The organism is Elusimicrobiota bacterium (genome assembly GCA_016180815.1).
In the GTDB taxonomy this organism is placed as follows: Bacteria; Elusimicrobiota; Elusimicrobia; order JACQPE01; family JACQPE01; genus JACPAN01.
This window is the reverse complement of the sequence record JACPAN010000023.1, coordinates 1-40,487: the sequence shown is the minus strand read 5'-3', so window position 1 is coordinate 40,487 and position 40,487 is coordinate 1. Positions and strand designations below refer to the sequence as shown.

Here is a 40,487-nt window from a genome sequence, read left to right as displayed (position 1 = left end):
GAGGCCGATCCCCAGAAATTGTTGGTGGCGTCCACGGTCACAGCCGGGTCTTCGTTCGTCACGCCGAAATTCTGATTGCCGGATATAATGGAATCGCGGCTTTGTGCCGTTGATCCCGATGCCAATCTCGCTATGGCTCATTCTAATATCCGATTTGCGAATGTTGGGCTTAACCTCAATGGGACCGGCGCAATCCTGGGACCGCTCTTGATCGAAGAAAGCAATACCGCGGCAATAGCCTTGAGCAACGGCGCCGACGTCTCTCTAAGCCGCGTTACCGTCAAAAATTCCAATCAAGCGGGAATCAGCGCACAGAATTCCACGTTCGCTCTAAACCTCGGGCAAATTGAAGGAAACGTCAGCGGCATTCTTTTGGACCGCGATTCCATTATATCCGGCAATCAGAATTTCGGCGTGACGAACGAAGACCCGGCTGTGACCGTGGACGCCACCAACAATTTCTGGGGATCGGCCTCGGGACCGGCCCATGCGTCCAATCCGGAGGGCACGGGGGACCGGGTGTCGGACAACGTCGAATTTATTCCGTTTTTAACCACTCCCCCTCCGGGATTGTCCATGGAGGGGCCGTAAGACAATGAATAGGGAAAAGGAGGTCAGCCGATAAGGATATCCGACACCATGAAGTAGCTTAAAAATAAAAAGGTTCGTGCCATGAGCAGGTTGAGGGTAGTTAGGGGATTATTGAGGGTCCTATTGTGGACCTTGGCGGCCATTAGTTTGGCTCAAGCCGATTTGTCCGCCGCCCCCGCGACAATCAGCGTCAATCCTCAAGATCAAACGCTCACCCCGAATGATATCAGCGTTTCCACTGTTACGCTGGACACCCAGAACGAGGCTTTGGGAGCCTTTGATTTTGAATTGTCCTTTGACACCAACGCAGCCACGCTTCAAAACGTCAAAGGGTTGGGCGAACTCTCCAGTCACTTCTTCTTTAACCCCGGCATTCTGGGCCAAGGCAAGGTGCGCATGGTCGCCTTCAACGCGCAAAGCCTGCAAACGCCCAAAGGGCTCGGTTCCGTTCTTGAATCAACATTTCTGGCCTCGGGTCCTCCGGCCTCTTCAAGCACGATAACCATCAATAATGCCTTTGCCGTCGATACCGATGTCTCGGCATTTGATCCTCTGAGCGCGCAGCCGGGGATTTTCAAAATACAGGCTGCCGGATTCAAAGATTTGTTGGCGCCCAGAACAACTTTGCTCATCGATCAGCCAAAATTCGGGCAGGAACCGGTGTTCATCAATCAAAGCAGCCGCTTGAACTTTAACGTGGAGGACGACGCCAATGAGATTGGCGATCAATCCGGGATCGGGGTATCGAGCCTGACGGTTTCTCTGAACTCTGTTTTTGAGCAGACGTTCGTTAATCCCAGGTCAACCGTGCCTTTCTTCGCCCAAAGCATGAATCTTTTGGGCGTTGCGGATGGAGCTTATGATCTTAAATTTTTCGCTTCAGACACTCAGGGCAACGTCGAAACGCTCAAGACGGTAAAAATCGCGATTGATAATACCCCGCCGACAACGGAGATCGTTATTCCTACGGGCACATTCCGGGAAAACGGAACCATTTATATCAACAGCCAAGTGACGCTTGATTTTGGGGCCCAGGATGCGGGCTCGGGAACCGGAGAAATTCTTTTTGCCGTTATGCCCGAAGGGCAGACGCAAAACCCTGCTCAACTGCCGCCAGGAGGGCCGGCCAATTATGAACCGGCCCGGCCGTTAAATTTCGCTGCGGAAGGCCGTTTTGATCTGACGTTTTTCTCAAGGGACAAATTGGGCAACACGGAGCAGGTCAAAACATTGAAAGTCATCGTTGACAACACGCCGCCCACGTTCACGGGAACCCAGCCCTTAAACATTCAAGCTGTCGACCCTCTCAACAGCTTCAACGGCGTTGTCATTGTCAACGGCGCGGTCAAGCTGGCTGATTCCGGAGCCACGCCGCCTCCTGCCGGGCAATGGACGGTGGAGTATAGCGCCTCATCGGGACTGCTTCCCTTCGAGCATGATCCGCCTTTTGACACGATTTTTTTGCACATAACAGATCAGAATTTATTGCCCACCGGTATGCTGCGTCTGACAAACCCGGGTTCTGATCCCGATGCCGCGGCCTATTACGTCCAACAAAACCACGAATTAAGCGCGCAAACAGGCCATGTCTCGGAAATGAGGGCGAGAGTCGGCAATGATAACACGGCCTTGAGCTTGGTTGCCATTGATGAAACCGCGGGCATCGAGCTTTTGATCAGGCCTGAGGGAGCGGCCGGCGGGCAAGCCGAGCTTCGCTATATTACCGATCTTTTTGGGGCGGGGGGCGCAGAGATCGCCGTGTTCCCGGTGGAGAATCCCTTCGAGTTCAAGACTTACCGCCTAGCCGTGGATATTGAAGGCGCAGACACGCAGGCCGCAAGAATCAAAATTTTTGTCGACGGACATTTAGTTTATGAGCTGCCGGCGACCGCGCCTCCTTTTTCCCCGGCCGGTATGCCTAAGGTGGCCTACGGGGCCAAGCCCATGGGACAAGCGCCTTTGGGGCTGGAAGCGGAATTTGAGTTTTTCCGCTATTACACAGGAGGCTCCGAGCCTCCCTCCGGGCAGCAGCCCCCGCCTGAGCCGCCTCCTCCCGGAAGCGCCCAGTGGACCGTGGAATACAACCCCATGCCCAATGCTCAACTGCCATCAGAATACAGCAATCCTTTCCAAACCATTGTCGCGGGAATGCCCAATCAGATGATCACGCCCAACGGCACGTTGCGGGTGGACGGCCTCGATCCCAACGTTGCCATTTTTTACACCCAGCAGCATCCCGCTCTAAGCGCCCATACCGGCTATGTCACGGAGATGAGGGCCTCGGCGATAAACGCCGAAACAACTTTAAGCATGGGAACTTTTAATGAATTCTTTGGGATCGAACTTTTGGTTTCTCCGGGCTTGGGGCATGCCCAGCTAAGATACATTGATCAGCAATTTCCGCATAACAATAATCAACACATCCGGCAGTTCCCTGCCGCCATGCTTCCCGGAGAAACAGCGACCTATCGAATATCCGTTAAGGTTAACGGCATCGCCTTGGTCAAAGTCTTTGAAAACGGCAACCTACGTTTTGAGGAGCAACTGCCCTTGTCATCTCCTTTTCCAACGGCAGCGACAGCGCCCATGGTTTTTTACGGCGCCAGGACGGCCGGGGGAGTCTTGGCAGGGCCCTTGGCTGCGGAATTTGAATTTTTCCGCTATTACACAGGAGGCGCTGATGCTCCCTCAGCGCAGGAGCCCCCGCCTGAGCCGCCTCCTCCCGCTCCTGGCGCGCTTGTGGATTATCAGGCCACGGTTTTGCCGGAGCAATACGGCACATTTGTTCAAAAACAAATTCATGCTCCGTTTATGACTGAGCCCGCGGAGGAGATCCATCCCGAGGGCCTAAGGATGAGCTCCGAGCAGGATGGGGCCATTGGGTATTTTTTCTCACAAAACCTAAATGCCCAACAGGGATACGACATTAATCTACGCGCTGCCTTGAAGACCCCGGATTCACGGCTTATCATCTCCGTGATGGATGGTCTCTTCGGCGGGCTTATTCAGGTTGATCCCGAAGAGAAAACGATCGATGTCTTAAGCCCGGACCGGCAGGCGACTTTGGCTTCGGCTTCCGTAGCGGCGTTAATCGAGCCTTTTGGATTTAATGAATATTCCATATCCGTTCTTGAAGGCACGGCCCATCTATCCATCAGCGGCATCAATGTCATCGACGTTGCGCTGTTTCCTTTTCCCGGTGCACCAGGCGCTGGTTTCGGCTTGGAGGCCCGGGCCGAGGAGCCCGTTCCCATCGAAATGGCGGTTCAACACTTTAAAATTATCGCAGGCCCTTCAGGCAACGGAGGAACAGGGCAGGGCGCTTTATCCGGCACGGTTGAGACACCCTTCATCAGCCTGCCGGAAATCACCAAGATCAACAATTTTCAGGCCGTGGAAGACCCCGGGCAAGGCAGCATTGCCCATGAATTCACCACGGACGGACAAAATTTCTTTCCGATCGATCAATTATCCCAGGCGGATTTGACTCAAAGGCGGATTAAATTCAAAAGCACGCTCTCGCGGGAAAATGAAACTCAGGCGAGCCCTGCTCTTGAGTCGTTCATACTCGATCTGATCCGCAGCATTGAGGTCAGGCCTGCGGCCGTGGGTGCGCCGTCAACGGCCACCATCCGTTTTATCGCGTCAGAACGTTTAAGGGGACAACCCAGCGTCCAGGCGGGAGAGTTGACGGCCACGGACAAAAACGAGCCCCCTTCCTTTTCCTGGAGCTTTACCGTTAAGACCTCAACCGATACCTTCGAGAGCCTAAAAACAATCGCAGTTTCCGGAACTGATCTTGCCGGCAATCAGGGTGAGGATGCCACGGGCGCCATTGTCGTTGATCGAACGGCTCCGGCAACCCAAATTCTGTCCCCCGCAGAAGGACAAACATTCACTCTCGTTTCGCTCAAGCTCCGAACCGATATCCTGCTTCAAGACAATTTCGATCCCCAACCTTCCCTGGCGGCCCAATTGCTTCAAGTGGAAAACCGGGGTGTTCTTTTTGAAGGAACGACGTCGATGGTCGTCGTCAACGATCAGGTTATCGAACCCCGCATTCTCGATGACGGACTTTGGGTCATGAATGTCAACGCCAAGGACTGGGCGGGTAATGCCTCGGACTTTGCCTCCGGCGTTTTTGAAATCATCCACAATGACGAGCAGCCGCCCAGAACAGCGCTGGAAATCGAAGGCCCCAGATTAGGCGAGAGTCCCGTGTTTGTGAATAGAAACAGTACTTTAAGATGCACCTCAACGGATGACGCCTTAGGTCCGGGCGACGGGTTTGGATTAGGCGTATCGAGCCTGAGCGTTTCCATCAATGGGGCATTTTCCGAAATTTTTACGAACCCTGATCCCATCGTTTCCCCGGTCCTGTCCCAAACCATCGGCTTGTTGGGCTTAGACGATGGCGAAACGAACGTAACGTTTGCCGCCGTGGATATCAGGGGGCATCAAGAAAACGCCCAGACCGCTAAAATTCATGTCGATAACACGCCGCCCGTCACGGAGATTGTCCTGCCTCCCGGGGTGTTCCGGGAAAACGGGACGATTTATGTAAACAGCGCGGACATCATTGATTTTAGGTCCACGGACGCAGGCTCAGGAGTCAGGGAAACCGTATTCAGGCTGGAGCGGTTAAATGGAAACGGCCAACAGCCATGTCCTGAGCCTGACCCGGTCACAGATGAATGCCCCCCTGATCAAGGCAACTCAGAGCCTGTTATGCTCCCCATGAATTTTCCCGAAGAGGGCCGTTTTGTCTTGACCGTTGACGCGACGGATAATCTGGGCAATCATTCCCCCGCCCAAAGCGTGGTGATCGTGGTGGACAATACGCCGCCCACGTTCTCGGGAACTGCCCCCTTGTTCATACAGGCCAATGATCCGGTCAATGTGTTCAACGGGGTGACGGCCTTCAACGGCGGGGTGAAATTAATCGACGGCGGGAGCCCGGGGCCGGGTCCTGATCCGGGAACCGGGCAGTGGACCGTGGAGTATCAAGCCGTGGGGGCTGCCGAGCTTCCCGCCGGCTTTGCTCCGCCTTTCCAATTCTTGGCCTCGATTCCTATTTTAAACGTATCCCAAGAATTGACGCCCTCGGGTTTAAGATTGACGAGCCACGGCTTCGCCCATGCCTTTTATACCCAGGAGAATTTTGAATTAAACATTGATCAAGGCTTTGTCTCTGAGATGCGGGGCCGGGCTATGAATGAACAGACGGCCTTGAGCATGACCGTTGTCAACGAGCAAGATACGGCTCTGGAGCTATTGATCGAGCCCGGCCAGGGCACGCTGCGCTTTACAAATGGCGATTTATTGTTTCCCGAGACGGCAACCATCGGCGAGTTTGCGACCGGCGCAGGCGCCGGAGAAACCCGAACTTATCACTTAAGCGTGGGTCCTGATATTCATCATCCGGCCGGCGCGCTTGTGGCGCGCGTTTTTGAAGACGGCGCGCTGCTTTTTGAAGCGACGTTGCCCCCGTCGCCCTTCGCATTCCTAGCCATGCCTCAAGCGGCTTACGGAGCGAGGACTTTGGTTCCCGGCGGAACCCTGGACGCGGAATTTGAGTTTTTTCGGTACTTCACCGGAGGCCCGGAGCTTCCTGCGGAAGGGCCTCCGGGCAATGGGGGCTCCCCGGGCGGGGTGCTGGTGGATTACCAAGCCTCGGTGCTGCCCGAGCATTTCTCGCTCACGGTTCAAAAAAGAATCAATCGTTTCTTTACCCAGCCTCCCAGAGAAGAAATCGTGACTGAAGGCGCGACCATGGAGTCGTTTTTAAGGCTTTCCTCGCCGGATGACGGGGATATCAACTATTTGTTTATGCAGGAATTGAGCGCCTCGCAGGAATACCGTTTGGAGCTGCGCGCCGCGCTTAAAACATCGGATTCCAGGCTGTTGATTTTTATGCAGGACGATCAATTCGGAGGCGTCTTGGAAATCGACACGGCCGCCGGTCTGGCGCGCTTACTCAACAATTCCAGGGAACAAGAATTAGCCAACGGAAATATCAGTCTGCCGCCGACGCAGACATTCGATTTCCTTGACTATCTAGTCACAGTTAACCAGGGAAATATTCGGTTGTCCGCCAACGGCAATGAAATTCTGCAAGGTCAACTTATGCCGGGCGATCCCGATCTTCGGGGCGCGGGATTCGGCTTGGAAGCCCGGACCTTTGAGCCGGTGCCCATCGGACTCGATGTCCAGAGCTTTAGAATCATCACCGCGTCGGGCAATGGAGGAGGCGGCGGACAAGGCACGCTCCTGGGCACGCTGGAAACGCCGTTTATCAGCTTGCCGGAGCTATCCAGAATCGACAATTTCCGGGCTGCGCAGAATCCGGCACAGGGCGCCATCCAACATGAGTTTACGACAGACGGCCAAATGTTTTTTCCCATCGAGCTTTTGTCTACGGCGGATATCGTTCAGCGCCAAATCAAGTTTAGGAGCACGCTCTCAAGAGCAACGACCGAACAGGCCAGCCCTGTTTTGGAGGCTTTGTCGATTGATTTGATCCGCATGGTGAATGTTTCCTCCCCGGCTGTTGCCGGCCCTTTGTCCACATCAACGATACGCTTTATCGCTTCAGAAAGGCTTTTAGGCGAGCCTGTTGTCAAAGCAGACGGCTCGCAGGCTTTTGACAGAAACGAGCCGCCGTCTTTTTCCTGGACGTTCAAGCTTTCCGCGGCCCAGGACGCGCTTGAAGGCGAACAAACCATTATTATTTCCGGCAAGGATTTATCCAGAAACCAAGGAGAAGATCGAACCGCCAAGATTTTGATCGACAGGACGCCCCCTGCTGTCAACATCCTTTCCCCGGCAGGGGGCGAACGCTTTATCGCTTCGCAAAACTCGATCACCATCGACGTTTCTTCGGTGACGGACAATTTCGACCCCGCGCCCGACATCCTACGCCTGGAATTAGTTGAGCGTCAAAATACCGGAACAATCAGAGGTCCGACCAGACTCATCGTCCATCAAGGGCAAATCATTGAGCCCCTTTCGATTGATGACGGTCTCTGGGTTTTGGAGGTTGAGGCCAAGGACTGGGTGAATAATTCCACAATCGCCGTCTCCGGCGTCTTTGAAGTCATCCACGATCTTCTGCCGCCAAGAACGAGCCTGGTCGCTGGAGAGCCAAAATTCGGGGAGAACCCGGTATTTATCACAAGCAATACATTCATCGGGTTTTCCGCTGTTGATGATTTAGTCGAGATGGGCGACGGCATCGGCTTGGGCGTGGCTAAAACCCAATTCAGCGTAGATCAATCGTCGTTTGCCGTATTTAGCGCCACATTCGCTATTTCTGCTGAAGGATTTCATGAAATGAGATTCTTTTCCGTGGATGTGGTGGGCAATCAAGAAACGCTCAAAACCGTTCAAATCGCGGTGGATAACACCCCACCCGTCACTCAATTGAGCTTGGAGGAAAGCGCTTTCAGCGCTTTTGGCCGGACCATGATCACGCCCAACACCCTCATTACCCTTTTGGCAATCGATCCTGAGGTCAACGGGACAAGCTCCGGCTGGGCGCAGACGGAGTTTGCCGTTGATAACGGCGCTTTTCAGGTTTATTCTGCCGCGTTTACCCTGCCTGCCCAGGGGGAGCATGCCGTCAAATACAGAAGCCGCGATAATCTTGGAAATTTTGAAACGGTCAAAACATTCGCTCTGTCCGTGACGCCTTTAAGGGAGACGGCCATGATCGCGGCAGGGACGGCGACCATCACAGCATCAGGAACAGCGGATATTACCGGAAAAATCGTCTCCAACGGCGCCTACAACGCCTCCGGTAATGTCCGCCTTACGGGAAGCGTGATCGCTCCGGCCATCGAGCTTAAAGGAAACAGCGTTATCATCGGCACGCAAACCATCGCTTCAGATTCCGTTCATGCCTCTCCCATTAATTTAGCTTCCATTAAGGCTGATCTGATTCAATCCAATGACAACGGCTTAATCCCAAGCCAATTCCTGAGTCCGGAGGGAGCCCTTGTTGTGAGCAAGGGCGCGACCTTGACGTTGGGCGCGGGCAGCTATCTTTTCTCCGGGATGACTATCGACTCTCAAGCGGCTTTAATTTCCAGCGGCCCGGTGCGCATTTTTCTGACAGGAGCGTTGGCCATCACCGGCGGGGGGTCGATGAACGCCTCGGGACGCTCGATCGATTGCGCCGTGTTCTCGGATTTTGAGCAAACTCATGAATTTGCCGGAGGATCGCGGGCCGCGGTTATTCTTTATGCGCCGAACTCCTCGGTGAAAGCCGCGGGCAACAGCTCGATTACCGGCAATCTTTTCGCTAAAGACATCACGATTCAAGGGGCTTCGCTCTTTGTCCAAGCCGACGGTTTATCCGGTCAAATCCCCGCTCAAATACAAGACGGCGAGAAACAAAAAGGCGGCGTCAAAACAGCGGCAGCCACAACCACGCCGCAAACCTTTGGGCCTGATCCAAAATTCCAATTAGGCGAAGTCTACGCTTATCCTAATCCCGCCGTAAGCGGGGCCAAGCCTGTCATCCACATAGAAGCTGGTCTAGCTGATTCCGCACGCATCCTGATTTATTCGATAGCCGGGGAGCTGATCAAAGAGGGAAGCTTAAGCGGATTGCCTCAAGTTATTGATGACGGCCAAGGCCCCCAATACGCCTATGAATGGGGCTGGGATGGGCATATTCCATCAGGGACTTATTTCTATCTGATTGAAGCCAAAAAAGGCTCGGAAATACTGAGAGCTAAAGGAAAATTCCATGTGGTCAGGTGAACGTTTTATAACCAAACATGTGTATCCGCCGGAGCAGCCGGCGCGAAAGAGCAAGGTTTGGCTGGTGGCTGCGCTGGTTGCTTTAGCCTGGATTTTGACCATGGCCTTGTCCCTTTTTGCCCAAACAACGCAGAAAACAGGGGCCGAGTTTTTGAATATTCCCGTGGGAGCCCGGCCCGTGGGCATGGGCGGGGCTTACACGGCCTTGGCCAATGACATTTCCTCTTTGCACTGGAACCCGGCAGGACTGGCTTTAATGAACCAGCCTGAGATCGGGGCCATGTATTCTCAATGGCTGTTGGACAGTCAATATAATTTCCTGGGATTTGGGTATCCGGCCAAAACAGGAACGTTTGCAGGTTCGATCAGCGTTTTATCCCAGGGAGAATCCGAAGCCAGGGGACAAAACAGGGAACGAACAGGCTCCATCAAAGCCCAGGATCAATCTTTAGCTTTAGGTTATGGCCGAAGGATCGGGTCAATACAAGCAGGATTAAATACCAAGCTGATTCAAAGCGAGATTGCGGGATATCGGGCTAATACTTTCGCCTTTGATTTGGGATTGATGGTTTTTGCACGTTCCCATTCTCCCATATCCCTGGGCTTAGCTCTGCAGAACGTGGGCCCAGGGATTCGATTTATCGAGCAGCGCGATCCATTGCCGTTAAGTCTTTCCGGAGGATTAAGCTACCGACTGCCGGTGGGCATTGCCTTGGCCTTGGACGTCAAACAACAACTCATCAGCCATAAAACCAATATCAATATCGGCACCGAGTACCAGGCCCTGCCGGTCCTGAGCCTGCGCGGCGGCTATATCGCGGCCCTCGGCCAACAAATTCCGCTGGCCGGCAACGGTGGATTAGATGGAATCTCCGGCGGCGTGGGATTCCGTTTGATGGGGGCTCAGATTGATTATGCTTTCAAGCCATTCGGGCTTTTAGGGGATACGCATAGGGTGAGCCTAGGAGCCCGTTTCTAATATGAACTTCGAAAAGTTAAAAAAATGTTTTGATCTAAAACTTACTGTCTTCGATGTGCTCGACAAAATTAAAAATTTAATCAGCCTGGCTTTCCAATGGATATTTTCTAAACGAAATTTAGATTCCTTTGATTTCTTTATAAAACTGACGGGTTTCGCCGTCGCCATAGTGACTCTTTTGCGATATTTTTACAACAAACCGGAAGTGCAGTTTCGTCTAGAAAAACCCGTTGTTGTAGATGATATGACTCATTTCTACCGAGAAATAAGTAATAAATCAAAAATGGACAAATGCCTACGAAAGCCATTTCCAAAAGATGCTGTATTCCCCGTGAAAAATCAAAGTAACAACATAGTTCGATGGATTCATTTTTTGAATAACCCGACCTTGGAACATAACAAAAGGGTTCCGGAACCCCCGACGTTATATTACATAGATGATCCTGAGCAAGAACAACAATATGAATATTTGGAAGCCAAATATAAGGCGGGTTATGGCCGAGAGCTTAAAAATTTGCTCTTAGAGGAAATTGAAAAAACAAAATTTACAGATGCGGCTTCTTTTGGTGCATGGTTGCAATACAATGGGGTCGACATACACTCAAACCCAGAGCTAGGTTATGCCTTTCCGGGAGATCCGATATATGATTGCATCGAACAACTGTCTGACCGTGAATCAAAAACCAATGCTTATTTGCTCTTGCAAAAAGTCCGGGTTTTCTGGAATCCAGTCACCTTGACCAATTCATCAAAACATGAAAACAAATCGTACTTTCTACAAGTTAAATCTCCTTGGGTTAAAGCGTTGCCAGAACCACTAATCGCAGCGATGGGGGGCAATATTTTGTCTAACACCAAATGGGATATTCGCATGAAATTTACAGAGATGGAAAAGAATTCAGAAAAAACAATCGTAATCCAGTCATGGTATCGACCGCTGATTAAAGAAAACGTAAAAATCGAAGAGACTTTGGGGTCAATTATTTCGTGGAGTCTGCTAAAAATCGTATTCACTTTAACTGTTGTGGTTTCTGTCTTGCATCGTATTTTTCATTCATAAGTGGTGTCCAAAAAGTGTCCACTCCCTAGTAAAAACTGCGGAAAACTGGGGCAATCGGGAGAACGCTCGGAGACGGTTTGTCGTCGGAGGGCGGGCTCAGGCGCACATGGGCAAAAATTTTTTAAAGCCTTCGGAGGGCAACACTCTATCCATTGAGCTATGGGGACAATCATCTGATTTTCAGGAATAAGTCTTCTCATTATAGCGATTGCCCATAACCCAAATGATTTGCGCATTAAAAAAATCCCCGATCGGAGCTGGGTTTGAACCAAGATGCAGGGGCAGTTTAACGTTTTATTCCCGATCGGGAAAAGTATTGAAAAATTTTCGTTTATCATCTAAAATATTACCGATCGGGAATAAAATTCCATATATTGATATTTTTTATTAAATACTCCCGATCGGGAAAAATGAAACAAAACACCAAGGCAATCATTAAAAATCCATCGGATATAGGCGCGCTGGTCCGTCAGGCTAGAGCAGCCGCTGGGCTCACTCAAATCCAAGCAGCCAGGGCATGCGGCGTTGGCATCCGGTTTCTTTCGGATTTGGAAAACGGAAAATCGTCTATCCACTTAGGAAAAACTATTCAGGTCTTAAATGGACTGGGCTTGCGTCTAGTAATGAAGAGAAAGGAAATTAGCGATGAGTGAAACTCTTTTGGTTTATTGGGCAAAAAGCCTGATAGGTTATTTGCGTTATGAAAATAACAAAAATTTTGTATTCCAGTATGCTCCAGAGTGGTTATCCAACCCGGAAGCCTTCCCTCTTTCAATCAGAATGGGTCTAAAGGCAGAACCTTATCCCGATCAGGTTTGCCGGCTATTTTTTGCCAATCTATTGCCCGAAGGCAGCGTGCGCACTTATGTGGCGCAAAAATTAGGCGTCTCCGAATCCAATGATTTCGCGCTGTTAAAAGAATTGGGTAGGGAATGCGCGGGCGCCGTGTCTTTATTTCCGGAGGATGAACCTCCGTCGGGAAACGGCGATTATGTTCCTCTGTCTACGCAAGAACTCAGCGGCATGATCCGAGACATGGAGAAAATCCCTCTTCTTTTTCCTCGACAGGAGATCAGACTGTCTTTGGCAGGCGCTCAGCAAAAACTACCCGTTTATATTGAGGATGAAAAAATTTATCTTCCTGTCAGCGGCGCTCCCAGCTCCCATATTCTCAAGCCCCAAATCGCCGACATTGAGGCAGCGGTAGAAAACGAGGCTTTCTGCATGGCATTAGCTGGAAATTGCGGCCTGCCTGTTCCGAAATCATTCATCTTTACCAAAATTGAGCACTCTGTTTATTTTATTGAACGTTACGATCGCAAAAAAAATGAACAGGGAAAACTGGTGCGGATCCATCAGGAGGACTTCTGCCAAGCGCTTGGTCTTGGCTATTCTCAAAAATATGAATTTGAGGGCGGTCCCAGCCTTGCGAAATGTTTTACCCTTCTATCAGAGAGTGGAACCCAACCCGCAATTGATAAAAATTACACCCTGCTATGGGTATTTTTTAATTATTTGATCGGAAATTGCGATGCTCACGCTAAAAATATTTCTCTGTTAATCACCAAAAAAGACTACCGATTGGCTCCCTTCTACGATCTGCTATCCACCCAAATTTATCCCCGTCTTTCTCGTAACTTAGCCATGAAAATTGGAGGTCAAAACGATCCTAATTATGTGACTAGGAAAAATTGGGAACGGCTGGCTACTGATGCCGGTATGAGTTTTATAGCTATCGCGGCTACAGGCAAAGAAATCGCCGGCAAGCTTCCCGATGTGGCGGCTACCTTAGCCAATGAATTTTACGCTCGCTATGGTAATCAAGAAACTGTCGATAAAATTAACAAAAATATCGCCCTTATGACAGGACGTCTGATTAGTTCTTTAAGTTAAAAGTTGGCGTCCGAAAAGTGTCTATTTTAGGACAAAATCGTGGGGTTACGCGGGCGCACGGGAGAATCGTCTAAGGTGATTTCTCCTTATAAAAAGTAGGGAGAAAGTTTTCCACTATCCATTGAGCTATGGGGACGATCATGCGGTTTTCCATAAAAAGCTCCATCATTATAGCGATTGCCCAATTTTGTGCTAAAGTCAATCGACGCTAAATACAGGGGGTGTTCTCGTGGAGAGAAAATCTTTCCGATTTTTGACGTTTTTGCTTTCCCTCAGCTTGATACCGCATTTTACCCATGGATTTCATGAGGCTGGACTGGGGATCGAAGCCTCTCATTTCACCAACCGGCTTTTGATGACCAACCCTCCGCTTCCCATGCTCTACTATAAAAAAGGGTCTTACCGCATTTCCGTTCAGCCCAATTTCATCACGGGAGATCTTGATGTTTCCGATTCTTTGGCGCAAGATACGGGAGACTTCGAAGGTTTCGGCGGAGCGGCGAGCCTCAGCTACGCTTTCGCAGACCGATGGGGATTGTTCCTTTGGGGACTAGGAAACGCTCTCTCGGGGAATTTCAAACACAATGTCCCTTCTTGCGGGGCCAGGGGAATTTGTACGGTCGACATGAAAAATACAGACGCCTCTCTCGTCGCAGTCAGCGGAGGTCTGGTTTACCAGCTTTTCGGCGGCACCGATTCAGGATTCAGCCTCCCGCTCTTTGCCGGACCGAGTTTTATGCAGGCCAAATTTTCTCAAAACATCCTCAATTCGGACACGACATCAGGGATCCGGGAAGATTTTGATATGGAAGCGTCTCCCACATTCTCCGGTTTCTTCGTCGGAGCCCAGGCAGGTATCGATATCGGGAAGAATTTAAAATTGAATCCTTTCTTCATCCTTGGAAAAACACTGGGGGATGAATGCCGGTCTTTCAACGTCACTACGATCAGGGTTGCAGGGCCGGGAACCAGCAGCGATTTGGACTTAGCCAATGAATCCACTCCCGAGTGCGGGGGGACCACTGGAACTCCTCCGCGTGCCAGAACACGCAGCCGCTTTATGGGATATGATCAATCTTTGAGCGGCGCAGGGCTCAATATCGTCTTTAAGCCCTGGGGGCTTTCAGCCAATATCACCGCTCCCATCCTTAAAAGCGGCCTCGCAAAGGAAAATAGGGATCCAGAGGTGACCACTTTTTCTATCTCCTGGAGTTTCGGCAATTACGTCAAATAGAACCGGGGGTCAAAAACACGGCCGGTAGTTAAAGCCAGAGGTCGGTCTATCGTCTTATTTTCTCGCTGCGGTATACTTCCCAAAATAAAATCGCGGCGGCCGACGCCAAATTCAAAGAATCAAGGCCTCCGGGCCGCTCCTGCGGGAACGTCAACAAGAAATCGCAGGTCTCCGCAACCAAACGCCTCAACCCTTTTTCTTCACTGCCTAAAACCAGGCATAATTTTTTCGGCCAGCCGCCCAAGGCCTCCGGGCCCTTGCCCCCTTGGGAGGCGGCGCCCACAATCCAAAAGCCGGCGTCCTTCAAGGATTGAAGCGCGCGGGATAAGTTGACCACGTTGCAAAATTCCAAATGTTCGGCCGCGCCTTGAGCCACACGCCATGTCGCGGGATGGATAAGAGGAGCAGCCCTGTCCTCGGGCGCAAGAATGGCGGCGACGCCGAAACAAGCCGCGGACCTCGCAATAGCGCCGATATTCTGATGATCCGTAACGCCGTCAAGCGCGACCAGGAAAGCCCTCTCTTGGCCGGAAATTTTCCCGATCAAATCATCGAGGCTTAAAGGCCGGGGCTCCTTGGCCAGAAGCAAAACCATCCCTTGATGGCTCGTCCAGCCGGGCGCCCAACGCGTTAACTCTTCTGCGGACGCGGTTTTGACGCCGACGCCGCGTTGTTTGGCCAAATGAAAGATTTCCTCGACGTCGCTGTCGCGGTTTTCGGTCTGCCGACCTTCAACCGTTTCCTCATCCGCCCGCCGAGCGGGCGCCCGGACTCGGTCGCGGCTTTCCGCGATGAGAAGATTTTTAAACGCATGAGCGCGTTTGGAGCGCAAAGCCTCGGCCACCGCGCGTTTACCGCAGATGGGAAACATTAATTTTTGTTCTTCAGCCGGGGCCCATAGGGCGTATCCTCGGCCAACAGCCCGAATTCCTCAAGAAGCCGCCGCCGGATGGCGTCCGCCTCTTGAAATTTTTTGCCGGTTCGATGACGCTCTCTCTCATGAAGAAGCGCCAGGGCTCCTTTAGGATGTTCCCGGGGAAGAGCGGGGAACTCGATGCCCAAAAGCGAACGGGCGCAGGCCGAGGCTTCGTGAAGCGACTGTTGCGCCGCTTCTGCCGACAGGGCTCTCTTTTTAAACGCGTCAAAAACCCGTCCAGCCCATTCCTGAAGAAGGGCCAAAGCCGAAGGGCTGTGAAAATCACGGGTTAGGCAAGCCAGCATTTTCTCCTTCAAAATCGATTTGGCCTCGGCGGCGGAAATTTTACCCGTCCCGCCGATGAATAAAAGAAGTTCCGCGGCTTCGTCAAGCCTGGATAAAGCCGCCGCTGCTTCTTGAAGAGCCGCGTCTGAAAAATCCAGCGGACGCCGGTAGTGCTCGGTCAACAAATAATAACGCACCACGCGCGGCGGAAAGCTTTTATAAATGTCCTTTAAGCTGAAAAAATTTCCCAAGGATTTGGACATTTTTTCCTTGTTCACCGTAACGAAGCCGTTGTGCATGAAGTACCGCGCGAACGGAGTGTCTTGGGCCGCTTCGCTTTGCGCGATTTCATTTTCATGATGCGGAAAAATCAGGTCCTGGCCGCCGCCGTGCAGATCGAAGGGCTGGCCCAGATATTTTGAGGACATAGCCGAGCACTCGATATGCCAGCCCGGACGCCCCCGCCCCCAGGGAGATTCCCATGAAGCTCCCTCCTCGGCCGACGCCTTCCATAGCGCAAAATCCAACGGGTCTTTTTTATGCGGGGACACCTCGACCCGGGCGCCGGATAACAGCTCCTCGGTATTGCGTTTGGACAATTTCCCGTAGCCGGCGAAACGCGCCACCGCAAAATAAACGTCGCCGTTTTCCGCCGGATAAGCAAATCCTTTTTTAACCAGGCGATCGGTCAAATCAACGATTTCGCGGATATGCTGGGTGACGCGCGGGTAATGATGCGCCCGCAGCACATTGAGCGGATCGATCGCCTCGAAATACTCCTCCATGAAATTCGTCGCCAAAGCGAACGGGGACATCTTTTTTTCTTTGGCCCGTGCGATGATTTTATCGTCGATATCCGTGAAGTTTTGGACATGCGTGAGCTTGTACCCGGCGGCTTCAAATGTCCGGCGGACTAAATCAAACGTGACATAGCAGCGGGCATGGCCCAAATGCGTTGAATCATAAGGCGTCAAACCGCAGACATAAAGCCCGACCCGGGCAGGATCGATGGGCTCAAATTTTTCCAGGCGCCCGGAAAGAGTGTTGGTCAAATGGACGTCCGCCACGGACGGAGCGCTTTGTTTTGAAATTTTTGGCGGCATCGGCTTATTTAAGCAGGCAATTGGCCCAACAAGCAATGGAGCCTTCGGCCAACGCAGGCATGGCTTCGAAGGTTTTGAATGTGAGCCCGGCCGCATCCAAGGGCAAGCCTAAGGATTGGGCCAGCGCCCGGCGCAGGCGTTCGCGATAAGGTCCCAACTTAGGCCGCTCCGCCACGATCACGGCAGACACGCTCAAAAGTTTTTTGCGACTTTTTTTCATACGGCCTAAATAAAAATCCAAAATGCGCCGGGAATTCATAGCGCGCGTGGCGGAACTGCCGGGCGGAAAAAACTCCCCGATATCGCCCAAGCCCAAAGCCGACGCCAGGGCGTCGGCCAGCGCATGAAACAACAAATCCCCGTCCGAATGAGCCGCGACTTTGTAAGGGGCCGGGATTTTTATTCCGCCTAACAACAAATAACCGCGCGCAGCGGTTTTGATGCGATGAAGATCAAACCCCAGACCGATGCGCATGAGAAGATCGCAGCAACCCTTCCAGCATGGCGGTGTCCACCGGATAGGTCACTTTGATATTGCCGAAATACCCTTCGAAAGGAAGCACGCGTAAACCCGCGAGCTCCAAAATCTGGGCTTCATCCAAAAAATTCGTTCGGGGCGAACAAACGGCCAGGGCCCGGGTAAAATCCTTCAGGCGCACAAGTTGAGGCGTTTGCGAGGCCCTCAAATATTCGCGCCGGTCGAGCGTGCTCATTTTTCCGTTGACTGATTTGACCGTTTCCCTGACGGGGACAAGGGGCGCCACGCCGGAGGCGGACGGATTCTTACCTAAGGACGCCAGCATTCTAGGGATCCAAACGGACGGCCATAGGGGCCGGGCCGCGTCATGGACAAAAACAAAATCAGCCCAAACCGAAGGGTTTTGCCTGATGGCTTTAAGGCAATTTTTAAGCGACTCAAAACGCGTGGACCCGCCGCGCACAACGACAGGCTGCCAAGAGAACCTCCCGGGCACGGCGCCCGCGCGCTCGAGACGGCGCCACGTCCACCCGGAAGGCAAGGCCACGACAACGCCCGCTACCGAACGCGCCTGCTCGCTGATTCTTTTTAAAGACCAATAAATGAGGGGACGGCCCGCCAGCTTGACCATCGGCTTGTACGCTCCGTAGCGCTGTCCGGAGCCGGCGGCCAGAAGAATAAAAAGGGCGCGGTTACTCACGATGGTTTTTTAAGCGGGAAAAAACCATTTTCCCGGCCGATGTTTGAAGAATCGAGGTTACAAAAACTTCGACGCGTTTGCCGATCATGGCTTTAGCCGCTTCCACGACCACCATGGTGCCGTCGTCTAAATAACCGACGCCCTGCTCTTTCTCACGGCCTTCTTTCAAGAGATAAACATGAAGCGCTTCGCCCGGCAAGACCACCGGCTTTAAGGCCTGGGCCAAATCATTGATGTTCAACACCTCGATGCCCTGAATATTGGAAACCTTGTAGAGGTTGTAATCCGTGGTGATGAGCCTGGCCTTCAAATCTCTGGCCAAGCGCACAAGTTTTTGATCCACTTCCTTGATATCGGCGTAATCCGTATCCACGATGCGCATGGGCAGATATCCGTCTTCCTGAATTTTTGACAGCATATCCAGCCCGCGCCGCCCGCGCGTTCTTTTCTGGCCGTCCTGATCATCGGAAAGCCGTTGAAGCTCATCCAACACGAAACGCGTCACCAGCAACGTTCCATTGGCGATGAACTTGGTCTTTAAAATATCGGTGATGCGCCCATCGATCAACGCCGACGTATCCAAAAGAAAAAGATTCTCGCCGCGCTGCTTGGACCAGGCGGAGAGAAGCTTTTGATCCACGGTGTCGATTTCCGCATATTTCTGAACGATGAGAACCAACCCCAAATAAGCCAATAAGATTTTCACCAGAAGCGAAAAGTCCGACCAAAATCCGACCACGGCCTGCTGGCCCAATTGCCCGACCACGAAATCCAACAAACCTCCGGCGATAATGCCCAGCACCGCGCCCAAAAGACCCAAAACGATCTGCACCAACGGCACCCGGGCCAGCGAATATTCGATACCTACCACGAGCAAACTGATGGCCAAGCCCAATAAAGCGCCCTGCCAATGAGGCATGAATTGAAAATAACCGATCGATGGGCCCAAAACGATCACCAGAACGCGGAACGTCCAGATAAGAATCATGAAACCGATCCTCCTTGTTTGAAGCTTGAGAGGAAGTCCCGGGCGCGATAAAAACCGGGGCGCGCGTGGATGATTTTCGTAAAGCCCAGAGCCTGCGCTTGCTTAATCCTCAAGGCTAAATCCTTGGGGGCCAGAACATCGCCGGAGAGGGAAACCTCTCCCAAAAACGCCGCATCCGTGGGCAAACCGAAGTCCAACACCAGCGAACCCAAAGCCATCAACAGCGCGAGATCGATGCCCGGATCGCGAACCCGGACTCCTCCGACAAGCGAAAGAAAAACATCGCAGAACTCGAGCGTCACGTTCAACGAGCGCTCCAGCACCGCGATCAAAATCTGCAGACGATTGCCGTCAATGCCCAAAGCCGCCCGTTTGCCCGGAGCGAGCTTTTTTTTGCCGATCAATGCTTCGGCCTGGATCAAAAATGCCTGCCCGCCGTCTAAGGCGAACGAACTGGCCAATCCCGTGCGTTTATTTTCCGCAGCCAAGCGGGCCCTCCAATCCGCTGAAATAAAACTGGCCGAAGGATCGGCCACTTCCTTAAACCCGCCGCCGCTCATTTCAAAAACAGCCAACGCGTTGGTGGGCCCGAAACGGTTTTTCAAAACCCTCAGAAAACGTATTTCTTCGGCGCGCGGCTTTTCCAAACTGAGCACGACGTCCACCATATGCTCCAAATGTTTGGGGCCGGCCAGCGTCCCCTCTTTGGTGACATGGCCCAGCAAAATCACGGTAATGTTTTTCTTCTTGGCCAAAAAAAGAAGCCGGCCGGTCACCAAACGGATCATGGCCGGGCTGCCCGCAGGATAAGGGCCTTCCTCGGCGTTGACGGTTTGGACGGAATCAACGATCAGGCAATCCGGGGCCGTCTCCTCGGTTTTCCAAAGAATCTCCTCCAAGGTCAACGAAGATCCCAAGAGAAGGTTTTCCGAACGCGGCAGGCCCAAACGCACCAGGCGCTCGGCGATTTGGCCCGTCTCCTCTTCTCCGCTGACCATGAGCACGCGCGCCCCGTCCGCGATCAGACGGCCGGCGACTTGAGCCACCAGCGTCGACTTGCCCACGCCCGGAGCTCCCCCCATCAGGGCCATGGAACCCTGAAGAAAACCGCCGCCCAACGCTTGATCGAGCAGCGGGTAACCGCTCGCCCACCGGCGCAAATTAACCGCTGAGGCAATTTCCTCAGAAAAAGGCTTCAGGTCAAGCGCAACACCGGAGCGCTTGCGTTCGATGATGCGGCGCTCGCGGGTTTGAGCCGGGGTGAAACTCATCTCCTCTAACGCGCCCCAAGCCGAACACGCGGGGCACTGGCCCAGCCACTGAGCCGCTTCCCGGCCGCATTCCCGGCAACGAAACAAAGTTTTCGTTTTCACGATCGTTAACTGTCAAATGAGCCGAGGAATGATTTAGCGGGTCGCGGTAATGAGTCCGATGAGATAAGCCAAATCTTTATCCTCGAGCGTCACGCTCAAGCCTCCATGAAAATGTTTGGTTTGATTCATATCTTCGCCCCGGCCAACCAACGACAGCCAGGGAAAAATCTGCGCGGCCAAGCCGATATTGTAATTAACCCCTTTCAACTCGCGATTGTTGAACGTGGTATCGCGGCCGAAACTAAAAGCCTCGGCCTCCACTCTGATGCGATCGGCATAAGGAATATAGGCGAAGGGGCGCGCGCGCGCCCCGAAACCGCCCTCCGATCGGATGACGCCCGCGTAAAGATCGAGCCAAGGAAAGAATTCCTTGCCCATGCCCACGCTGAACGTGTTTTTCTTTTCGAAATCTTTAGGTTTTAGAGGCGCCTTTTTATCCCCTACGTTGGAGGCGCCCAAGAAATAATATTTGGTCGGCCGGGGCGAAAGTTTGATGCCAAAATCGCTGCGGCCTTGGGCGGCCTCGGCGTCATAGCGGAAACGATAATCCCAAAAAGCCCGGATGCGGGTAAAACGCCCGAACATTTCAGCCGCGCCCGCGCTGGCTTCTTTAAGACTTGCAACCGAGGCCTTGACCTCGTCGCCGGTTTTGGCGTCCGTCAGCAAAGCGCCCACGGCGCCCTCCCCTTTTTCGACTTTGGCCAAAATGCGGTCGGCTTTATCCAAAATTTCGTTTAACGAAAAGGTTATTTGGCGCAAATTCAACAGCGCGGCCGAGATATCGTGCTTCCGGTCCTCCAAAATTTCTCTGACGGATAAAGTGGCTGAATTTAAATTGGCCATGGTGGCGTTTAGATTGCGGCCCAGATCGTCTTTCGGGCCGCGCACGGATTCGGTCAGGCCTTTGACGGATTCCAAGGCCTGGGAAACGGACTCCTCCAAACCTAATACGGTCAAGCCCGTGATCATATCCCCTTCCTCGACAACGCCGGCTGAAGGGCTGCCGTCCGCGATATCAAGATACCGGGTGCCGATAATGCCGGTTGAAGCCACGCGCGGCTTGCAGTCTTTATAAATAACCACGCCCCTTCTAATCGAGAGCTCGGCCCGGGCCTTGCCTTCATCGAGGATGATGCGCCGCACTTTGCCCACCTGAACGCCGGCCATTTTGACCGGGGATTTTTCCGCCATGCCGGCCACGTCGTCGAAATACACGTACATCCTATAGGTCCGCTCAAAAGATACGTCTTCGAGTTTAAGGATGCCGAAGCCAAAAATTAACGTCGCCATCAAGACAAAAACGCCGACTTTCAATTTCTTGCTGTTTTCATTCATAGGTTTAGTCCCATTCCCTTAATTTAACCTTAATCGGACCATGGCTGGAACCGGTGACGAACTGTTTAACAAAAGGATTATCGGTGCTCTTGATTTCGGCCGGGGTGCCGACCTCGATAATTTTACCCTCATAAATCATCGCCAGGCGGTTGGAAATCTTATATGCGGAAACCATGTCATGCGTGACCACGATGGAAGTAACTTCCAGTTTTTTCTGCATATCGATAATGAGCTCGTTGATCATGTCGGCGGTGATGGGGTCTAAACCCGTGGTCGGCTCATCATAAACGATATATTTTGGGTCATGGGCGATGGCCCGGGCCAAGCCCACGCGCTTTTTCATGCCGCCGGAAAGCTCGGCCGGGCGCATATGCTCCACGTCGGGAAGGCCGACCAGGTGAAGCCGCTCGCGCACGATTTTGCGGATTTGGCTCTCCGGCAAATTCTTTTTAAGATTCCTTAAACCAAAACCCACGTTTTCTCCCACGGTCATGGAGTCAAACAGCGCCGCGCCCTGAAATAAAAAACCGAATTTATTCTGAATCTTAAAAATCTCCTCCTCATCATCCAACGCCGCGATATCCACGCCGTCGATGATGACTTGGCCCCGGTCCGGCTTCAACAAGCCGACCATGTGTTTCAAGGTCACGCTTTTGCCGGTGCCGGAGCCGCCGATAATGGTCATGGTTTCTCCTTCGGGGATATCCAAATCCACGCCCTGAAGAACCTTCCGGGGGCCGAAACTTTTCCACACGTCGCGCAATTGGATCATCCGTTTAACCGATCCCGAAAGCGACCAGAATAGCCGATAAAAAATAATCCGAGATCAAAATCGCCACCATGGAAAAGACCACCGCGCGCGTGGTGGCGCGGCCCACGCCTTCCGCGCCGCCGGAGGTTCTGAAACCCACGTAACAGGCGGTGGTGGCCACGATGGCCGCGAAAAAGAAGGTTTTCAAAACGCCGTGAACCACCACGTCCATCTCAATATTGGTGACGATGTCCTCCCAATAGGTGACGCCCGGAATCCCGAGCTTGGTGGTCGCGATCAAATACCCGCCCGCAATGCCCAAAAAATCGGCGTAAATGGTCAGCAAGGGCAGCATCAAAAAAGCGCCCAAAAATCTGGGCACGCCTAAATAACGGATCGGGTTGGTGCCCAGGGTATACAAAGCGTCGATTTGCTCGGTCACTTTCATCGTGCCGAGTTCCGCGGCGATGGCGGCGCCGATGCGCCCCGAAACAACGATCGCGGTGAATACCGGGCCCAATTCCTTGAGCATCGAGAAGCTCACGACAGTGCCCACGTACATGGGCTCGTTGAAAACATTTTTGAAGGAATACCCGGTTTGGAGAGCCAAAACCATGCCCACGAACAAACTTGTAATGCCCACCACAGGCAAGGAATCCACGCCGATCCTGGAGGCCTGAGCTAAAAACAGGTCGATATCGACCCGGTATTTGACCATCGAGCGCAATAAATCGCCCACCAATAAAGTGGCGTCGCCCGTCGTGGTCACGACTTGAAGCCAGCGATTTTTTAAATAGTTTGTCATCGGTAAATTTTTGCCAGCCTGAGCGCGCCTAAGCCGCAACAAAATTGATACACGCTCATTTTGGCCCATCCGGCCCAATCATTGGGCGTCACGGTTTGAGTTTCCGAGCGGCCGATCACGACAACGTCATCGCCCACATGAACATCGGCGATATCGGTGACGTCAACAATGGTCATATCCATGGTGATCAAACCCGCAATCGGCGCCTTGCGTCCGCGGATGAGGACATGCGCCCTGGGCCAAGCGCCGATGGGCAAACCGTCCCCGTAGCCGACCGGCAACGTGGCCAGCACCGAATCCCGCCGCGTGACGAACCTGCCTTCATAGCTGACCGGACGTCCTGCCGGAACTTTCTTCAAAAAAACGACGCAGGTTTTCAGCGCGGCGATCGGCTCAAAGCCGGGAGCGCCTCCGTACAACGCCAGACCGGAGCGAACCAGATCGAACTGGGACTCCGGATAGCGCGTTATGGCCGCGGAATTGGCCGCATGCACGCAGGGAACCTTGATTCCCGCGGTCTCAAGAAGCCGGCGTCCGCGTTCGAACTCGGCCAATTGCCGGCGCGTCGCCTCTTCGTCTTTGGCGCTTGCAAAATGCGTATACACGCCCTCCAGCGTCACGCTGGCCGAGTTCGACAGCAAGCGCGCGATTTGCACACATGTCTCCGGCCTGGCGCCGATGCGTTCCATGCCTGTTTCCATTTTGATGTGAACGTTCACGCGAGAATTCCGGACGCCGGTCACGCGAATAAGCTCCTGGGCCGCTTCAAGGCTCGACAAGGTCGGCGTCAAGCCGTGCTCCAGGGCCGCCTCCAAGGATTCGCCGAAAGGATAAACGCTGCCTAAAATTAAAATACGGCTTTGGGCTCCGGCCGCGCGCAACGCAATGCCTTCCTCGACCGAACTCACGCCCAGCCAGCGCACGCCGAGTTTTTCAAGCGGCCCGGCCAGGGCGCCGGCGCCGTGCCCATAAGCATTGGCTTTGACCACGGCCATGATCTGCGTAGAGGAAGAAACGAGGTAGCTTTTAAGCTTTAAAAAATTCTGTTCCAAAAGCCCCAGGGCGATTTCAAGGCGCGTGGGGCGATAAAAATCCTGGCGGACGTTAACAGAGGTCACCCGATCGCCTCGTCAAGCGTCTGCGCTTCCTCCATCACCGAGACCGCTCCGTCGGAAACCGGCTCCACGAAGCGCGTGCAGTAATCGAGAAACACCAAGGGGATGGTGCCCAGGGGGCCGTTTCTTTGTTTGCCGATAATAAGCTCAACTGCGCGGCGCTCTTCATCGGTAGGATTATCTTTCTTAAGTCCGGGGCGATAAATCATCAACACCACATCAGCGTCCTGCTCCAGCGATCCCGATTCCCTTAAATCCGAAAGCTGGGGTCGCCCGCTGCGATCTCTCTCTTCAGGCCGGCGGGAAAACTGGGACAAAGCCACCAGAGGAACGTTCAAATCCTTGGATAACGCCTTGAGGCTGCGGGAGATTTCGGAGACTTCCTGCTGCCGGTTTTCAAACCGCGAATCGCCGTGGCGCAGCAATTGAAGGTAATCGACAATGACCAATGACAGCTCTTTTTTCTGCGTGTTCAGCTCATGGGCCAAACGCCGAGCGCGCGAACGCACTTCAAGGCAGGATAGCCCCGCGGTGTCGTCGATATAAATGTCGGACTCCAAAACGCGGCTGGCCGCTTCGGTCAAATACCCGAAACGTTCCCGGTCTAAATAGCCTTTTCGCAAACGATGAGAATCGATCCTGGCTTCGGCGCAAAGCATTCTGAGCAAGATGGCCTCTTTGCTCATTTCCAAGGAAAAAATGGCTACGGCTTTCTTCTGGGTTAAGCCGGCATGACAGGCTATATTCATGGCTAAAGCGGTTTTACCTTGGCCCGGGCGCGCGCCCACGATGATGAATTCGCCTTTCTGCAGGCCCGCCGTGTATTCGTCGAGCTTAGCGAACCCCGACGACAAACCGATGACGCGATCCGTGCCGCGCGCTTTCTCCAAATTTTCCATCAAGGGATGGACGAATTCGCTCATTTTGACCATGCCGCTCGTCGAGCGCTCCTGCGACAACCGGAAAATCAGCGATTCCGCGCGATCCAGCAATTCCGAAACGCCCGAGGTCGGCCGCAGGCTGTCCGCTTTGGAATCCTCGCGATAAACGTCTTCACAAATCTTAATGCCCGCGCGCAAAAGCTCGCGTTTGACCGCCTTCTCGCGGACGATGCGGGCGTAATCGTGGATATGAGCCGCCGAGCCCACTTTCTCCATCAGGTCGGTTAGGTACGCTTCGCCGCCGGCCCCCTGATAAAGAGAATCGCCTTGAAGCTCGTTATTGATGGTGATGATGTCGATGGGGCGGCCGGCTCCGTAAAGCCTGGTCAGGGCGCGAAAAATCCTGCGGTTGACTTCTTCGAAAAAATCCTTGTCTTCAAGAACGCCGTCGAGTTTGGAAATTCCGTCGGGATCAAGGAGCAGGGCGCCCAGGCAGGCTTTTTCCGCCTCAGGCGAACGCGGGGCTCCGCTTTTGGCGCCGGGAAGCGTGGGAACCATCGATTCCGGCATTAAGAACCAACCCCCGCGCCTGTCATCAAGATCATTATTTTATCGCACTCCCCCAAAACGACGAAATCATAATCGAACCGGCGTACGGGCTGTCGGCGGGTTTACGGGGCTGCGGGTTCGCTCTTCGCGATGGTGACGCGAATGTCCGCAACAACTTCAGAGTGAAGCCGCAAGGGAACGGAAAACGTGCCGAGCGCTTTCAGCGGCGAAGGGAGCTCCAATTTGGCCTCCCGGTTGACGACGACGCCTTTGACGCGCAATGCTTTTAAGATTTGCCCCTTGCTCACCGAGCCGTAAAGCTCGTTTTTATCGTCCACCAAGACCGAAAAGGCCAATTCGACTTTTTCAACTTTGGCTTTGAATTCCTGAGCCGCTTTAATCTCTTCCCCCGATTTTTTCGCCCGCACGCTTCGGCGCGCCTCATTGGCGCGTTCGGCTCCGGGTGAATGAGGGGCGGCCAGACGCCGGGGAATTAAAAAATTGCGGGCAAAACCGTCGGCGACTTCCTTAGTATCGCCGGCGCGGCCCAGTTTGGGGACATCTTTTTCAAGAATAATTTTCATGATCAATAATAAAACGCTTTAGACGGCAAAAGGCATGAGCGCGATCAGCCGGGCCCTCTTAACGGCCGTACGAACTTTGCGCTGATGCCAGGCGCAAGTGCCGGTGGTGCGCCCGGAAAGAATTTTTCCCCGTTCGGTCGTGAAACTCCTCAAAAAAACAATGTCTTTATAATCGAGAGTATCTTTACGCTCGACGCAGAAACGGCAGGCCTTGCGCGGCCGCGCGTCGCGGCCGCCGGAAAATCTTCCGCGACGAAACGGCCCAGGACCTCCCGGACGCGGCCCGCCGGGCCCGCGAAAACCCGAGGACGGACCCCGGATCGGAGGCTTAGGCCCCTCGGCGCCGACGGCTGTTCCTGTTGTTGCTGTCGGACTCGTCTCTTCTGCCATAAATCTAGAGCGCCACTTCCTCTAGGTCGCTTGTCGCATCGGCGTCGGCGGCGCCGTAAGTCGCGGGCACGGATTCGGAGTCAGCCGCGGCGTCGGCGGCCGTCTCTGCGGCCGCTGCTTGGCCGGCTGCAGCCGAAGGAGCGGTCTCCAGAAATTGGACGCGTCGCGCCTCGACTTCCAGCGAACTTCGCTTGGTTCCGTCTTTGGCTTCCCACTGGCGGAACCGCAAACGCCCCTCGACAAGAACGGGAGAACCCTTTCTCAATCGGTCTTTGACCCGTTGAGCGGCATCGCCCCAAACATTAATATCGACAAAAGCTGTTTCATCCTGCCACTCATTGCTGGTTTTATTGAAAAACCGGCGATTGACGGCAATGCTGATGCGTCCGACCGGACGGCCGGACGGAATAAAACGCAATTCCGGGTCCCTGGTCAAACGCCCGGACAATACGACAAGATTAATTTCCGGCAACCTGATTCCCGATGTCATGCGACCTCCTTATTTCTCACGGCAGGCAAGTCAATTGCCTCAGAATATTCGGATGAAGCCGCAGCTGACGCTGCCACTCCCCCAATTCTTGGGAAGGGAGCTCGAGATGCAGGCAAACGTAATTTCCCTCGGCCTTTTTGCGAACCGGGTAAGCCAATCGGCGCCGGCCCATTCTGTCTTCTTTGACGATTTTGCCGTGGCGCTCCGCGGCGATTTTTCCGAGCTGATTCATCAGCTTGGTCAACTCGTCGTCGCTTAAAACAGGATCGACTAAAACAAGCGTTTCGTACGTCGTCATACCGGTCGATTATACCTCAAATTCAAACGTCCGTTACCGCGCCTTTTTGGCGATCTCAACCGGCGCGCCGGGCGCTATTTGATACCGGCGCCCGAAATGGCCCTGATTAACGGCCAGGCAAAGATACCCGCGGCTCGAAATCACCGCCAAGGGGCGCCCGACGCCGACGTCGCTGAAGGTAGTTAAATAAGGAAGATCGAATTTCTTGTCCCCGATCTTAACCAACAGATCTTCGCCTTTTTGCATCATGGCCTCGGCCAGCAAGGCCGCCGGGATATTCGTGATGATATTGCCGTAAGGCTCCTCGATAAATTCCACCTGGCCCTTGAGGCGGCCGCTGTCCTTCGCCGCAGGTTGATAGGGCAGACGGATCAACTCGGCCGCGACCGGACCTAAAGCCGCCAGCGGTTCCCCCCGCGCCAAGTGCGCGGACACCGGAGAAAAAATATCCCGCCCATGGAATGTGGATGAAATCGAAGCTCCCTGAATATAGTAGGCGGGATTCTCCAGCGCGCGCGCCTCCTGCAAACCCTCCTCCATCAAAACCCTGGTGAAGAGCCCATTGTCCGGGCCGACATAAAAACGCCCTTTCTTGGTGCGCAAGGCCACGGCCCGGCGCCGGCTGCCCACACCCGGATCAATGACCGCCGTGAAAACGGTCCCGGGCGGGAAATAGCCGGCGGAGGAAGCGATCAACCGGCCGGCGCCTTCGATATCGTAAGGCGTCACGTCATGCGTCAAGTCGACGATGCGCAGGCGGGGTTCAACGGCAAACATCACCGCCTTGCACACGGCCACGGAATCATCCTTAAGGCCGAAATCGGAAATAAAAACAACGGTAGGAACCGGCGGCGGTTTGAGCGCGGACAAACGTTCTCCGGCTTGGCAGCCGGCCAGCAAAGCCGCCGCCAACATAAAAGCGATATGTCTCACAGTAGAGATAGCAAGCGAGCCCTCCGAATATCTATAATAGTATTCAATGTTACCTACTTTTCGACCGAATGTCAGGAAACGCAAAAAGAGAATCGGTTTTCGCGCGCGCATGAAAACAAAAGGCGGCCGCCGCGTATTAAGCCGGCGCCGGGCCAAAGGACGCCGCCGCATAACCCTCGCCTGAAACGGGCGGGCCGCCCGGATTGATTGTCATTCCATCGGGCGCAAGGTTAACAACGACGACCGCATCGGCTCAATGAGAGCGGCCTCGTGAAACTAGGCACGAAGCGTAAAATCGGGATTTTGCTTGATCGCGGCCTGAAATGGGGGCATGGGCCGCTACGGTTTTTCGCCCAGCCTCGCGCGGAGGGACGGCCGGCCATGGGGATACTGATCTCCCGCAAGGCCTATCGCAAAGCCGTGGACCGAAACCGCTTGCGCAGGCTGTTTCGCGAAGCCTGGCGGCAAGCGCCCAAGGGCAAGCCCTGGGATATTTTGATCAGCGTTCAGAAAGGAATCGATTTAAAACGGACGAAACTTAAAGAGGCACAGGAATGGTTGATATCAGGACTCAAAAAACGCCGCCTATTGGATTAATGGGTTTGCTCGGCCTCATGGCCCAAGCCCTGGTCATGGCCTATCAGATGTTAGGCCGGGGGCTTTTGCCTGCGGCCTGCCGGTACCCGCTTAGCTGCTCGGATTACATGTTGCGGGCGATTCAAGAGCATGGGCCGGTCCACGGGATACGTTTAGGCCTCAAACGTTTGTCCGCCTGCCATCCGTTTTCAAAATCTTATGGAACCTGAAGGACTTCCGAAAAAAAACATCATCCTGGCCGCGGCCCTGGCCTTTGGTTTTTATTTCCTATGGTCCGCGCTGGTGCCCAAATTCTTCCCGGCTCAGGCGCGCCCAAGCCAGGCGCCTCAAGCCGCTCAAACCCCGGCCGCGGCTCAAACGCAGGCAACCCCCCGCATCGACAATATCAGCTTTGTAGCCTGGGGCGAGGCTGGAAAAATCAATTTAGCGCATGGAGCGGCGATTGCTGAATTGCGTCTGCCCAAAATCGGAGAAACCGCCGGGGAAACGGTGCTCGCGCCAGGCAGCGCTTTTTTGGAAACAAGCGTGCCTGCGGCGCCTGATTCATCCTGGACATTGCAACCTGATCCGGAAACCCTTCGGCTTGAATTGCCCGTGCCCGGCGGCCTGCTTATTAAGGAGTACGAATTCACCACCGGGCAGCCCGGCTTCGGGATGATGCGGCTTCGCTTCCAAGGCGACAAAAAAACCGCGGTTCAAGTGAACGTCGGCTTAAGCGCGGGCTTTGAGCATGCACGGAATCAACAACAGCAACTGTTCGCCGGTTACCTGGGGAAAAAATCGCTGGTGGTGAACTACCCCAAGAAAAAAGAGCGCACCGTGGCCGCGGCTCTCGAAGGAGAGCTGCCATTGGACGCCCTGGGTTTGGCTGGGCGCTATCATTTGGCCTTGATCCGTAAGCTGGGAACATGGGGCCGGACGGTTTCGGCCGTTGTCGACAAACCCAACGGCCATTGGCAAACGGTCCTAACGCTGGCCGGCGGCCAGACGGTTGAAATCCCCTTTTATGTCGGTGTTAAAACCGAACACGCCATGAGCGCTCTCGATCTTAAAAACATGCTTTACGGCGGGCTGCTGGGCCCTCTTAAAAAAATCATCCGCGAAACGTTGGCCGTTTTCTACAGAATCACCGGCAATTACGGCTTTGCGATCATTCTCCTGACCATCGCCTTTCAAGTTTTGCTGCTGCCCTTTACCGTCAAAAATTTAAAATTTTCCAGCAAAATGAAGGAACTCGCGCCGAAAATCCAACAGCTTCAGCAAAAATTTAAAAACGACCCCCAAAAAATGAACGCGGAGACGATGCAGCTTTACCGCTCGCACGGCACCAACCCCTTGGGCGGATGCTTGGTCATGCTGCTGCAAATGCCTATTTTTATCGCGCTTTACGGAGCGTTGAACGACAGCTACGAGCTTTACGGCGCTGATTTCATTCTGTGGATCAAAAATCTGGCGGCTCATGATCCGACCTACATCCTGCCGATTTTAATGGGCTTGGCGATGTTCGTTCAATCAAAACGCACCCAAGCCGTTTCCACGGATCCGTCCCAAAAAATCTTTCTCTACGTGATGCCGGTGATGTTCACCTTTATGTTCCTGCGTTTTCCCTCCGGCCTGGTTCTTTATTGGCTGACCAGCAACGTGATCAGCCTGGGCTTGACGGTAGCCCTGCCGAAAATTTTGGACAAAATTTCTTGAATGACAATTTGAAACCATTATCGGGGGAGGTTCAATCCGTGGATGAACAAATTCAGATAAAAACGATGAATGAAGAAACGCTGAAAAAAATCGAGGACGTCACCCGGCGGCTCTTCGACGCCATGAGCGCTGTAGTCACGGAATTAAACGTCGAATGGCAGGATTCGCAGGAGCGCATCTACGTCAATATCGAAGCCGGGCAAGACAACGGGTTTTTGATCGGCAAAGAAGGCCGCATGCTCGAAGCCCTAAAGGAAATCATCGAGGCGGTGGCCAGCCGGGCCACTGGACAACGCGTCGATATTTATCTCGACATCGGAAAATACTGGACCAAAATCGAGGTCAAAGCGCTGGAAGCCGCCAAGCGCGCCGCGGATGACGCCATGCGCACGGGCCGGCCGGTCAGGCTCGAACCCATGCACCCGATGCTGCGGCGCTTCCTGCACAAGGCCATGCAAAACGACCCCCAAGTCGAAACCGTTTCCGAAGGCGAAGGCACCTGGAAAAGAATCATCATCCAAAAGAAAGGCGGCGGATACCGCCGGTAACGGGCCTGGAAACCATCGCCGCCATCGCCACCCCGCCGGGCGTCGGCGCCCTGGGGATCGTGCGTTTAAGCGGCCCCGATGCCTTTGCCGTCGCCGGACGGTTTTTTCAAAGCAATCCCGGGATTGAAGACGCCCAGCCCCGCCAAGCCCTGTTCGGCAAAATTCAAGATGCGCAAGACGCGCCGTCGCTCATTGATTGGGTGATCGCCGTCAAATACGCGGCGCCCAAAAGCTACACCGGCGAACATATGGTGGAAATCATCAGCCATGGTTCGCCGATCATTTTGAAAAAAATTCTGGCCCTGTCCCTGGCGCACGGCGCGCGCGAGGCCCTGCCCGGGGAATTCACCCAGCAAGCGTTTATCAACGGCAAAATCGATTTGGTCCAGGCTGAAGCGGTGTGCCAATTGATCCGCGCCTCCTCGGAACGCGCCAGCCGCCTGCACGCGCAGATCGTCTCCGGGGTCTTGAGCGCGCGCATCCGCTCCCTGGCCGACGCCCTGGCCTCGGCGTTAGCCGTCGTCGAGGCATTGATCGATCATCCGGAAGAAACGGATATTGCGGCCGGCGTCAATCCGCAACGATTGGCCGCGGACGTGGAAAAAGCCAAATGCGCAATGAACGGGCTCATCAACGGTTTTCTCGGCGCCCGAAAAATCAAGGAAGGCCTGACCCTGGCTTTAGTCGGCTCGCCGAATGCCGGCAAATCAACGCTGTTTAACGCCCTGTTGGCCGACGACCGTTCCATCGTTTCTCCGGAGCCGGGGACCACGCGCGATACCGTGGAAGAAGCTCTGCAAATCAACGGCCATCTGGTGCGCTTGATCGACACCGCAGGCTGGCGCAAGGCTCAAGGAAGCATCGAAGCCATGGGCCTGGAGCGCACGCGCCGGGCCATCCGCCGGGCGGACGGCCTGCTCTGGATCAAAGACGGCTGCTCGGCGCCCGACGATGAGCAGGAAAAAACGCTGGAACGCGCCATCAATGAGGAACACAAACCGTTTTTCATCATCTGGAATAAAAAAGACAAACCGGGTTTCAATCCCGGGCACGGCAACGCCCACGAACAAGCGCAGGGCAGCGCCGCGATCTCGGCGCTTCACGGCGACGGTTTGAACGAGCTCAGGCTCGGCCTCGCCTCATTGACGGAATCGGCGCAGCCCAAAGAAGGAGAGGCGTTGGTCACCGAAGAGCGCCAGGCCCAATTGCTTCAATGCGCCCACGAAGACGCGGCCAAAGCGATCGAGCGCATCAAGCGGGAGGAGTTTGAATTGGCGAGCCTGGACCTGCGCCATGCCCTCGCCGATACGCACGCTATTTTAGGCGCCGGCGATGTGGCCGAAGAAATTTTGGCTCAAATATTTTCTAAATTTTGCATAGGAAAATAGACCGGAGGGAGGACTGCAGGGGTCCCGTCTCTTGACGGGCCGGCGTCCTCCGGAGCTCTGCGAAGGAGGACACGCATCATGCCGAAAAAGAAAACCAAGAAAAAAACGGCGAAAAAATCGCCTAAAAAAATCAAACGGCCGGCCGCAAAGGCGACCAGCGCCCGTAAAACAACAACCAAAAAAGCCAAGCCTGCCGCGCCGGGCAAAGCCGCCAAAAAAACCCCTCAAAAACCTCCGGCCGAGGTCGTTCAAGGGATTCTCCTGGGCAAAGTCGAGGATTATTTCGCGCATGTTCAGGTCGCGGCCCTGACGCTGAAAGCGGCCCTGACGGTCGGCGACACGATCAGGATCAAAGGGCACACCACCGATCTCGTTCAAAAAATAGAAAGCTTGCAGATCGATCACAAACCTGTGGCTTCGGCCAATGCCGGAGAAGGCGTCGGCATCAAGGTCAATGACCGTTGCCGAAAGGGTGACCGGGTCTATAAAATCTAACCGGCCGCCGGCGAGCGCGCGCCCTCATCATAGTCGCGCAACTTGGGCCTGGGCTTTTTATGATTTTGCCAACAGCCCTTTCTCAACCACGGTCGTTTCCGTGGTCTTCAACGTCTACTACGCCAAAGTGGTGGCCCAGGACGCCGGTTTTCCCGGAGACACGCTGTGGGGATACCTGGTGGCTGCGGCCACGCTCGCTTCAGCCGTTTGTTCACCCGTCCTAGGCGCCTTCGCGGATAAACGCCAGGTCCGCAAACCGCTCCTGGCCTGTTTCGCCATCCTGGGCGGTGCAGCCACGATCGGCCTGACCTGGAGCCAAGAGGGAACGCTTCTATTGTCCTCCGCGCTCTACTTTGTCGCCAGCTTGAGCTTTTCCTGTTCGCTGGCCTTCTATAATGCCTTCTTGAATGACCTCTCTACGGAGGAAACCATCGGCCGAATTTCCGGGTTGGGCTGGGCCCTGGGTTATATCGGCAGCGGGTTATGCCTGGCCGTCAATCTCCTGATGATCGAGAAACCCGGCGCCCTGGGTCTACCCACGGACGCGCATTGGCCGGTGCGCCTGACCTTTGCGATGTGCGGTATTTGGTGGATTGTCTTTACCCTGCCTATTTTATTCTGGGTCCCGGAACGCAGGCATGGCAACGCCCTCCTCGGCCGGGCCGCGTGGGCGGCCGCCCTGACCGGCGTCAAAAAAAGTCTGGCCACGGCGCGCACCGCCAATAAGAACCTCTTCCGCTATTTGATCGCCTATCTTCTCTATAACGACGGCATTGAAACCGCAATCGTCATGGCCGGGGTTTTCGCGAGCGAAATTTTGAGCATGGGCCAAGGTGAAATCGTGGGCTGCTTTCTGATGATTCAATTCGTGGCTTTTTTCGGCGCGCTGGGCTTCGGCCGGCTGGGCGACAGATGGGGCAATAAAAAAGCGCTGCAGTTGTCGTTGACCCTTTGGGCCATCGTCCTGGGGTGGGCCGTCATCATGCAGACAAAAACGGAATTCTGGATGGCCAGCGCCGCCATCGCCGTTGTTTTAGGCGGCAGTCAATCGCTCTCAAGAAGCCTGTTCGGCAAACTGATCCCTCAAGGATCGGAGGCCGAATTTTACGGCTTCCTCAATCTCTCAAGCAAAGTCTCGGCCACGCTAGGGCCGTTGACCTACGGTTTAAGCCGCCAATTAACGGGCAGTCCCAGGATCGGCATTCTATCGATGCTGATCTTTTTCGCGCTGGGCCAGGCTCTGCTTGTCGGCGTCCGGGAGCCTGGACGCAAGATCATGGAGGAAACGCCGGCATGAGAGAAACCGCGTCCCTGTTCTGGCAACTGATTAAATCTCCCCGGGCATTTTTCAAACGGCTGGAGAAGCCGTCGCCCGCGATTTGGCGATTTTGCCTGGGCATTTACGGCGCTTCCATCATTGCCGCCAGCATTTTTTACACATGGAAACCCGAAGGTTTCCCTAAAGACGGCTTCAGCGCCGAAGTCGGCAGCCATTCAATTTTATTCTGGCTGGCCATGGGCGCGGCGGGGGCGGGCCTGACGGTTTTAGTCGGCGCCATGATCTGGCTTCTGCTGCGCTTTCTTGAGGGCAAGTTTAAAATCACCTTGCCCCAGACTCTTCTGGTGCTGTTCGCCTCGCATGTCTGGTACCTGATCCTCTTCGCCGTCCTGGCGGCCGCGTGCATATTGATGTCCGCCGAGCTTTATAAAATCGCGGAATTTATTTTTTCCCTGGCAGGTTTTATCTTCACCATCGCCGGCATCAAAACATTGGGTCGAAGCACGGCGCCCCGGGTGTTTGTGTGCCTGTTGGTGTCGTCCTTAGGGATTGTGTGCCTGTTGTTCGGGCTTTACCTGGCTGAAATTCTGCCGGGGGATATCCTTAAGGTTTTGCTGTTTGTTTAGCGGCAACAGCCGTCTGCTTTTTCAGCAGCTCACGCCGCAACAAATCCAACGCGTAGCAGGCCATTTTTTCCTTCAGCCTCAGGCGGTCCCCGGAGAACGTCCGGCAGACGGATTCGGTCGCCGCGCCTTTATGGCCCACCGCAAACCAGGCCATGCCCACCGGTTTCTCCGGCGTGCCTCCCGACGGCCCGCAAATCCCGGTGACCGCCACGGACCACTGGGCGTTGGAGCGCATCAGAAGCCCTTCGGCCATTTGCCGGACCGCGGATTCACTGACCGCGCCCTGCGTGCGCAAGATTTCCGGGGAAACCCCCAAAAATCTTGTCTTGGCCTCGTTGGAATAAGCCACGACCGCGTCCGTTAAATAAGCGGAGCTTCCGGGGATATCGGTCAGCCGGTCCGCGATCATGCCTCCGGTGCAGGATTCAGCCACCGCCAATTTAGCGCCCGCGGCCGCGAGCATCCGGCCGACTTGTTCCTCAAGCGTGATCCCGTTTTCCCCCAATAAGTCGTCCCCGAAAATTTTTCGCATCTCCTGCGTAATTTTGTCCAACAAAGCGCCGGACTCAAGTCCGCGAGCCTGAAAAATAAGATCGATGATATAAGAGGAGGCAAGGATCGTCGGCTCGACGCCGTCCTTAGGCCAAGCCGCCAACAGCGGCTTGGCCATCTCCTCAACGCGTGATTCCGTGAAGCCAACGACTTGAAAAGATTTAACGACGATACCATCGCCGGAAAATTTTCCGCGCAGCAACGGCAAAGCGACGTTGAGCGCGCTTTCCAATTCCTTGGAAGGGCCGGGCAAAAGAAGAAGGACCCGCTCGCCCAAATCTAAATACTGCCCCGGAGCCGTTCCGGCTTCATTATCCAGAACCGAGGCGCCGTCCAAAACCAATGCTTGGCGCTCGTTGCTGGAGGGCATGGCGAGCTTAACCTTGTCGAAGCGCGCCTTAATTTTTGCGAGCAACTCGGGGGCAGGATTGAGCGTCCGGCCCAACGCACGCGCCGCGGCTTCACGGCTGACATCATCGAAAGTCGGGCCCAACCCGCCGGTAACGATCACCAAGGATGAACGCTCCAACGCCGCGGATATGGCTTGCGCGATCTCACCTTCATTGTCCGCCACCAAAGCGGCGCGCGCCATGCGAAAACCCAAAGGCGCCAACGCGCGCGACAAAAACGCGGTATGCGTGTTGTGCCGGAACGTCAACAGTTCGGTGCCGACATGAATGGCTTCCGCGTCCATAACCGATGCTGGCATGGCGTCCATTATGACAAAACGCACTTCTCCTTTTTAGAATAATCTAGTCATGGATTTAGGACTCAAAAACAAAGTCGCCCTGGTGCTGGCCTCCTCCAAAGGCTTAGGCAAGGCCGCGGCCATGGCTTTGGCGAACGAAGGCTGCCGCCTGGCCGTCTGTGGCCGCGACCCTAAAACCTTGAACGCCGCAGCCAAAGAAATCAAACGAATAACCGGAGCCCCCGTGCTGGCCGAAGCCATGGACGTAGAAAACAAGCGCGCCCGCGAACGCATGATCGGTAAAATTCTCAAGCGCTACGGCGGCATCGATATTTTGGTGACTAATTCAGGGGGACCCGTCCCCGGCAAAAGCCTCGAATTGCCGGATCGGGAATGGCCCAAGGCGGTCTCTTCGACCCTGATGGTCGCCGTGGACTGGACGCGGGCCGTGGCCCCGGTCATGATGAAAAAACGCTGGGGGCGCATCATCCACATCCTCTCCATCAGCGTCAAGCAGCCCATCGATGGGCTGATCCTCTCCAACACCATGCGCGCCGGCGCCGCCGGATTCGCCAAAACCACGGCCACGGAACTCGCCCCTCACGGCATTTTGGTCAATGCGTTGTGCCCCGGGCTTTTTCTGACCGGCCGTCTCGAAGAATTAATCGAGCGGCGGCGAAAACAATCCGGGAGAAGGCGGGCTGAGGAAGCCGAGCGCATGGCTTCGGAAATTCCGCTGGGGCGCATCGGCCGTCCCGAAGAGCTCGGATCCGTGATCGCTTTTTTGGCCTCGGAACGCGCGAGTTTTATTACCGGGGCCGTGCTTCAGGTCGACGGCGGGCTTTACCGGGGTCTTCTTTAAGAAAAGCCTCGATTAGCCGGGCCAACTCTTGAGTCCGCTCGGTCGCCACCGCATGGCCCACGCCCGTCAATTCAATCAGCTGAGAATTGGGAATCAGCTCTTTGAGACGGCGCACGCCCGCGACCATACCCGGAGTAGGGTCCTCATCCGCCGAAATCAACAACGTCGGCTGGGAAATGGCCGGGGCGATCGGAAACAAGGAATGGCCGATTTGATCCGCGGCCATGCCCCAATACATGCGCAGAAAGCCGCGCGACAAAACTTCCGGGAAATAACGTTCGAATGTCTCCTCAAGCGCCTGCTTGCTGCCGGAAAAATGCTTGCTGTACCAAAAACGCGACTGGATTTTGACCGTGGGCCAAAACAACGGGCGTCCTGCGATCAGTCTGGTAGCCCAAGCCAGCCAAGGACGGGCCGCCCAAGCTCCGGCCGGAGAAAACGCGATCAGCCGCCTAAAACGCTCCGGATCGCGCGCGCCCAAACGCAGCGTTAAATGCCCGCCCAAACTGCCGCCGGCCAAATGGCAATGCGCGATGCCGAGCGCGTCAAGGAAGTGCAGGAACGTGTCTTCATAAAAGGCCAACGAATATTCGCGATCGGGCTTATCCGAGTATCCGGAACCTGGAAAATCCAACGTGATGATGCGCCAACCCCCCTTGGGCAGCAAATATCGAATCAGCGCATCGTATTCCTCGACTCTTGATGAGTGACCGGGGATCAACACCAGCGGAAAACCCGAACCCTCATCGACATAACGCAAGCGCATCCCATCGACGACAATGTCTTTTTGAACGTAAGGAGTCGCCCCCGCGCGCTGAGGCCGGTTGAGAACCGGGGGATCGGATTGAAAACATGCCCCCAATAAAAGAGCGCTTAAAATCAACAGAAAAACAGAAGGCTTCCCCAGCATACCGACAGTATGCCAATAAGCCGGCCGGGGTATAATAAAGCTATGAATAACTCCTCGAAGACGGCCAAATGGCGCCGCATTATGGATGCGACCGAAGTGCTGAAAATGCCCAAACGCCCGCTGGCCACCTTTGGCCCGACCAATATCGCTTATTGCTGTCTGTCGGCCTTGAGTGAACGCAGCACGCGCATCCGATCCGGCGTGGTGTTCGCCGAACGGCCGGCCATTATTTTGCCGAATGATCTGCGCCAAACATTCCAAGGATTCGAGCCGCAAGCCCGCGAATTCGCCGAGGAGCTGTTCCGGCATTTCGGCGACCGGCTGCGGGCCCTGGGGTACAAATTCCGCCATGAGCCCGGACCTTCGCGAGACGCCGAACGGCCGTTCCATGACGCCTATCAAGAAATCCTCGATTCCTTAAACGATGAAAACCGCTGCGCTGTTTTGCGCGGACCGGACGCCTATTGGGGGATTTCCCTCATGAAATTCACCCTAGAAATGTCGGCCGCGTCCTTCGCCGGCAATATCATGGAACTAGAAGAACGCGGGCTTTTCAATCCGGAGAAGCGCCTGAAAAATCAATTGGAGCTTCTTTTCAATAAAGCCGAACGTTCCGCCGAGAACGTGAGCTTGTTGGCCGAGTTCCTCAAACAAAACGATATTTTTGAAGAATATGAAGACCGCTTTTTTGATCTGATTCAACGCAACCGCCGGCTTGAACAATAAAAACATCCCGGTCAAAATTCTAGCGAGCGTCGCGGCTTTCCCTGACAATCGTTTCCTTCAAAAAGATATTGCGCTCAAACTCGGCTACAACGACGGTTTACGCCGTTCTTTTTTTGAATCAAGCGGCATCAAACAACGCGCGCTGTTCTGGCCCAAAAATTTCAACCCGCGCAACGAATCGGCGCCGGACGCCTATCGCCGGGGCTTAAAAGGGTTGACCGCCTTGGCCGAACGTTCGGCCAAGGCCGCGCTGAAAACAACGGGGCTTGACGCGCGCTTGATCGATTTTCTGGCCACGACAACCTCGACGGTCAGCGCTTGCCCGGCGCTTGACACGGCCTTGATCGGCGGCTTGAATTTAAAAACGGGCGTCGAACGCCTGCATATCAGCGATATCGGATCAGCCGCCGGGGTTTTGGCCGTCAAGCGCGCTTGGGATCATCTATTGGCTCACCCCGGCGGGCGCGCCCTGATCACGGCTTCTGAAATCTGCTCAGCCTGCCGCGTGCCGGGCGGCAATTTAAGCGACGCCGTGGGCGAGGCCCTATTCGCGGACGGGGCGGCCTCGGTGCTGATCTCCAATCACCCAAAAGATTCATCGAAGCCCGGCTTTGAAATTCTCAAGGGCTTCTCGCTTGTGGCCCCGCAGTACGGCAGATTCATGCGCTTTGACTTCACCTCCAACCCCAGGCGCTTCGCGTTATCGAAGGAAATCCGCTCCTTGATGGGGCGGCTCTTCCAACAATTCGCCCGGCGCTCGATCGGCCCCAAAATAAAATCCGTCAAATTTTGGATGATCCACCCAGCCGGCCCGAAAATCCTGGATCACATCGAATCCTTGATGGACTTTCATAACACCGAGCTTCGCTTCACGCGCGACGTCTTTCGCCATCATGGCAATTTGGCTTCGGCCACCTCCCTCGTGGTTTTAAAAAACGTGATGGAATCAAAAGAGCCTAAAACAGGCGATTTGGCGCTGTTGGCGGCCATGGGACCGGGCTTGGGCATCGAGGGTTTGCTGCTTCGCTGGGATCAGGGATGAACTATTTTCTTTATTCCTGGATTTTCTTCAGCATGATCGGGTTTTCCTCGGAATCCGTATTCACGGGCGTCAAAAAAATTTTAGGCAGCGTGAAGTCTAAAAAACCGGTCGACTGGCACCTCTCCTGTGAAACCTGGCTCTGGACGCCCGTGGTTTACGGCTTGAGCGCGGCCGTCGGTTTTCATCCGGCCGTGCAATCATGGGCGGGCGTCGCGGACCTGACCTGGCCGCTCAGGGGCCTGATCTACACCGCGGGCATTTTCGGCATCGAATTTTTTTGGGGCTGGCTTTTGGATCAAACCATAGGCTTTTGCCCCTGGGATTACGGAAAAACAAAATGGTCCGTTAAAGGCTATATCCGGCTCGATTATTGGCCGTCCTGGTTCGCCTTCGGCATGATTCTGGAGCAGGCGGGCCTGATTTTTGCGCGTATTTTCCCCTGCCTTTAATCATGCGCGTCTATATTATCCGCCACGGCCAGTCCCCCTCGGCTGCTGAGGCGGGGGTGGATTCGGATGCCGAACGGCCGCTGTCCGCTTCCGGCCGGCAAGATATCACCCGATTGGCCAAGGCTCTAAA

At 54.5% G+C, this 40,487-nt stretch carries 39 protein-coding genes; 21 read left to right on the top strand and 18 right to left on the bottom strand.

Annotated features, from left to right (window positions below):
- The first annotated feature begins 87 nt into the window (after positions 1-87).
- The 7 genes from HYT79_11315 to HYT79_11285 all read left to right on the top strand — a co-directional run bounded on the left by HYT79_11315 (position 88) and on the right by HYT79_11285 (position 14,523).
- Positions 88-591, top strand: coding sequence for a hypothetical protein (locus HYT79_11315; GenBank protein ID MBI2071177.1), 504 nt, complete (start codon positions 88-90; stop codon positions 589-591).
- 132 nt (positions 592-723) lie between these two features.
- Complete coding sequence (locus tag HYT79_11310) at positions 724-9,357, top strand: hypothetical protein (protein ID MBI2071176.1); 8,634 nt, start codon at positions 724-726, stop codon at positions 9,355-9,357.
- Positions 9,344-10,336 carry a PorV/PorQ family protein gene (locus tag HYT79_11305; GenBank protein ID MBI2071175.1) on the top strand — a complete coding sequence of 331 codons (993 nt, stop codon included), beginning with the start codon at positions 9,344-9,346 and terminating at the stop codon, positions 10,334-10,336. The genes HYT79_11310 and HYT79_11305 overlap by 14 nt, the downstream gene beginning before the upstream one ends.
- Positions 10,337-10,391: 55 nt before the next feature.
- Positions 10,392-11,396 carry a hypothetical protein gene (locus HYT79_11300; protein MBI2071174.1) on the top strand — a complete coding sequence of 335 codons (1,005 nt, stop codon included), beginning with the start codon at positions 10,392-10,394 and terminating at the stop codon, positions 11,394-11,396.
- Positions 11,397-11,806: 410 nt separating this feature from the next.
- Positions 11,807-12,049 (top strand): helix-turn-helix transcriptional regulator, encoded by a 243-nt coding sequence (locus tag HYT79_11295; GenBank protein ID MBI2071173.1) that lies wholly within the window; start codon positions 11,807-11,809, stop codon positions 12,047-12,049.
- Positions 12,042-13,289, top strand: a complete 1,248-nt coding sequence (locus tag HYT79_11290) for a type II toxin-antitoxin system HipA family toxin (GenBank protein ID MBI2071172.1) — start codon at positions 12,042-12,044, stop codon at positions 13,287-13,289. Before HYT79_11295 ends, HYT79_11290 begins: the two co-directional genes overlap by 8 nt.
- A gap of 229 nt (positions 13,290-13,518) precedes the next feature.
- Positions 13,519-14,523: a hypothetical protein gene (locus HYT79_11285; protein ID MBI2071171.1), complete on the top strand. Its 1,005-nt coding sequence runs from the start codon at positions 13,519-13,521 to the stop codon at positions 14,521-14,523.
- Positions 14,524-14,569: 46 nt separating this feature from the next.
- Here the strand turns inward: HYT79_11285 and rlmB are convergent, their stop codons facing one another.
- The 16 genes from rlmB to HYT79_11205 all read right to left on the bottom strand — a co-directional run bounded on the left by rlmB (position 14,570) and on the right by HYT79_11205 (position 28,497).
- A complete protein-coding gene (gene rlmB / locus HYT79_11280; protein ID MBI2071170.1) occupies positions 14,570-15,394 on the bottom strand; it encodes a 23S rRNA (guanosine(2251)-2'-O)-methyltransferase RlmB in 825 nt (274 codons plus the stop codon).
- The gene (locus tag HYT79_11275) at positions 15,394-16,827 is read right to left on the bottom strand and encodes a cysteine--tRNA ligase (GenBank protein MBI2071169.1); all 1,434 of its coding nucleotides are present in this window, start codon (positions 16,825-16,827) and stop codon (positions 15,394-15,396) included. The genes rlmB and HYT79_11275 overlap by 1 nt, the downstream gene beginning before the upstream one ends.
- Before the next feature lie 4 nt (positions 16,828-16,831).
- Positions 16,832-17,302, bottom strand: a complete 471-nt coding sequence (ispF, locus tag HYT79_11270; GenBank protein ID MBI2071168.1) for a 2-C-methyl-D-erythritol 2,4-cyclodiphosphate synthase — start codon at positions 17,300-17,302, stop codon at positions 16,832-16,834.
- Positions 17,280-18,005 (bottom strand): 2-C-methyl-D-erythritol 4-phosphate cytidylyltransferase, encoded by a 726-nt coding sequence (locus HYT79_11265; protein ID MBI2071167.1) that lies wholly within the window; start codon positions 18,003-18,005, stop codon positions 17,280-17,282. Before HYT79_11265 ends, ispF begins: the two co-directional genes overlap by 23 nt.
- Complete coding sequence (locus tag HYT79_11260; GenBank protein ID MBI2071166.1) at positions 17,998-18,993, bottom strand: TRAM domain-containing protein; 996 nt, start codon at positions 18,991-18,993, stop codon at positions 17,998-18,000. Before HYT79_11260 ends, HYT79_11265 begins: the two co-directional genes overlap by 8 nt.
- Entirely contained in the window at positions 18,990-20,366 is a 1,377-nt protein-coding gene (radA, locus tag HYT79_11255; GenBank protein ID MBI2071165.1) for a DNA repair protein RadA, read from the bottom strand. Before radA ends, HYT79_11260 begins: the two co-directional genes overlap by 4 nt.
- A gap of 33 nt (positions 20,367-20,399) precedes the next feature.
- Entirely contained in the window at positions 20,400-21,701 is a 1,302-nt protein-coding gene (locus HYT79_11250) for an MCE family protein (protein MBI2071164.1), read from the bottom strand.
- A 4-nt stretch (positions 21,702-21,705) separates the two neighbouring features.
- Positions 21,706-22,473 carry an ABC transporter ATP-binding protein gene (locus HYT79_11245; GenBank protein ID MBI2071163.1) on the bottom strand — a complete coding sequence of 256 codons (768 nt, stop codon included), beginning with the start codon at positions 22,471-22,473 and terminating at the stop codon, positions 21,706-21,708.
- A gap of 4 nt (positions 22,474-22,477) precedes the next feature.
- A complete protein-coding gene (locus tag HYT79_11240) occupies positions 22,478-23,257 on the bottom strand; it encodes an ABC transporter permease (GenBank protein MBI2071162.1) in 780 nt (259 codons plus the stop codon).
- Positions 23,254-24,375, bottom strand: coding sequence for an alanine racemase (gene alr, locus HYT79_11235; GenBank protein MBI2071161.1), 1,122 nt, complete (start codon positions 24,373-24,375; stop codon positions 23,254-23,256). Before alr ends, HYT79_11240 begins: the two co-directional genes overlap by 4 nt.
- Complete coding sequence (gene dnaB, locus HYT79_11230; protein MBI2071160.1) at positions 24,372-25,823, bottom strand: replicative DNA helicase; 1,452 nt, start codon at positions 25,821-25,823, stop codon at positions 24,372-24,374. The genes alr and dnaB overlap by 4 nt, the downstream gene beginning before the upstream one ends.
- A gap of 101 nt (positions 25,824-25,924) precedes the next feature.
- Complete coding sequence (locus tag HYT79_11225) at positions 25,925-26,386, bottom strand: 50S ribosomal protein L9 (protein MBI2071159.1); 462 nt, start codon at positions 26,384-26,386, stop codon at positions 25,925-25,927.
- Positions 26,387-26,404: 18 nt separating this feature from the next.
- Positions 26,405-26,776, bottom strand: a complete 372-nt coding sequence (locus HYT79_11220; protein MBI2071158.1) for a 30S ribosomal protein S18 — start codon at positions 26,774-26,776, stop codon at positions 26,405-26,407.
- A gap of 4 nt (positions 26,777-26,780) precedes the next feature.
- Positions 26,781-27,266 carry a single-stranded DNA-binding protein gene (locus HYT79_11215; GenBank protein MBI2071157.1) on the bottom strand — a complete coding sequence of 162 codons (486 nt, stop codon included), beginning with the start codon at positions 27,264-27,266 and terminating at the stop codon, positions 26,781-26,783.
- Between the two features lie 16 nt (positions 27,267-27,282).
- Positions 27,283-27,564 carry a 30S ribosomal protein S6 gene (gene rpsF, locus HYT79_11210; protein MBI2071156.1) on the bottom strand — a complete coding sequence of 94 codons (282 nt, stop codon included), beginning with the start codon at positions 27,562-27,564 and terminating at the stop codon, positions 27,283-27,285.
- Positions 27,565-27,597: 33 nt separating this feature from the next.
- On the bottom strand, positions 27,598-28,497 hold the full coding sequence (locus HYT79_11205) for an SAM-dependent chlorinase/fluorinase (GenBank protein ID MBI2071155.1): 900 nt from the start codon (positions 28,495-28,497) through the stop codon (positions 27,598-27,600).
- A gap of 46 nt (positions 28,498-28,543) precedes the next feature.
- On the opposite strand from HYT79_11205, the gene rpmH reads away from it, so the two are divergent.
- From rpmH to HYT79_11160, 9 genes are all read left to right on the top strand, one after another.
- Positions 28,544-28,681, top strand: a complete 138-nt coding sequence (gene rpmH / locus HYT79_11200) for a 50S ribosomal protein L34 (GenBank protein MBI2071154.1) — start codon at positions 28,544-28,546, stop codon at positions 28,679-28,681.
- Positions 28,682-28,767: 86 nt separating this feature from the next.
- Complete coding sequence (rnpA, locus tag HYT79_11195) at positions 28,768-29,094, top strand: ribonuclease P protein component (GenBank protein ID MBI2071153.1); 327 nt, start codon at positions 28,768-28,770, stop codon at positions 29,092-29,094.
- Between the two features lie 17 nt (positions 29,095-29,111).
- Positions 29,112-29,303, top strand: coding sequence for a membrane protein insertion efficiency factor YidD (locus HYT79_11190; protein ID MBI2071152.1), 192 nt, complete (start codon positions 29,112-29,114; stop codon positions 29,301-29,303).
- Positions 29,293-30,792, top strand: a complete 1,500-nt coding sequence (gene yidC, locus HYT79_11185) for a membrane protein insertase YidC (protein ID MBI2071151.1) — start codon at positions 29,293-29,295, stop codon at positions 30,790-30,792. The genes HYT79_11190 and yidC overlap by 11 nt, the downstream gene beginning before the upstream one ends.
- Before the next feature lie 38 nt (positions 30,793-30,830).
- Positions 30,831-31,340 carry a KH domain-containing protein gene (locus HYT79_11180; protein ID MBI2071150.1) on the top strand — a complete coding sequence of 170 codons (510 nt, stop codon included), beginning with the start codon at positions 30,831-30,833 and terminating at the stop codon, positions 31,338-31,340.
- A 59-nt stretch (positions 31,341-31,399) separates the two neighbouring features.
- The gene (gene mnmE / locus HYT79_11175; GenBank protein MBI2071149.1) at positions 31,400-32,728 is read left to right on the top strand and encodes a tRNA uridine-5-carboxymethylaminomethyl(34) synthesis GTPase MnmE; all 1,329 of its coding nucleotides are present in this window, start codon (positions 31,400-31,402) and stop codon (positions 32,726-32,728) included.
- A gap of 255 nt (positions 32,729-32,983) precedes the next feature.
- The gene (locus HYT79_11170; GenBank protein MBI2071148.1) at positions 32,984-33,223 is read left to right on the top strand and encodes a translation elongation factor-like protein; all 240 of its coding nucleotides are present in this window, start codon (positions 32,984-32,986) and stop codon (positions 33,221-33,223) included.
- Entirely contained in the window at positions 33,183-34,520 is a 1,338-nt protein-coding gene (locus tag HYT79_11165; GenBank protein ID MBI2071147.1) for an MFS transporter, read from the top strand. The genes HYT79_11170 and HYT79_11165 overlap by 41 nt, the downstream gene beginning before the upstream one ends.
- Entirely contained in the window at positions 34,517-35,128 is a 612-nt protein-coding gene (locus HYT79_11160; protein MBI2071146.1) for a hypothetical protein, read from the top strand. Before HYT79_11165 ends, HYT79_11160 begins: the two co-directional genes overlap by 4 nt.
- On the opposite strand, the gene HYT79_11155 is transcribed toward HYT79_11160, so the two are convergent.
- Positions 35,106-36,389 carry a CinA family nicotinamide mononucleotide deamidase-related protein gene (locus tag HYT79_11155; protein MBI2071145.1) on the bottom strand — a complete coding sequence of 428 codons (1,284 nt, stop codon included), beginning with the start codon at positions 36,387-36,389 and terminating at the stop codon, positions 35,106-35,108. The two genes, HYT79_11160 and HYT79_11155, sit on opposite strands and share 23 nt — an antisense overlap.
- Before the next feature lie 49 nt (positions 36,390-36,438).
- On the opposite strand from HYT79_11155, the gene HYT79_11150 reads away from it, so the two are divergent.
- Positions 36,439-37,230 (top strand): SDR family oxidoreductase, encoded by a 792-nt coding sequence (locus tag HYT79_11150; protein ID MBI2071144.1) that lies wholly within the window; start codon positions 36,439-36,441, stop codon positions 37,228-37,230.
- Here HYT79_11150 and HYT79_11145 read toward each other — a convergent pair.
- Positions 37,178-38,140 carry an alpha/beta hydrolase gene (locus HYT79_11145; protein MBI2071143.1) on the bottom strand — a complete coding sequence of 321 codons (963 nt, stop codon included), beginning with the start codon at positions 38,138-38,140 and terminating at the stop codon, positions 37,178-37,180. The two genes, HYT79_11150 and HYT79_11145, sit on opposite strands and share 53 nt — an antisense overlap.
- 42 nt (positions 38,141-38,182) lie before the next feature.
- Here HYT79_11145 and HYT79_11140 point away from each other — a divergent pair, with 42 nt between their 5' ends.
- From HYT79_11140 to HYT79_11125, 4 genes are all read left to right on the top strand, one after another.
- Positions 38,183-38,866: a hypothetical protein gene (locus HYT79_11140; protein ID MBI2071142.1), complete on the top strand. Its 684-nt coding sequence runs from the start codon at positions 38,183-38,185 to the stop codon at positions 38,864-38,866.
- Entirely contained in the window at positions 38,856-39,908 is a 1,053-nt protein-coding gene (locus tag HYT79_11135) for a hypothetical protein (GenBank protein ID MBI2071141.1), read from the top strand. The genes HYT79_11140 and HYT79_11135 overlap by 11 nt, the downstream gene beginning before the upstream one ends.
- Entirely contained in the window at positions 39,905-40,357 is a 453-nt protein-coding gene (locus HYT79_11130; protein MBI2071140.1) for a hypothetical protein, read from the top strand. Before HYT79_11135 ends, HYT79_11130 begins: the two co-directional genes overlap by 4 nt.
- A gap of 2 nt (positions 40,358-40,359) precedes the next feature.
- A partial coding sequence (locus HYT79_11125; GenBank protein ID MBI2071139.1) for a histidine phosphatase family protein occupies positions 40,360-40,487 on the top strand: 128 nt, incomplete at its 3' end.

What these genes read in the sequence shown, in the direction of transcription:
- HYT79_11165 (MBI2071147.1), top strand. Translation starts at nt 33,183, where the DNA reads ATGACCGTTGCCGAAAGGGTGACCGGGTCTATAAAATCTAACCGGCCG.
- HYT79_11250 (MBI2071164.1), bottom strand. Translation starts at nt 21,701, where the DNA reads ATGAATGAAAACAGCAAGAAATTGAAAGTCGGCGTTTTTGTCTTGATG.
- HYT79_11305 (MBI2071175.1), top strand. Translation starts at nt 9,344, where the DNA reads ATGTGGTCAGGTGAACGTTTTATAACCAAACATGTGTATCCGCCGGAG.
- HYT79_11315 (MBI2071177.1), top strand. Translation starts at nt 88, where the DNA reads ATGGAATCGCGGCTTTGTGCCGTTGATCCCGATGCCAATCTCGCTATG.
- dnaB (MBI2071160.1), bottom strand. Translation starts at nt 25,823, where the DNA reads ATGCCGGAATCGATGGTTCCCACGCTTCCCGGCGCCAAAAGCGGAGCC.
- HYT79_11150 (MBI2071144.1), top strand. Translation starts at nt 36,439, where the DNA reads ATGGATTTAGGACTCAAAAACAAAGTCGCCCTGGTGCTGGCCTCCTCC.
- HYT79_11155 (MBI2071145.1), bottom strand. Translation starts at nt 36,389, where the DNA reads ATGCCAGCATCGGTTATGGACGCGGAAGCCATTCATGTCGGCACCGAA.
- HYT79_11130 (MBI2071140.1), top strand. Translation starts at nt 39,905, where the DNA reads ATGAACTATTTTCTTTATTCCTGGATTTTCTTCAGCATGATCGGGTTT.
- HYT79_11160 (MBI2071146.1), top strand. Translation starts at nt 34,517, where the DNA reads ATGAGAGAAACCGCGTCCCTGTTCTGGCAACTGATTAAATCTCCCCGG.
- rpsF (MBI2071156.1), bottom strand. Translation starts at nt 27,564, where the DNA reads ATGACGACGTACGAAACGCTTGTTTTAGTCGATCCTGTTTTAAGCGAC.
- HYT79_11215 (MBI2071157.1), bottom strand. Translation starts at nt 27,266, where the DNA reads ATGACATCGGGAATCAGGTTGCCGGAAATTAATCTTGTCGTATTGTCC.
- HYT79_11140 (MBI2071142.1), top strand. Translation starts at nt 38,183, where the DNA reads ATGAATAACTCCTCGAAGACGGCCAAATGGCGCCGCATTATGGATGCG.
- HYT79_11225 (MBI2071159.1), bottom strand. Translation starts at nt 26,386, where the DNA reads ATGAAAATTATTCTTGAAAAAGATGTCCCCAAACTGGGCCGCGCCGGC.
- HYT79_11190 (MBI2071152.1), top strand. Translation starts at nt 29,112, where the DNA reads ATGGCCCAAGCCCTGGTCATGGCCTATCAGATGTTAGGCCGGGGGCTT.
- HYT79_11220 (MBI2071158.1), bottom strand. Translation starts at nt 26,776, where the DNA reads ATGGCAGAAGAGACGAGTCCGACAGCAACAACAGGAACAGCCGTCGGC.
- HYT79_11240 (MBI2071162.1), bottom strand. Translation starts at nt 23,257, where the DNA reads ATGACAAACTATTTAAAAAATCGCTGGCTTCAAGTCGTGACCACGACG.
- HYT79_11145 (MBI2071143.1), bottom strand. Translation starts at nt 38,140, where the DNA reads ATGCTGGGGAAGCCTTCTGTTTTTCTGTTGATTTTAAGCGCTCTTTTA.
- HYT79_11245 (MBI2071163.1), bottom strand. Translation starts at nt 22,473, where the DNA reads ATGATCCAATTGCGCGACGTGTGGAAAAGTTTCGGCCCCCGGAAGGTT.
- rlmB (MBI2071170.1), bottom strand. Translation starts at nt 15,394, where the DNA reads ATGTTTCCCATCTGCGGTAAACGCGCGGTGGCCGAGGCTTTGCGCTCC.
- HYT79_11295 (MBI2071173.1), top strand. Translation starts at nt 11,807, where the DNA reads ATGAAACAAAACACCAAGGCAATCATTAAAAATCCATCGGATATAGGC.
- HYT79_11260 (MBI2071166.1), bottom strand. Translation starts at nt 18,993, where the DNA reads ATGATTCTTATCTGGACGTTCCGCGTTCTGGTGATCGTTTTGGGCCCA.
- yidC (MBI2071151.1), top strand. Translation starts at nt 29,293, where the DNA reads ATGGAACCTGAAGGACTTCCGAAAAAAAACATCATCCTGGCCGCGGCC.
- HYT79_11275 (MBI2071169.1), bottom strand. Translation starts at nt 16,827, where the DNA reads ATGCCGCCAAAAATTTCAAAACAAAGCGCTCCGTCCGTGGCGGACGTC.
- rpmH (MBI2071154.1), top strand. Translation starts at nt 28,544, where the DNA reads ATGTTACCTACTTTTCGACCGAATGTCAGGAAACGCAAAAAGAGAATC.
- HYT79_11290 (MBI2071172.1), top strand. Translation starts at nt 12,042, where the DNA reads ATGAGTGAAACTCTTTTGGTTTATTGGGCAAAAAGCCTGATAGGTTAT.
- ispF (MBI2071168.1), bottom strand. Translation starts at nt 17,302, where the DNA reads ATGCGCATCGGTCTGGGGTTTGATCTTCATCGCATCAAAACCGCTGCG.